Source organism: Pseudundibacterium arcticum, assembly GCF_042646465.1.
Lineage (GTDB): Bacteria > Pseudomonadota > Gammaproteobacteria > Burkholderiales > Burkholderiaceae_D > Undibacterium_A > Undibacterium_A arcticum.
Genome location: NZ_JBHRTP010000061.1, coordinates 1 through 45,401, shown reverse-complemented (window position 1 = coordinate 45,401; position 45,401 = coordinate 1). Strand labels below are relative to the sequence as shown.

Here is a 45,401-nt window from a genome sequence, read left to right as displayed (position 1 = left end):
AGTCACTGCTACGGCACAAATGGTAAATTCTCCTTGACGATTGACTCAGGGCGAAAAGTAGACATTTGACGACTATGACTACCTTAAACCGCATCGCATATGTGGATCAGAAGCATTCGTTGTGCCGAATGCTTACGGGTCGGGAACTGTAGCATTTCAATCTGTGGATGCGTTTCTCCGATGCACAAGTATTTGTTTTTAGATGAAACGTTGACGTACAGGGATAGAATCCGCTCATGGACATTGACTATCAGCGACTTGCAGCAGCTCTCGAGATAGAAACATTAAAGCGAAAGCCGACATCAACACTGATGCACGCCGGCACAGATGGTCGCTCTGGTATCGAACGCTGGGGGATGAACGGCATCAGCGCATCCAGCCATGACTCGTAAACCCTAACTGGCTGTAGCCGCCACATTGGCCCGAGCCTTATGCAATTTTTTGTAGCTGTCGATCAGGCGCTGGTGCCTATCGAGACCCTCCAGTTTAATACTCGTTGGCGTTAACCCGAAGAAGCGCACGCTGCCATCCACTGACCCCATTACCGCGTCCATCCGAGCGTTGCCAAACATCCGGCGGAAATTGACCACGTAATCGTCCAGTTCCAAGTCGTCATCCAGCAGCACCTCTAGCACCACATTCAAGGTCTGATAAAACAATCCGCGCTCGACCGTGTTGTCGTTGTACTGCAGGAAGGTTTCCACCAGCTCTTGCGCCGCCTCAAATTGCTGTAAGGCGAGATGAATCAGCAGCTTCAACTCGAGAACTGTTAGTTGCCCCCAGTCCGTATTCTCGTCAAATTCGATACCGATCAATGTGGCGATGTCGGAATATTCATCGAGCTCACTGTTATCCAAACGCTCAAGCAGCGCTTCCAGACTGGCATCGTCCAGGCGATGCAGATTCAAAATATCGGCGCGGAACAACAGCGCCTTGTTGGTGTTATCCCAGATCAAATCTTCTATCGGGTAAACTTCGGAATAACCGGGCACCAAAATCCGGCAGGCTACGGCGCCTAAATTGTCATACGCCGTCATGTACACCTCTTTGCCCATGTCTTCGAGAATACCGAACAAGGTCGCGGCTTCCTCGGCATTGGAGTTTTCACCCTGGCCAGAAAAATCCCATTCAACAAAATTGAAATCCGCTTTGGCACTGAAAAAGCGCCATGACACAATACCGCTGGAATCGATGAAGTGTTCGACAAAGTTATTTGGCTCAGTCACGGCTTCACTTGCAAAGGTGGGCCGAGGTAATTCGTTCAGGCCTTCAAAACTGCGACCCTGTAGCAATTCCGTCAGACTACGCTCCAGCGCCACCTCCAAGCTTGGGTGCGCGCCGAACGAGGCAAACACACCGCCTGTCCGCGGGTTCATCAAGGTGACGCACATCACTGGGTACACCCCTCCCAGCGACGCATCCTTCACCAGCACCGGAAAGCCCTGCTCTTCCAACGCCTGAATGCCGGCCAGAATGCCAGGGTATTTCGCCAGCACTTCCTGCGGCACATCAGGCAATGCGATTTCACCTTTCAGAATTTCGCGTTTTACCGCCCGTTCGAAAATTTCCGACAGGCATTGCACCTGCGCTTCGGCCAGCGTGTTACCCGCACTCATGCCATTGCTGACGTATAGGTTTTCGACCAGGTTGGACGGAAAATACACCACCTCGCCGTCCGACTGTCGCACATACGGCAGCGAACAGATACCGCGCTGCACATTGCCGGAGTTGGTGTCGACCAGATGCGAGCCACATAACTCGCCGTCGGGATTGTAAATTTGCAGACAGTACTCATCCAGAATTTCAGCCGGCAGCGCATCTTTAGGGCCAGGCTTAAACCAGCGCTCGTTCGGGTAATGTACAAACGCCGCGTTGGCGATGTCTTCGCCCCAAAACGTGCCGGCGTAGAAATGGTTGCAATTCAGGCGCTCGATATACTCTCCCAACGCCGACGCCAACGCGCTTTCTTTGGTCGCTCCCTTGCCATTGGTAAAACACATCGGCGAGTGCGCATCGCGGATATGCAGCGACCACACATTGGGAACAAGATTGCGCCACGAAGCGATTTCAATCTTGATGCCCAAGGCCGCCAAAACGCCCGACATATTGGCGATGGTTTGCTCCAACGGCAGATCCTTGCCCGCAATATACGTGCTCGCTTCAGAAGCCGGAGTCAAGGTCAGCAAGGCCTGTGCATCGGCATCCAAATTCTCTACCTCTTCAATCACAAACTCGGGCCCGGCTTGCACCACTTTTTTCACCGTACAGCGGTCGATGGAGCGCAAAATACCTTGGCGGTCTTTGGCAGAGATATCGGCCGGCAACTCAACCTGAATCTTGAAAATCTGCTGGTAGCGGTTTTCCGGATCAACAATATTATTCTGCGACAGGCGAATATTTTCGGTAGGAATATTGCGAGTTACGCAATACAACTTCACAAAGTAAGCTGCACACAAGGCCGATGAGGCCAGAAAATAATCGAAGGGACCAGGCGCCGAGCCATCGCCCTTATAACGGATAGGCTGGTCGGCCACTACCGTGAAGTCATCGAACTTGGCTTCAAGACGTAGCTTATCGAGAAAATTGACCTTAATTTCCATGGGGGAATTCTAAAAATGATGTAGCCGCTATTATCCGTCGCCACGCCGGTACCGTGCAATGTATCGATGGTTTCCTCAAACGCTGCCGCATATGGATAATTTGACAGGCGAACGCCATGGCGCAGTACATGGTTGGAACGGGCGAGCTTCCATGCGCCATGGCGATATCCAAGGCAGCGCCAAGTGCAGTTGCACCAAATGGAATCGCCACGAGTTCCGCCAATGTCCGCTTGGGTCGGGTTCCGCCTTCCAAAGTTTAGAAACCGATCATTCAAAGAAGTGACGCCAAAGTAATTTGTCGTTTTAATTCGGCGGACGGCAGCTATGTGAAGTGGAGCCGCCGCTCAGAATTACATCTGAAAAAGGCCAATACCGTCGGTATCAGTAACGGCGTCATAGAAAGCCAATGACCGCAACCGCTGCATTGCTGCCATTGAGTCATCGGGACGCGATAGCTCGCTGTGGGCACATGCTTGTCGTTGCGGTCCTTCGCCTTGATCGTCCCATAGAGCGCCTGCTCGTCTTATGGCAGCAGGATGCGAAGTGAGTACGGAGGGAAACGTCATTGAGTCGTATCGATGTTCGACAAAACAGCATTTGCTGTGGAGTGAATCTTGTCGGTTGATGCCGAGCATCCCGGCGTACCGCCGTCGGGCTCGCGGGCGTTGCCCCGCACCTCCTGCCGAGTCACGGCCATTCGGCATTGATCCCTGACGCCTCCGGCCCTTTGGGCCTGCGCGCGCCGCTTGCCGTTAAGGCAGTGGAGTGTGTGGGGTGGCCTTGCTGTTCCCTTCAACGTACCACGCCGTTCTCGCCGTCAAGGGCTGCGCGTGCCCTGCACGCTGGCGTCCATTCGGCCGTCTGCGACCCCTGACTGCTTGCGCTGCGCCGTGTTCCTCCGGTTCCGGGCAATTCCGCCCGATTCGGACTGGAGCACGATCATGTCGCAACTTACTCATTCTCTCGATACTTCCCTTCTCGTTCGCGATGTCACGGGCGACTACCGTCCGGCCAGCGCCGACGAGGTGTTGCTGGCTGCGCAGCGTCTGCTCGCAGGACAGATGCGCGACTGCGAAGTCCTGAACTCGCCCCAGGTGGTGCGCGACTTCCTGCGGGTGAAGCTGGGGGCGCTGGAGCACGAGGTGTTCGCCGTCATCCACCTGGACGCACAGAACCGTGTCATCGAATACGTCGAGATGTTTCGCGGCACGGTGAGCCAGACATCGGTGTATCCGCGCGAGGTGGTCAAGGAGTCCCTGGCCAGGAACAGCGCTGCGTTACTGCTGGTGCATAACCATCCGAGCGGTCAACCCAACCGTCGCGCGCCGACGAGATGCTCACGCAGGCACTGAAGTCGGCATTGGCGCTGGTGGACGTGCGAGTGCTGGACCACCTGATCGTCGCCGGTGGAGACATCCTGTCTATGGCGGAACGCGGACTGTTGTAGCCCGAGGGGGCATCGCCCCCCTTTTTTTGCTGCGTCCTTGACGTCCAGTAAAGGCTGCGCGCTGCGCTTGCCTCCAGGGGTCGGCTGACGCCCACCCCGCCGCGCAGGCTTGGCGCCCCACAGGACCGCCGAACAGGCTGCGCCTGATCGGCCAGCACACAGTGCAGTTTTCGCGCTACGCGCTTTGCTTACCTCCAGCCAGGCGTGCTTGCGGCACGCAGGGGCGCTCGCCGCGCGGCGTTGGTTCAGTGCATCCCCTGGCCCATCGGCCGCTGTTCGTCTTCCCCCAAGTTCATCGCTTTCTCCCGCGACCGTAGCACGCAGTGCCTGGCCGTCAAGGCGCGCAGGGCCGAGTCCTCGCTGCGCTGCGGGCCGCACCAACCCTGCGCTTCTTCCTTGACGGCCACGCCCTCGCCGGCCCGGTTGTTCGCGGGCGATGAACTCAGGAAAGACGGCGGCAACAGCGATCAGCCCAGGTCACTGCGCCGAACAAACCGAAGCCAACACCGGGCTCCGAATCTTGGAATCCGGTCAGCTTTGAAACCACAGCTTCAATCACTGGAGAAAGACCATGCAACTCAGTTCCCGTTTCGCTTCCCGCTCCCCCGTGCTGCGCGCCGATCATCCCCTGTCGGATGACCAAATCCGCACCGTGGTCCCGTCCATCTTTGCCGAGGACAAGCACGAAAGCCGCTCTGACCGTTACCGCTACATAGCGACCGGCGCGGTGTTGTCCGAACTGCGCAAGGAAGGATTCCAGCCCTTTATGGTTTGCCAGACCCGTGTGCGCGATGAAGGTAAGCGCGAGCACACCAAGCACATGGTGCAGCTGCGCCATGCCGACCAGATCAATGGCGCGGAGGCCAACGAAATCATCCTGCTGAATTCGCACGATGGCACCAGCAGCTATCAAATGTTGGCGGGCATGTTCCGCTTCGTCTGCAAAAACGGCTTGGTGTGCGGCGACACCGTGGCCGATCTGCGCATCCCGCATAAAGGCGATGTGGTCGGGCAAGTGATCGAGGGCGCGTATGACGTGCTGGATGGTTTTGATCTGGTGCGCGAACGCCGCGACGAGATGCGCGCCATTACGCTGGACCGAGGCGAGGCCGAAGTGTTTGCCCATGCGGCGCTATCTCTCAAGTACGACGACCCGGCCACGCCCGCACCGATCACCGAATCGCAGCTATTGATGCCGCGCCGCCGCGACGATGACCGGCCCGACTTGTGGAGCGCTTATAACCGCGTGCAGGAGAATTTGACGCAGGGCGGGTTGCATGGACGCACCGCCACCGGACGCAGGCACAGTACCCGGCCCATTCAAGGCATCGACCAGAACGTCAAGATCAACCGGGCTTTGTGGATGCTGGCCGAAGGCATGAAGCGGCTCAAGGCTTGACCGGCTGAATCAGCGAGGGGGAGTAATGCCCCCTCGACAATGAAGGCACACGGCACAACAACGGGCGGCCGGGCTAGGCCGCCGTGCGCCCATCCGTTCCGTCTGGGCGCACGGCGGTGATCGCTACGCGACCACTTGATGGCTGTAGGTATTCGCCATCGTTGGCATGGGGAACCAGCCGCTAGGTGCCAGATGCTTCGCATTGGGTAGTTCGGCAATCCTGCCTGAATTGTCGTTGCGTCTCCCGGCATGGCCGGGCCGCGCTGTCGTGCGTGGCATCGAGCCGCCATAGCGTCTCGCCCCTCTCGGGCTTTCATCGTTCCCTCCCTGCGGTCGGCTGACGCCTGCGCACTGCGTTTGCCCTCCAGGGGATCGGCTATGCAGCCCATCCCCGCCGCACTCTGTTTGGCGCCCCTGCAATGCCGCCGAACAGGTGGCACCTGATCGGCCAACGGCCATCCATCTAGGCGTGCCGCTGGCACGCAGTGGCGCTCGCCGCGCGGCGTTGGTCCGTCGCCTCTCTGGCCGTAGGCCGGTCATCCGTCTTTCCCCTCCTTCATCGCTCATCCCGCGACCGTAGCCCGCAGTGCCTGTCCGTCAAGGCGCGCAGGGCCGTGTCCTCGCCTGCGGCTGCGGGCCGCACCAACCCTGCGCTTCTTCCTTGACAGCCACGCCCTCGCTGGCCCGGTTGTTCGCGGGCGATGAACTCAGGAAAGACGGCGGCAACAGCGATCAGCCCAGGTCACTGCGCCGAACAAACCGAAGCCAACACTGGGCTCCGAATCTTGGAATCCGGTCGGTTTTGAAAACCACAGGAGGCAGCGCATGCAGACATCGACACCGTGCAATTGACAACGAATTTTTCTTCTTCCTTTTTTACTTTTTCAACTTCCCGCGAGGGATAGGAGCTATCACCATGAACACCATTACCCACCAAGAAACCCAAGCACTGCACGCGGCAGTCTTTACCCCTGCCGCCGCTACCATTGCTGCCTACGACCTGCTGCTGATTCCGCTGTCGCAGTTGCGACCTTCGAGCCGCAACGTGCGCAAGAGCGGCGGCGCGTCGATTCCCGAGCTGGCATCAAGCATTGCCCGCGTCGGCCTACTGCAAAACCTCACCGTGACCGCATCGAGCGATGGTGAGCATTTCGAAGTCGTCGCAGGCAAGCGGCGTCTGGCAGCGTTGAAGCTGCTGGCGAAGCGGCGCAAGCTTGCCAAGACCCATGAAGTGCCTTGCCTGTTGGTGCCGGATGCATCCGCACGTACCGTGAGCCTGACCGAGAACGTGCAGCGCGAGGCCATGCACCCCGGCGAGCAGTTCGAGGCGTTCGCGGCGTTGGTGGCCGAAGGTCGGCCTGTCGAAGATATTGCCGCTGATTTTGGTGTGACACCACTTGTGGTGCAGCGCCGTTTGAAGTTGGCGAATGTCTCGCCGCGCCTGCTGGCCGACTATCGCGCCGATGCTGTCACGCTCGACCAGTTGATGGCGCTCGCCATCACGGACGACCACACCGCACAGGAGGCGGCGTTCTATGACGCGCCGCAGTGGCAGCGCAGAGCGCAGGCGTTGCGCGAGCACCTGACCGAACGCGAGATCGACGCCACGCGCGATGCGCTGGCACGCTTCGTCGGCATTGAGACCTACGAGGCCGCAGGCGGTGGTGTGCGGCGCGACTTGTTCTCGGATGACACACGGGGCGTGTTCCTCTCCGATGCGGCATTGCTGGATACATTGGCGCGAGACAAACTTGCAGCCGCTGCGGACAGTGCCCGTGCAGAAGGTTGGGCATGGGTCGAATCGGTGCCGCGCATCACATCGGCGGAACTGCACGGCTTCCAGCGCGCCCGCCGTGACCGGCGCACGCCCAACAAGACCGAGGCCAAGCGCATCGCCAAGCTGCAATCGCAGCAACAGGCCATCGACGACATGCTGAATGCCGACGATGCCGAGGACATTGCGGAAGAAGAAGCATCGGCGCTCTACGAGGAAAGCGACAAGCTCGGCGCGGAACTTGACGCCATTGAGCAATCGCAGCAGGTGTTTGCACCAGACACGGCAATAGCCGGCGCTATCGTGACCGTTGATCACACGGGCGAAATCGCCATCCATCGCGGCCTGTTGCGCGAGGTCGAGGCCAAGGCATTGCGGGCGCAGGAACGGCAACGCATGCAGACTGGCGGCGATGGTGAAGGCGAGGCACGGCAACCGACCACGCCGAACATTTCCGAGAAGCTGGCGCGGCGCTTAAGCGCACACCGCACGGCGGCGCTGCAAGCGGAAGTCGCCCGCCATCCGCAGGTAGCACCGGTGGCCGTGGCACATCGCCTCGCGCTGCGCGTGGTGGTCGATGGCTACCGTTCGGAAGATTCGCCGATCAACATCAGCGCTTCGCCGCAGGATGGACTTGATACGTTTGCGCCGGACGTAGCGCAGTCGCCCGCCCTGATCGGCCTGCGGGAAGTGCAGCAGGCGTGGGCGGCACGGCTACCCAGCGACCCGGACGCACTGTTCGCTGAACTGCTGGCGTTGCCCCAGCGGGAACTGCTGTCGCTGCTGGCAGTGTGCGTGGCTACGACGGTGGGCGCGGTCACGCCACGCGAAGACACGTTGCCTGCTACCGCGCTGGCGCAGGCGGTGGGCCTCGACATGCACCCGTGGTGGACACCGACCGCCGAAGGCTACTTCGCCCATGTGTCAAAGGCCAAAGCCATCGAGGCGGTGCAGGTGTTCGCACCGGAGCATGCGGCGCGGCTCGCCAAGCTCAAGAAGAACGACCTGGCCAGCGAAGCGGAACGGCTGGCGGTGGGCACGGGTTGGTTGCCGGTGATGTTGCGGGCAGCGGTACAGGAGGCACAAGCAGAAACGCTCCCGGATGCTGAGACGAGCGAGTAAGTAAGATGTCCCGGCGGGTTTCCGCCGGGATTTTTCTGCGCGTCGCGCGCGGCAGGTATGCCGCGCGCGTTTTAACAGCCGACAGCCCCAACCAATTCCCAAAAACGCGCCCCGCCGCACAGGCGGGACGCCGGAGGGCGACAGGCTTTGCTGCGCGCTTGTGCAATGACGCACCGCCCCCGACGCTGGCGGGCAGGCCGCCAGAAACGACGGCGGCTCACCGACAGGCCGTCCACCATGCCCAGCAGAACCATCCACACCGCAATCGATCAAGCCCGCGCCAATGCGCGGGGAGCGTTCATCCTTGGTAATTCGGAACCGACCTTGCCTGCAATGGGGTGCGTGCCGGCGCAACGCCTGTACGAGGATGCCGTAGCCATGCTGCCTTCCGGTGAGGACGCACCCAACGGCGACCTTGGCTTGTCGTGAATCCTGGCGCGGCACCGGCTGCGCCTCGGGCTTCATGGCTGCAACCGTCCGGCGCAACGATTTTCCCCGGCACGATGTGCCTTCCTCGCGCAACAAAATCGCCGCGCCTCCCGGTCCTCCACTGCGTTGCGGCCGCTGGTGCAGCCCGCCCGTACCTCGCCCTTTGGATCACCGACAAGGCCGCGATGGGCGCGACCTTGATTCACCGAAAGGAAATCATCATGGCAAACATCGGCATCTTTACCGCACAGAACGACAGCTTCACCGGCACGGTTCGCACCCTGACGCTCAACGTCAAGGTCAAATTCGTTCCCAACACCAAGGAAAGTGACAACGCCCCGGACTACCGCATCGTCGCCGGCAACTTCGAGATCGGCGCGGCGTGGAAGAAAGTCAGCAAGGCGGAACGGCCCTACCTGTCGGCAACCCTGGATGACCCATCGTTCCCGGCGACCATCTATGCCCGCCTGGTCGAAGGCGACGTCGGCGCGCACAATCTGATCTGGTCGCGCAGCAAGGGCGACTGATCATCGCCCTCGGCGCCCCGCCCATGCGGCGGGGCGTTTTTGCGTTCACCCTCAGCGGCCCGCGCATCACATCGCGGGCCGTCTCATTTCATGCATTGACTCGCTGATAGCGAAGCACGGAATTCCGTGGAACCGCGCTTCCGTATCCGTGCTTGGGCACAAAGCCGCTTCCACGGATTGTCGATTCTGTTGTTTCACGGAGATGCGTAAAAGCGATTCTGCGTTTTCATGAGTTTGGGCAACGACACATTCCGGGTTCCACGAATCCTTGTGCATCGGCATTGAAGGCGTTCGCGCGTCCCCGGCGATGCCGGGTCACACTGTCGTGCTGCGCATCGAGCCGCCGATGGCGTCTCGCCCCTTCGGCTTTCATCGCTGACGCCTCCGCGCTTGATGGCGCTGCGCGCTACGCTTGCCCTCCAGGGATCGGCTCGACGCCCATCCCCGCCGCGCTGTGCTTGGCACCCCTCGCAATGCGCCGAACAGGCTACGCCTGATCGGCAGGCAAGACCGCATGCGCCATCGAATCTGGTCTGATGCCGACCGCTGTTCACCGCAGCGTTGCTGCACTTCATGACGATGCCACTCCTGTAGTGCATGGCCAAATCACCGACCGGACAGGCAGCGCAGCTTGGCGCACGCCGCACGCCCGTCAACCCCCGGCCCGCGCCAGCTTCGCCCGTGTTGGGGGTGTGACGGCCGCGCAATGCGCGTGCGCCGGACACGCAGCGCTCCGATCGGGAGCGTCCATTCAAGGAGTTGCAATCATGAACCTCATCACCGAAACACTGCGTGCGCAATTGCTGGCCAACGGCCAGCAGTCCCTCGACAACGACGACTTCGACCCACCGCCCGTCGTCAAGTTGTTCACCCCTGACGCGGGTGCGACCTGGCTGCTCACCGAGATCGACCCGGACGACCACGACCATGCCTTCGGACTCTGCGACCTCGGGCACGGCTTCCCGGAGCTGGGCTATGTGAGTCTGGCCGAACTGCAATCGGTGCGCGGACGCCTCGGGCTTCAGGTCGAGCGGGATCTGCACTTCACCGCCTCGAAGCCGATCAGTGCCTATGCGCATGAAGCACGACTCGCGGAGCGCATCGTGACGTAGCGGTCACGCGGGCGCTGCCGCCGGGCAGCGCCCTTTACTTGCCTATTTTCTCTTCTGGGCCTGGATGGCGGCCAGCTCGCGCTGCACGCGCTCGATGACTTCGCCCACTCCCTTGCTGTCGCTGCCATAGGCCAGCGTCAGCAGGGTGAGCGGATGCACGTCCATGACCTCGCACAGCTCGGCGACCTTGCTCAGGGTCGGGCTTTTCAGGCCACGTTCGAGGGAACTCATATACGTGCGGCTCGACACGTCCGAGAAAGCTTCCTGGCTGAGGCCGCGGGCTTTTCTGACTGTCTTGAGCGCCGCAGGGAATGAGTTCTTCAATGTCATCAAATCGTTTCATGTAAAACGACGATGACACCTGATAGCGCCCTATAGGGCTACAATCTATAGTGTTCATTTCTAGTATTTTCTGCTTGAACTTATGGCGATCGTGCCTATGCTGAAAGCCGCTTCTACTGAAATCATGGCTTCCGTACTGACGCAATCGCCGATGCGTGTACCCACGGATCCGGCGGAATCCGCTTTGGCAATTTGACGAAGAAGCACACTTGTACAGTCAAACTTTGACGCATTGGCACGTTTGCGCAAAACTAATGCTCCGTTGATCGTGACCACTTGCGCGCAGTGACCATGAAACCACTCATCACCGACGATCACCGCGTCCAACTTCTGGACAACGGCGCTGCCGCCGCGCGCGGTGAGAAGCGCGACCCGCTGCCGGTTGTCAAGCTGTTCACACTGGACGCGCATGCGACGTGGCTCTTGACCGAACTCAGTCCCGACGACGGCGACACTGCTTTCGGCCTGATCGACCTCGGCATAGGTGCGCCGGAACTCGGCCATGTACGGTTATCCGTCCTGGAAGGCATTCGCGGGCCACAGAACCTGGCCGTTGTACGCGATTTGCATTTCACGCCAAAGCGGCGGCTCTCCGAATACGCCCGGCTGGCCCAAGCTGACGGATCGATCAACGATTGATCGATCCCTGTTGGCCCGCCGCTGGCGAGCCACGCCATGCGATGCCGCAACGGTTCGCATTGCGTCTTTTTGGGTCTGGGTCCAGACCTTTTTTGTATTGATCGCTATTCAGTACAGCAACGGCACGACGCTGTCGCAACTAGACGACAACAAAAACCTCTCATTCGGAATGGTTCTGCGATAAATCGGACAAGCATCAAAATTCTTCGCAAAATAGTACTGGTCCGCTCTAGTGACATTGAATGCGTTCAATTTCGCGACATCTGCATATCCCAGATTGAAATTGGGTGAATCCGCGCACAAGAAAATCGATGGCGCTACCGGCACGCATCTGACCGTCATGAAATTATCGGCAACGGCAAATTCGGCATTGCATGCCCGTAAAATACCCCATTTCGGATAACTAGCCGCACGATTCGTGTAGAGCGATCTGGCCATCATCCGGAGGCCAGCCATCATGTGCCCAGGCATTTTTCCGTCGGGTCGAACAAATATGTACCCGTTTTTTTCTAAAATCTCTTGTTTGTTTTTGTCCAGATCAAGTTCTGGTAACACGCCATGGACCTGTAAATCCGGATGCCGGTTGTTGTTGGCTTCAAATCTACCTCTGCATAGTTCATAAAAATGCGTAACAATTTCGTTCATTTCACCGGTCAATTCCACGACTTCTCCGGTAACAATTTTGTCAGCGAGCGACGAATATTCGCGTTCAATTTTGTGACTAATCAGTGTTTCCGTTCTCTGATCCCATGCTCGCATTGTGCAAAACAAGACATGTCTGACTTAACAGAAAAAGTTATTGGGTCGCACACACGTCTTACTTGGACCTGCGATCTATTGTTTCCGAAGCGCGCGATGCAGCGGTCGGGGAAAATATGCTGTTTGATCGTTAAGCGATGTGGGTTGCCTGCCTGTGGTTTTTCATATTTCATTGAATCGCTCTCAAACGAAATGGATAACCGGCCAATTCAGGCGCCGCTAAGAAGAGACAACCGGCAGCATATCAAATGCGATCAACTGGTTGTGTAATCAACCGGCCGATCGCGCGCATCAAGGTAGGCGCACAGCTCCGTCAAGACTCCCTGCTGTGCTGCAAGTTTCGCCTCGGCCGTCGCCAACGCCAGTTTGTTGAATACACAACTGTTAAATTTGACGGCTAGGCTACAACTGCGACCTGAATTAAAGTTGTCTTTTAAGCAATTGCAGGAGTTTACATGTTACTCAACAAAATATCTACCACTGCTGACAATCAACGACGCTGAGCTTCGGAAAAGCATCCATGCGGCGACCAACAAAAGCGAGGAGTTTAACAACTTCGTTAAATGGCTATTTTTGGTGGCGACGGCATCATTTCCGAAAACATCCGGCATGAATAACGCAAGGTTATCAAGTACAGCCACCTGGTGGCCAATATGGTCATCCTTCATACCGTTCACGGCATGTCGCGTGTACTGAAGGGGCCGCAGGCAAAGGGGTATGTGTTGACCAAGGAAATATTGCGGGGTACGGCGCCGTACCGGCGAGAGCATATCAATCGATTTGGCGAATATCCGCTGGATCTCGATCGGGAATTCGAACCGATCAACTACAAATTCGATTTCGCTATATAAATCATCAAGTTAGATCACTTTTGGCGGAAAAAAACGCAATCCCGGCTCACCCTCATTGATTTCCTTCTATCCGAGAGGAGCTTGCGCCATGGCAGATTCGAGCGCTGTTCACTGGCATCCCAGTGGTGCATACCTGTACGTCCTGCATCTGGACGGCCCCGCGCTGGCTTGGGAATACCTGCGGCGCAACCCGGAATACCTGCGCGCCTGGCAACGCCACCGACGCCGTCCGCAGCACGATGCGCTTCGCTGGGGCTTGCGCCTGCTGGAAGACCCCGCGCGCGATGCACGCGACGCGTACCCCGACTGGTTCCCTGATCCATCCTCGGTAGTCCAGGTCTATCCCGATGCCGATCCCACGGCCGATGCGCTGCTGTTCCAGCTCTGGCGCTTCCCCGGCCGCAAGCATCTGATGCACGACGGCAAGCGCCTGGTGCTGACCACTCACCTAGTCAATCGCATGCTGCGCATGGCGATATCTCCCGCACTGGAAGACGGCATGGCTTACGCCTATGCCGTCCGCGCCGGTTGCCAGCTCCCCGAGCGCTGGCGCGCAATCGAAGGCGAGCTGGCGTTGCTTGACGCCGCAAAGGTGCACCGCATTGCAATCGCCACCGGCCGACCAGGTCGCACGTCAATTCTCCACATGCGCACCCTGCAGGCGCTCGACGGCACGTTGGCCGGTGCTTCGCAGCGCGGCGTGGCCGAAGTATTGTTCGGCATCGCCGTCGTTACCGAGCGCTGGTACGACGACGGGGATCTGCGCGCCCAGGTCCGCCGCATGATCCGGCGCGGACAAACGCTCATGGACGGTGGATACCACCGCCTACTCTAACTCGGCAAGGCCGCACAGGGACGTTCGCACGGCGGAGCAAAACGTCCCTGCACAGAACGCCTGACTTTCCCGAGACTGCTTCCATCCGGCGGCGATTGCTTCGTCGGCGATCTTGACCGATGGAGGCACATGCCATGAGACCCGAACCGCTACCACCACACTACGTACCCGCAGCCACACCCACCGCCGCCCAGCAGCCGGCGCGTTACCTGACCAACAACGAAGCCGCCGCATTCCTGCGGCTGTCGCCGCGCACGCTGGAAAAGCAGCGCGTCATCGGCGGCGGCCCGCGCTTCCGCAAGTTTGGTCGGCGCGTGATGTACGCCATCATCGACCTCGAAAGCTGGGCCGATGCGCGCAGCTTTGAGATGACGTCCGACCCCGAGTACACCGCGCGCCGTGCCGGCGTGCGGTGATCGGTAATGGACACCGTCACCAATGGCCATCGGCCACGACCCGCAGCGCGAGCAACTCGAACTGTTCCATGCCTTCTCCGGCGAGCTGCCAGCACGCGATGCGCAAGACCTGATGGCCTACCCGTTCTTTTCGCTGGCCAAGAGCAAGCGCACAGTGCCGATCGACTTCCGCACCAGCAGCGTGACCGTGCGCGTCGAAGGCACGGCCGAACATGGCCTGGCGACGATATGGGATGCCGATATCCTGATCTGGGCAGCCAGCCAGATCGTCGAGGCGCGCGATGCGGGGATGCGTTCGTCGCGGCTCATGGCCGCCACACCCTACGAAATCCTGCGCTTCATCGGTCGCGGCACGTCGCTACGCGACTACCAGCGCCTCAAGGCTGCGCTGGACCGCTTGCAGTCCACCAGCGTCGCCACATCGATTCGCCAAGCCAATGCGCGGCGCCTGCATCGCTTCTCGTGGATCAACGAATGGAAGGAACGTGCGGATGGCCAAGGCCGGCCGCTGGGCATCGAGCTGATCCTGCCGGACTGGTTCTATGCCGGAGTGTTCGAAGAGAGTCTGGTGCTGACCATCGACGCCAACTACTTTCGCCTGACCGGCGGTATCGAGCGCTGGCTGTATCGACTGGTGCGCAAGCACGGTGGCTGGCAGCCCGAAGGCTGGCGCTTCGATTTTCCGCACCTGCACCGCAAGTCCGGGAGCATGGCGCGCTTTACCGACTTCGCCTACGACCTGCGTTGCATCGTGGCGCGGCAACCCTTACCCGGTTACACGCTCGCCGTCCTGCGGCCCCGGCATGGGCCAGAGGTGCTGGCCTTCCGCGCCGTGCCGTCCACGGCACCGCTGCGCCCCGGTGGCAGCTTCAATGCCGGTGCAATGCCTGTGGACAAACGGTGAATACGCTCGTGCTATCGGGAGTGGGAATCCTCGTGCTATCAGGCGCAGTGCTGTCGTGCTATCAGGAGTGCGGACGCGTCGCAAAGCCTCGCGCAGCGCGGGTTTCGGCGTTTCCTAACTTAGGTTCTAACTTTGAATCTATAAAACTAACGATAAGAAGCCCCCGCGCGCTGTGGACAAGTCGGCGGGCAGGAGGTAGCGCATCATGATCATCGCACTGTTGAACCAGAAAGGCGGGGTCGGCAAGACAACCCTCGCCACACACATCGCCGGTGAGCTGGCAATGCAAGGCAGCGCGGTGATCCTGATCGATGCCGATCCCCAAGGTTCGGCACTTGATTGGACACAGCGCCGTAGCCAGAATAGTTTGCCCAGGTTGTTCGGTGCAGTCGGTCTGGCCAGGGAAACACTGCATCAGGAGGCGTCAGAACTCGCCAAGCGCTGCGATCACATCGTGATCGATGGCCCGCCCCGGATCGCCGCCCTCGCGCGCTCCGCGCTGCTTGCGGCGGACCTGGTACTGATTCCCGTGCAACCCAGTCCCTACGACGTGTGGGCCAGCGCCGAGATGGTGTCGCTGATCCGCGAAGCGCAGGTGTTCCGGCCAGCGCTGCGCGCGGCCTTCGTCATCAACCGGCGTGTCAGCACCACGGTGATCGGGCGCGAGGCACGCGGTGCGCTCGCCGATCAACCGCTGCCTTCGCTGCTGTCGGAGGTTCGGCAACGCATCGTGTTCGCCGACAGCGTGGCCGCTGGCCAACTTGCCCGCGAACTCGACGCAGACAGCATCGCCGCACGCGAGATCGCGGCACTCGCCGATGAAGTGTTGAGGATGGCGCGATGAAGAACAGCAAACGCGTTGCCATTGGTGCGCGTCCGCCTACCGACCCGCATGCCGATGCATGGGTGCGCCAGGGTGACGGCGCGCACATCGGCAAAACCGATCTCTACACCGCCAGGCTGACCATCGACGTGACGCCGACGCTACGCGCCCGCATCAAGGTTGACGCCTTTACACGTGGCATCACGGTGGCCGAGATGCTGCGCGGTCTGTTGGAACTTGAATTTCCGGAGAAACAGCCATGAATGCACTGCCGCAGGTGGCTAGCAACGCGCCACCCATATCACGTCCCTTGCTATCAAACGCCACGAACAACACGCCGCTGACGCGCGTGTCACTGGCGTTCGTCGAACGTCGGATCAACCTCTACCTGCGCTTCGGTCATCCGGTTCGTGAGTTGCGACTGGACCGCTGGCGGAGCTGCGCGTTGTTCCTGCCTGCCGCCTTGCTCTGCCGCGTGCGCTGGGAGTCCAACGACTACGGCACGACGCGCTGGCAGCTCATGGTGCTGCAAACCTGCGCGCCACTCGATGCGGTTCAGCGCATCGCCGGCATCCAACCTGGTGCGCGCCTGCTGCTGCACGCCGAAGGCGAACAGCAAGTGCAGTCAGTCCTGCCGCAAATCGACACCATCGAAACGCTTGGCATCGATCCGGTAGCGGTGTCGCCTGCGTACTGGCGCACGTTGGGCAACCGGCTGTCTGCACGGCTACCACTACCGAATTACACGGTCGAACGGCATGCCGCTTACCTCGCGGGCGAGGTGCTGCGATGAACGCCCGCGTCCATCGCAAGAGCGTCATACTGTTCACCGTCCTTGGCATCGTTGCGCTCGCCTGGTCGTCCAAACATACGTTCGTTGCACGCATCGTCTACAACCCCAGCGACAGCGTACCGCCTGGCTGGTATCGCATCGGTCCGCCTGAATCGCTGCACGTCGGCAGCATCGTGCTCGTCAGGCTTCCGGCAGACGCTGCCGCGCTAGCTGCGCAGCGTGGCTACCTGCCCGAGCACATTCCGCTGCTCAAGCGCATCGGCGCGATGTCACCGCAGCAGGTGTGCATCGAGAAGCGCATCGTTCGCATCGACGGCATGCCGGTAGCTGGCGTCCATGCAACAGATGGCCGTGGCCGTCCACTGTCGGCATGGCAACAATGTCGGCAGCTTCACGATGGTGAGCTGTTCCTGCTGAGTGCAACCAATCCGGCATCGTTCGACAGCCGGTACTTCGGTCCCGTTGCTGTCTCCGCCGTGATCGGCAGCGCGCAGCCCTTATGGACGTGGGACACGCCATGAACGTGCAGCGCTGCGCACCATTCTTCGTGCAGTCTCGCTGCACATCGTTTGCACCACGGCCTACGGCTGCGGTGCTTCACCCGTGCAGACAATCGCAGCCTGACCGTCGGAGCCGGTCGCGCCAGCGATCGGGAAAGGCGGAGGGCAAGATAAAAGGGGCGGCACGTACCTTGCCGCAATGTCAGTCTGCACGTGGGTTGGGCACGGCACGCCGACTGCATGCCGCCGTGCCGTCGTGGCGCGCAAAGCCGGATGGGCTCAAGGTTTCCCGCGTGCCGTCTTCGACGTGGTATGCCAATCTACGATGGAGCTTGTGTCATGGCCTCGCGTGACGATGACCGTCTGCGCATCAAGCCGGGGGCACCAAAACGCCCGGATGGATCGCAAAGCGGCCAGCGCGCACAGCGCTTTGTCTCGCAAGTCCTGAAGCAGGTCTCGAAGGCCGGTGCGAAGAACTCGGGGGCGCGCGGTGCGCGTCCCGCATCGACCTTCGGACGGGGCCGCGTGGCCTCTCGCCTAGCGGGTCGCACGCTTGGAGCCGACGCGCGACGCGTGATCATCAAGTCTCGTTTTGTGGTGCTAAAGAAGGCTGGCGCCAATTCCGTATCTACGCACCTGCGCTACATCGAGCGCGACGGCGTGACGCGCGATGGAGAGCGAGGACAGGCCTACGGCGCCGAGACCGACACGGCTGACCTCAAGGCCTTCGAGGAACGCGGCAAGGGCGACCGCCACCAGTTCCGTTTCATCGTCTCGGTGGAGGATGCCGGGGAGTTGGAAGACCTGCGCGGTTACACGCGCGAGTTCATGCAGCGCATGACCACCGACCTGGAAACCAGGCTGGACTGGGTGGCTGTCGATCACTGAGTGATCCAGCATCAGACCGGGCTGATCCACCGTCCGCTGCGCGACGGCGAGCGCGCAGACGGCATCTACCGCCGCTCAGTCCAGCTTGCCAGCGGTCGCTTCGCGATGCTGGACGACGGCATGGGCTTCAGCCTAGTGCCGTGGCGGCCGGTAGTGGAACAACGGCTTGGGCAGCAGGTATCGGCCATCGTGCGGGGAGCATCTGTCACTTGGGAACTGGGGCGGCAGCGTGGACGGTAACCCATTGCGGAAACCACTGCCGATGCAGGGGAACAATGCTTCAACTCTCTCGCAAAAAAAGTTAGTGCGGAATGGGTGCTGGAGGCCGATATCCAAGGCTGTTTCGACCAAATCAGTCACGACTGGATGAGCGCCAATGTCCCTACGGACAAGGCGGTTCTAAAGAAATGGCTCAAGGCGGGATTCGTGTATCAAGACGAACTCTTCCCCACAGAGGCCGGCACCCCGCAAGGGGGCATCATTACGCCCACAACAACAGAGCAAACTCTCGGGTAAGATGGGGACTGCGCATTGCTCGGGAGAGTTTGGCCCCAAGGTTTGCGGGATGGCTGTGTTTATCTTCCAGCGAGATCCGGTGCGCCTCGTTTTCCACGAGGCGCTCTTTCAGATCCGAAACCTGCTGCTCGGCCGTGTGGCGGGCGATCGCCTCCGCCTGCAGGGACTGACGGGTAGCCGCACGTAACCAAGGCGCATTCGAAACGGCGGTTGGCTGCTACGAGGACGACGCTGTCGTCGTCGTTCGACCCGGAGAAGTGCTGGCTGGAAAATCGGCGATTCGTTCCTTTACGGAGACCGCTACAAGTCTGTCAATCACCTTCCAGAGCCACGATTTTGTCGAGACCTCAAACACGGCATTGCACTATTCGAAATGGACTTTGACGCTTCCCTCCGATACCGGCACGACGCAGGAACTCAGTGGTTGTACGACCGATGTACTCCGGAAACAAGCGGACGGAGATTGGCTGATCACGATCGACAACGCGTGGGGCATCGCCGTTCTGGGCTAGGTTTCGGATGCGGCGACCTGCGCAAACATCGCTATTCCGGCCAGACTATCCATCTCGAATCCGCTAACGCCAACTCTCGTCAGGCGCTGCTTGCTGGTCGCAATGCAATCATGTCGTACCAGTGTCTCATGGCATCCTGTTGTGGCGGGATCGCCATGCCGATCCCGCCCTTTGCGAAATCAATCGCCACCATGGCAGTGATGTCCGCGGCAGAAAATTCGGGGCCGGCCACGTAGACCGTTTGCTGCAGGCGGGCGTCCAACTCCTCCATGAAAGAAGCCACCCGTGCCTTGCTGCGTTCTGCCAGCGCGGGAATCTGCGCATACGCGTGAGGACCGGCCAGCGCACGCCCTTTCAGGCTCGATACCGTGTTGCGCACCGCTTCCATCACGGGGGCGAATCCGTCGAGCTCGGCGACCCTGCGCGATGGGCCGTTCCGTTCCGAGCATGCGCCGTATCGACTTGATTTCACCAACATTTCGCAAGTGTTGAACGCCACCCAGGCCTTGATCGCCGAGGGGGTGTATGGCCCGGAATTCGAGAAACAGTTGCGTTATCGCGCGGCGCACCAAGTCAACGTCAAGAACGTTCTCGATGTGTTGCCGAATCCGGAAAATCGCATCACGCTCAGCGCGCAGAAGGATGCCATGGGCATCCCGAAACCGCAGGCGCACTATGCGATCGATGAATACACGCGTCGCGGGGCCGAGGTATCAAAGGCCGATTTCACGCGCATTGCAGAGTTGATGGGCGGCACCAACCTGCGCTACAGCGCAGAAGGCAATTTCGCCAACAATCAGCACATCACCGGCACGATGAGCATGGGCAATGACCCGAAGACCTCGGTCGTCGATCGCTTCGGGCGCACGCATGATCACGAAAATCTGTTCATCGTCAGTACCGGTGTCATGCCGACTGCGGCCACCTGCAACTCGACCCAGACTGGATTGGCGCTGGCGCTCAGAACTGCGCAGCACATACTAGAGCAATCCAACGTGCGTACGCCGGTTCCGGCTACGTCGAAATCCTCATCGTTAAGGTAGCCTTCAATGAAATTGATGACACGCCTGCACGTTAATCTCGGCGCCACCGTACTGGCGCTTGTGAGCTTGAACGTTTGCGCCGCCACAGCGCCAGATACCGCAAATACCGAGCTGATCAAACGCGGCCAGTATCTGGCTACCGCTGGCGATTGCATCGCTTGCCACAGCACACCTGGCGGCAAGCCAATGGCCGGCGGGCTGTCGCTGCCGACGCCGCTAGGCCCCATCGTTTCAACCAACATCACGCCCTCGAAAACACACGGCATCGGCAACTATACGCAGGCACAATTCAACGATGCCTTGCGCAAAGGCGTACGTGTGGATGGGCAGCATCTCTATCCAGCGATGCCGTATACGTCGTACGCGACAGTCACGGGCGACGATGCGCAGGCGCTGTACGCCTATTTCATGCATGCAGTTGCGCCGGTCGATGTGACAGCTCCTGCCACGGATCTGCCATTTCCTTTCAACATCCGGCTTTCGATGGCGGCCTGGAATCTGCTATTTCTCGACAATAAGCCGTTCGTACCTGACGCCAGCAAAAGCCCGGAGTGGAATCGCAGCGCCTACCTGACGCGCGGGCTCGCGCATTGCAGCGCCTGCCACACGCCACGGAATATGCTGATGGCGGAAGACCTGTCGCACGAACTCGGCGGTGGCGATGTCGGCGCCTGGCACGCGCCCAATATCACGTCGGACGCGAATAGCGGTGTCGGCGGATGGCGCGAACGGGAAATCGTGGACTACATGCGATTCGGCCATGTTGCCGACAAAGCGCAGGCAGCAGGCCCGATGGCTGAGGCGGTCGATAACAGCCTGCGGCATCTGACTGCTGATGACTTGCGCGCGATTGCGACCTATCTGAAGACAGTGCCCGCGCTACGCGAGTCGGCTGACACCCACCCGGTATACGCGTGGGGTGCGGCTGCCGATGACTTGAACAGCATCCGGGGTGTGGCGTTGCCCAAGGATCTGAACCAGATGACCGGCCCCCAACTCTATGACGCCCACTGCGCGACTTGTCACCAGGCCCGCGGCCAGGGAAGTTTCGATGGTGGTCTGCCGCCGCTGTTTCACAACACAGCGCTGGGCAGTACCAACACCAACAATCTGGTGATGGTGCTGCTCGAAGGCATACAGCGGCACACCGATTCCTCCGAAGTGTTGATGCCGGGTTTTAAAAAGACGCTGTCGGATCAACAGTTCGCGACGCTTGGGAACTATCTGACGAAAAATTTTGGCAACCCCAAAGCCGTGGTCAGCGCCGAACAGGTGAAAACGCTACGCGCGGGTGGTGGTTCGTCCAACTTGGTCGTGGCAGCGCAAGCGGGGATGGGGGTGTTCATCATCGTGATCATCGCCGCGATTTTCGCATTCACCAGACGGAAGCGACGCATTGCGCATGGACCAAAGTAAAAGCGCGCGCTCGTAAACTTTGCCATGGGCTAGATTGACGTTTTGTCGACTGGTGAATAGCGATGCCAAAGTTAAAAAGCATTGAAGAGTTGTTCGAGCAGGTGAAAGTCGACGTGCTGGAGTTGTTGCACGACATCACGGAGTCGGCGCCATGAATCGCTACGCGGCCCGAGAATGGCTGCCGGATGAGCGGCCTACGCTGCCGGGCTCGCCTTCGACGCCGAGCCATTCGACGCTGCTCCGGTTCGCCTACGCCATGGTGGAATTCATCGTTGCCATCACCGGCGGTTTGGGGTAATGAGCTGGTAGCCTTCAACCTGCTTAACCTGCAGGGCATATTGGGATCCTACTCACCCGAGGTGGCTTGGCTACCGGCCGCTTATGTGATGACCAATGTGTCGATGAACCTCTTACTTGTAAAGTTTCGCCAGCAGTTCGGGCTGCGCCTGTTCACCGAGGCGTTTCTGGTGCTGTACGCGCTGGTGACGTTTGCACATCTGTTCGTCAACGACCTGAACTCCGCCATTGCCGTACGGGCCGCCCACGGCATGGCGGGCGCCGCGCTCAGTACGTTGGGACTCTATTACATGCTGCAAGCCTTTCCCGCCAAATGGCGCTTGAAGGGAATCGCCGTAGGGCTCGGCGCCTCGCAACTGGCATTGCCAATGGCCCGGATTTTTTCCACTGATCTGCTGCAGATCGCGGCGTGGCGCGGGCTGTACCTGTTCGAGCTGGGGCTGGCGCTGCTCTCGCTGGGATGCGTGCTGCTGCTCAAACTGCCGCCCAGCGACCGGATCAAGACCTTCGAGAAACTCGATTTCCTCACCTTCGGCCTGTTCGCACCGGGTGTGGCGTTGTTGTGCGCGGTGCTCTCATTGGGCCGCATCGTCTGGTGGCTGGAGACACCCTGGATTGGCGTGGCACTGGCGGGTGCGATCGCCCTCATTACTTCCGAGCTGGTGATCGAGCACGAGAGCGGACGAAAATGGGGGCTGGGTAAGGTTGCTGCTTGGCCAAATTGATGGCACGATTTTACTTCCAAGAGCGACTTTGCGAGGATGGAATGCGCATCGATATCGAGGTCAGAATCGGCGGCAAACGAGATCGCACCCTTGTTGCGACGATCGAAAGAGATCGCGATAAGACGGCCGAACAAGGGATTGGTCTGCAGCTTGCTGAGGTCAAGTCGCTTATTGGCCGTCTTCAGCAAATTGTCGCGACCGCGCAGGCGGACGAAGTGATTGCAAGGAATTGCCTGTGCGGCCAATGCGGGGAGCCTCTGCCGCGGAAAGGTTCTGCGTCCATCGTCTACAGAACAGCATTTGGCAAACTTCGTCTTGATAGTTCGCGCTATTATTCGACATGCGTCTGCGGCCATTGTGCGCACGAAAGCGCGTCGTTTAACCCGCTGGCGGAGATATTGACAGAGCGGTCCCATCCGGAATTTGTTTACCTTCAGACCCGGTGGGCCGCCACAGTATCGTACGAGCGTGCTTCGGCACTGCTCGCAGACGTGCTTCCCATTGACGCGGTTCCGCGTAGTTCATCGATCAAGGATCAGGTCCGCAAAGTTGGCGTCCAGATCGATAAAGCGGCGCTGCACAATGCCGAAGACTTTTTCAATAGCATGCCGCTTCGATTTCCCGATCCACCGCTTGAGCAGCCTCGACATGCGTTGCAGGTTGATGCCGGTTACATTCGTGCGGTACCGGCAAAGTGTCATGGTCGGCGCTCGTTTGCTGTCATCGCCGCGCGGCTTCGAATTCCAGACGGTCCTTCCGCATCGATTGCGTACGTGAACGATGAGACGTGGTCAGTTCTGGACAGGTTTCATCATTTTCTACATCGGCACGAAGTTCCTATCGATGCGCCATTGGCCATCATCAGCGATGGGGGTGAAGACGTCAACTACCCAAGCTATTTGCCTTGGCGGCCAGTGCAACGCATCCTCGATTGGTTTCATATTTCGATGCGCTTCGAACACATCCTCCAGCGGATGCGTGGCATGCGCCATTCTCAGCCAGACGATGCCGCTGCACTGATGAAGAAGGTCGCGTCAGCAAAATGGCGGCTGTGGCACGGTCGAGCGCAAGGTTCGATCGAACGGCTTCGCGAGGTCGACAAAGCAACGACCGATAAGCTTCAAGACCATGTGAAGGATCTCATCGGTTACTTGGAGTCGGATCAGAGCCGCTTGATCAACTATGGCTCAAGATATCGGGCTGGCCTGCCGATATCCACGAGTCTGGCGGAGTCAGCGGTTAATTTCGTGATTGGAGACCGCTTTAAGAAGAAAGGTCAAATGCGCTGGACCACAGCAGGCGCCAACGCTCTGTGGCACATTCGCGTTGCAGATCTCAATGGAGAGCTTGCGGATATTTTCAAGAAACCTCTGTACGGAAAGCGCTCAAAGTTCACACACAAAAATCTTTGGGAAGACTTTCCGATGGCTGCATAAATCAAGAATTCAGCCCTCGATTTCGTCCGCTCTCCGAAGCTTCTGCTCCATTGCCCCTCTCCTTAAGATATTCTTTTGTTGCCTGCACCTAAGTGCCGTACGGCAGTGCTCGTATCATTGGCTACCAGCATGTTTTTCATTTCGGTCTCACTCCAAGGTTGTTGAACAGGACAGCGCCACATTTCCCGTCAGGTATTGCATGCCGCAGACGCAGCGCAATTGAATCCCGCACATGCATTTCAGTACCACGCATTCTTACTGCGCTCCCCCCAAAGGCCACCAGAAACTTCCGGAATGAATTTAGCGCACCAGCACACCGGCTTTCGCCGATGTGCTTCCTACTGATTATCAGTTAAACCTTCAATAGCTCAAGCCGAACCCGAACGGGAACAGCGTGTCTTTCGCAGCATAGCCCGGTGCGTCTGGATCATTGTTGATGACGGCGTCAAGATTGTTCGCCAGAGCGAATGGCATCTTGCCCTGGGGCTTGAACTTGCCGGTCAGCACATCCATCAGCGCGGCGTCGCTCACGCCGAACCCTGCCAGAATGCCGCCAGCCTGCTTTAGTCCGCTGGCATCGTCAAGTACGAAGGGCTGGCGGAAGTAGACGTTCAGGACCGTCTTCTTCGCACCCACCGTGTTCATCACTGCCTGGATATCCTTGAGCGAGGGTGATATCTTCCACGATCGCGCAGCAGCCATCGTGGTGAACGACAGACTGTTGAGTTCCTCAGGAAGTGCGCCACCGAACTGCAGATTAAATTCTCCAGCTTTTGGCACATAGTCCTTGGGCAGCACGTTGGTAACTTCGACCCGAATGACCGCGTAATCGGTATCGGCGGGAACTGCTGGCCGGGTTTGCCCCTTGCTCGCGTCGTAGTCACCGGTGACGACGGTGTAGCCGTACTGCTTGTCGCCTACCACGGCGGCATTCATCCCCATCGTGTAGAGCTTGACGGGTTTCGTCGCGGATGGCGTCGCAAGCGGCAGGGTGTTGTTCTGATTCTGCAGCAGAACGATGGATTTACGCTGTGCAAGCGCGGCCTTGGCCCGGAAGGTGTCGTTGCCGACAATGCCGGCGGCCTTGCTGGCATCGACGTAAGGGTCTTCAAACAGGCCAAGCTTGAACTGCTCGGTCAGCAGCCTGCGCGCCGATTCATTGATTCTGGTTTCGGCGATTTTCCCTGCCTTCACCAGATCGGTAATGGTCACGTTCGTATGGTATCCCGACATGACGTCGGTACCCGCAGTAATGGCAATGGCCATCCGTTCGGGAATCGTCTTGTCTTCTATGCCCCATGCACGGTCATTGATAATGCCGGTGTCGGAATTGACATAGCCCGTGAAGCCGAGCTTGCCCCGCAGCAGATCTGTCACGATTTGCTTTGAGAAGGACATGCCGATCTGATCGTACGTGACGCCTTCGTAAGTCAGATTGATCGGGACGCCGTAATACGGCATGATTGCGGCCACGCCCGCGTCGATAGCCGCCTTGAAGGGTTTGATGTGGTCGCCCAACCTTCCCGCCGGGTAGACCTGATTCTTGCCGAAGGCGTAATGCGGATCGCCGCCGCCTTCCTGCGGGCCGCCACCGGGAAAGTGCTTCATCGTCATGGCGACATTGCTGCTGGGGCTGAGCGGACCACCCTGCAGGTTTTTCACCAAAGTCGTCACGATTTGGGCATTCAGGTCGGCATCTTCCGAGAAGGTTTCATGGATACGAAACCAACGCGGTTCGGTCGACAGGTCTGCCATGTAACCATACAAGCCGCGCAAGCCAATGGCCTTGAATTCGGCACCGACCGTTTGCGAAAAGTCCTTGATGAGATCCATATCCCTGGTTGCAGCAAGTCCAGGTTCCTTCGGCCATTCGGAGAAGGAGCCGGCCGGCTCGTTGACGCCAGCACGCGCTGCTCGATCGTAGTGGTTGCGGGCGTTGGACTTGAACAAGGCCGGGATGCCCAGCCGCGTCCCTTCAGCCATTTCCTGCATCGCATTCATGAACTGCGCTGCTTCGGTCGGGGTAACCTGTGCACCGCCAAAGCCACCGCCGCCCGCCGCATTCACGGGATTGGCTGTCACCGTGCTACGGAAGATGAAGCGGGTCATTTTCTGTGTCTTGACGTAATCGATTGCCGTTGGCGAGACCACGCCGCCGGCGTCCGGGTTCAGGGTGTCGATCATCATCATCCCGGCTTTCTCTTCGAGTGTCATTCGGCCGACCAGATCCTCGACACGTTGCGCGACCGGTACGCGCCAATCTTCGTATGGATCGAGTTTGCCATTGCCGTTCAAATCCCTGAATGTGGCGCCGTCGACCTGCAATACGCCCTTGGTTCGCGCTTCAATGAGGGGCTGCGGGATACTGTCGGCTCCGCCACCGCATGCCGAGAGCATCAGACTGCCGATGAGTGCACTCACACCGAGCGTAATCGGCCTGGCAGTGAAAAGCGGGCCTGATGTGCTTTTCATGGCAATCCCCGTTGGAACGTATTTGGAATTGCCATCATCGGCACCATTTTTATTTGTACGAAACGTCTGCTTCATTGTCCTTCTCCCTAAGTTTTTTCAAACAACGCAATTGAATCCTGCATAAAGTTCGATGCAATGCATGCCCCGACTGCGCTCGCAGCAGAACCGCCAAGACCTTCGGGCCATGGAACCTGAGCGCAGAGCGTCAACATGTCACGGACCAGCCCTGCCAATTCAGGGCCTGCCGCCGCAACTTGTCAGAATGTGTGGCGAATGCCGAGATCTAATGCTTTGTTACCAGAGCCGCCCTCAATTGCACTGCCCGCGGTGTAGAAGACAGGGCCATTCTTGTTGTTGATATAGGCATAGGCTGCGTACAAAGTTGTGCGCTTGGACATCACGTAGTTGTATCCAATGGCAATTTGATCTGCATCTCTGTTATTGGCTGACTTGTCGTTCCTGCGAATATAAGACGCCATGACCGTATTTGCGCCGAACGGCACGGAAACACCAACCATCGCATCAGTGGCATCAACCAGCCTCGTGCCGACGTTTCCAGTCTTGGTGATGGCATAGGCGGCGTGGGCCTTGACCACGCCGAAGTTGTACGTGGCACCCAGCATGGTGTTTTTGTCGTTTGTCGCATTTCCAAAAGCAGTATTGGCAGACGCACCGACAACAGAAGGAATCAGATTGTTTCGGTTCTGGTGGGCTATGCGAACAAACAGTGGACCGGACGTATAACCAGCCGAACCGGCAACATAACGGTTGGCAGATGCGCTTCCTGCAACTTCACCGAAACCATACGCGACGTTGGCGGAGAAGCCGTTGATAGTGGGTGTGCTGTACATCACATCATTGTCGACGCGAGACAGATAGCCCTTCATGAAGACGTTTTGCAAGCGACCTGCGTAGCCGTTGCCAAATGGGTCAACCGCGCCGACCAGATCATCGATCGGCGTATATTGACGGCCCAGTTTAATGGTGCCGAAACCATTGCTCAGACCAACGAACGCCTGACGGCCAAACAGCAAACCGCCTTGGCCCAGTGTCCCGGTATCCGCCTGAAAGCCGTTTTCCAGCTGAAAAAATGCAGACAAGTCGCCACCCAGGTTTTCTATGCCTTTGAAGCCCAGACGCGAGCCATTGGCGATACCGCTGGTCAGTTTGGTCATCGAACCGGCTGGACCGCCGCTTTCACGCACGACGCCGAGATCTACCAGACCGTAGATTGTGACATTGGATTGAGCTGATGCACCGCCGGCACAAGCGCCCAGAACAGCGAGTGCGAGGATAGTTTTTTTCATTTGAAAGTCTCCAAGGGTTGTGATGCTATTTGTATCGATAGCCCCCCGGCAAGGTTACTGATGGAGCCATCCCTACCGGAGCGTTCGTTCCCGCGGCGCTGGGCATGCGTGCTCGATTGAACACGGAATGCACAGGCAAGAGGGAGTTACGTGCCAAGTTGTTCAGAGCGCCTCGCGCACTCTGTGCCGCTGTGACAGGGCTGAAAGCGCATGCCAAAAACGGTCGGGACATCTACATCAGATTACCTGTGCAGCTAATTTCGTAGCAGTGTTTTAGCCAAGTGAATGATGACGTCGGCATGATGCGGAATCGGTTCCACCGCGCCATAACCAGTCGTCGATATAGCCGCTGCCACATTGGCATAACGCACTGCGTCAAGCAAGCTATCGCCCGCAGCCAGGCGCGCGACCAGGCTGCCGTCAAAACAGTCCCCGGCGCCGGTCGCATCGACCGGTTGTATCGCAAAGCCGGGTACATGGCGCGGCAAATTGCCATCGTCCTGCCAGACCCATGCACCGTCTGCGCCGCATTTGAGCACCACCTTCTTCGCACCGTGCCTAGCGCACCACGCGAATACGCCATCGCGACTATCGACATCGGCCAGGGTCAAGGCTTCATCGAGGCTGGGCAGAAAAATATCGACTTGTGGAATGGTGGCTTGAATAATGGCCTTTGCCCTTGCCAATGGCCACAGCCGCAAGCGCAGATTCGGGTCGTAGGTGATACAGGCACCGGTAGCACGTGCCGCCGCGATCGCAGCGGCGACCGCATCGCAAGCGGTGACGCTGATAGCCTGACTGATGCCCGACACATGCAGGTAACGACTATCGGCTAACACCCGCAGCGGCAGATTGGCCACCGTCATGCGGCTGGCTGCCGATCCGGCACGCAAGTATTGGAACTGGTGGCCATCCGCACCATGGGTGACGAAATACACACCAGTGTGCGCATCCGGATCAACTTCCACACCGGACGTATCGACCCCTTCCGCGGTCCATAAATCGAGAAACATACGGCCGAAGTGGTCATCGCCGAGCCGGGTACAGTAAGCAACCTGCGCTCCTTGCCGTGCCGCCGCGATCGCAAAATTTGCGGTATCACCACCAAATCCCTGCTGGTACTGACCGGCGGCGGTCTCATTGAATTCGAGCATCGGTTCGCCCAATGCAACGATGTCAAAACGTTTGGCAATGCCCATCATCCATCCTTTAGTTTTCTTGCACTGACGCTGGTGCTCATGATGTTTTGGCTTCGAGAGCACTGATCGCAGCCGCCACCCCGTACTTGCTGATACTTGCCAGATGCTGCGTCAATGACGAGACGAACTGCGGATTGCCGGGCAAGTCGTCGCCAAATACGTCACGCACCGCCAGCAAGGCTGCGACTTGCGCCGTCGGGTCTGTGGAACTGGTGGCGGCCGCGTGTAATACCTCGGCTAATGGATCGGCAATCGGGTAAGTGTTGCCCGCCTCATCGCTGCCGGCCAGATAACGCAGCCAGCCGGCAATGGCGAAACACAGGCGGTCACAGGGCGCGCCGGCGGCCAGCCGGTCGCGGATGGTGCCGAGCAGCCGCTGCGGCAGCTTTTGCGAGCCGTCCATCGCAATCTGCTGCAACTTGTGCTTGAGCGCCGGGTTGCGGTAGCGCGCCAGCAACTCTGCGCGATACTCCGGCAGGCCGGGGCGTGACAGCGTCGGCTCGATTTCGTCGCGCATCATGGCGCCGATAAAGTTTGCCAGCCCCGCATCGGCTATCGCTTCATCGACCGTGGCATATCCGATCACCGCGCCCAGGTAGGCGAGGCTGGAATGGGTGCCATTGAGCATGCGCAGCTTGGCATTCTCGTACGACTCGACCTCGGCAACGAGGGTCGCTCCGACCTCTTCCCAGCACGGCCGTGCGCCCGCAAACCGGTCTTCGATCACCCACTGGCTGAACGGTTCGGTCATCACCGGCCACGCATCGTCGGCCCCGAGCATGGCAGCGACGCGCGCCCGATCGTCCTCTGTCGTGTTCGGCACGATCCGGTCCACCATCGAATTCGGGAACGCGCCCTGCTGATCTATCCAGCCGGCCAGTTCGCTATCGATCATTGCCGCGAACGCCAGCACCAATCCGCGGGTCGTCAGTCCGTTCGACGGCAGGTTGTCGCACGACAGTACGGTGAATGGCGCCAGCCCAGCGCCGCGGCGCAATGCCAGCGCACGGACGATGAAGCCGAGCGCCGAGCGCGGCGCGTCAGGGTGCGCCAGATCATGCACGATATCCGGATGATCGACGCGCAAGGCGCGAGTGGCGGGGTCGTGGCAATAGCCTTTCTCGGTCACCGTCAGGCTGACGATATGGCAGCGCGCATCTGCCATCGCGGCCAGCACTGCCTGCGGGTTTTCCGGCGCCACCAGCGACGTGATCAGTGCGCCCACCACGTGCAATTGTTCGCCCTCCGCATCGCGCACCGCCACTGTGTACAGATTGTCCTGCGGGGTCAGTGCATCGCGGGTATCGGCTTGCCGCAGCGATACGCCGACGATCCCCCAGCGCTGGTCTCCGCGCGCGATTGCGCCGTCTGTGTATACCGCCGCATGCGCGCGATGGAAGGCCCCGAGGCCTAAATGCACAATGCCGGGGGATAATTGCTGGCGCTCGTACTGAGGCGTGATCACATTTTGATGCGCGCCCATCGATGCCAAAGCCGAATTCGAAAGTCTCATTGCGTCGCCTTAAGCACTCTGCGGGTGCTCACGCACCCTGGAGACAAGTTGTGTCGGACTGACAAAACGCATCGCAATCAGCAGGAAGATCAAGGTCACCGTCATGTAGACCATCGCCATCGCATCGATCGACTGCGGCGCGCGCACCCCAGCGGCAAATACCGCGTAGTACAGTGCGACGACCAGCGTCTGCGTATCCGATCCGGCAGTCATGAAGGTCAGCTCGAACATTGCAATGGTGCGCACCAGTACCAGCAGCGACGCGGCGAGAATGCCCGGCGCCAGTAGCGGCACCAGCACATGACGGAACATTTTCCAGGTCGGCGCACCGAACACCCGTGCAGCGGATTCCAGATTCGGATCAATCTGCTCAATAAAGGGTGTCATGACCAGGATCACGAACGGCAATGCAGGCAGTAGATTGGCAAGTACCACGCCAAACAGCGTGCCGGCTAGATGCAACTGGTACATCAATGTCGCCAAAGGAATACCGTAGGTAATTGGCGGCACCATCAGCGGCAATAAAAACAGCATGGTGAGCAGGCGTTTACCGCGGAAGTCCCTGCGTGCCAAGGCATAAGCGGCTGGTACACCGATGACCAATGCCAGCACCACCACCGCCAGCACGACTTCCACCGTTACCAGCAATACATCACCGAGCTGGAATTCCTTCCATGCAGCGGCATACCATTCAAAGGTAAAACCGTCAGGTAACCAAGTACCAAACCAGCGTCGGGCGATGGAATTGGTGGATACCGAGGCGATCATCAGGCCGACATTGACCAGAAAGAAGGTCATGAAGCCGACCACCAGCCCGCTCCAGGCACGACTCCACCAATTGATGTGCGGCGTTGGTGCGGGTGATTCGGATACTTGCGCGAGAGTTACAGGAGAGATTGCTTTTGACATGATTATCCCTTTCCACCGGTGACTGGTCCGCGGTACACCAGGCTGCGCAATCCCAGCACCGCTGCGACCACAGCGAGCTGTACCATGCCCATGATCATCGCAATGGTCGATGCCATCGGATAATCGTAATTTTCAAATGCGGCCTCATACGCGGCAATCGAAATGACCCGTGTTGGCCCGGCAGGCGAACCCAGCAATATCGCCGACGGGAAGACTGAGAACGCCTGCACGAACGACAGGCAGAATGCCATCGCCAGCCCGGGTATCAGCAGCGGCAACACAATATGCTGAAATTGCTTGTACGGATTGGCGCCAAGCGTGGCGGCAGCGCGCGTCAATCCCGGATCGATCCCCGTGATGTAGGACAGGATCAGCAGGAAAGCGAATGGGAAGCCGGAAATGATCAGCGAAATCAGCACGCCCCAATAATTGTGGGTCAGCCGGATGCCGTCTTCAAACAGGTGGAACATTTGCAGCGCCTGCGTGAACCAGCCTTTCGGTCCGAAGTAGGTCAGCATGCCCTGCGCAATCAGCACGGTACCCAGCGTGATCGGGATCACCAGAATGGTGGTCGCAATTTTCTGGTAACGGGTCTTGTGGCGCAGACGATACGCAATCGGCAAAGCAATACCGACATTGATGATGGTCGCCGGTAAGGCCAGCTTGAGTGTGGTGCCAATTGTGTGCCACAGGTGGTCGGTCGTGAAGAACTTGCTGTAGTTCGACCATGCGCCACCTTCCAATGGTTCAAACGACAGCATCAGGCCATGCAGAAATGGATAGACGAAGACTGCCAGCATGAAGATCACGGCGGGCGCCACCATCCACATCACAGGGTCCAGCCAGCGTGAGCCGGCAGCTTGAGCGCGGCTGTGCATCATGCCACCTGCTCGGACGGGTAAGCGAGCACGCGGTCATGCGGCACCGAAACAGTCATGGTTTCGCCTGGTTTCGCAGTGCCTTCAGTGCGCACGAACAGACGCGTACTGTCTTGCGTACGCAGCATGAACAGCGACTCGCGGCCATAATATTCAACCGCTTCCACGCGTGCGGTAATGCTGTTCTCCGGCTGCTCTTCGGGGGCGCAGATTGAAAACTCTTCCGGCCGAATCGATACCGCTGCACGCGCGCCGATGGCGGCTTTCGGAATGCCGCGCAGGTTTATCCCGGGACCGGTCAGATGGATGCCGTCGCCATTTTTCTCTGCGACATCAAGCAACAATTCATTGCGATAGCCCATGAAACGCGCCACGGAAAGATTGGCGGGCTGCCCATACACTTCCTGCGGCGTACCGACTTGCTGCACCAGGCCATCCTTCATCACAACGATACGGTCTGCCAGTGACAAGGCTTCATCCTGATCATGCGTAACGTAAATCGTGGTGCGGCCAAGCTCGCCATGAATGCGGCGTATTTCAGAACGCATTTCAAGGCGCAGCTTGGCATCCAGGTTCGATAGCGGCTCATCCATCAAAATCAGAGGCGGCTCGATGACAATGGCGCGCGCAATCGCGACACGCTGTTGCTGGCCGCCCGACAACTGGCCCGGCAACTTGTTGGCATGCATCGCAAGCTGCACCAGATCCAGCGCACGTTTGACGCGGGTCTCGATTTCGCTTGAGGCAACGCCGCGCATCAGCAGGCCAAAGCCCACATTTTTCGCCACCGTCATATGCGGGAACAATGCATAGTTCTGGAAAACCATGCCGAATCCACGCTGCTCCGGCGGCAGCGTATCGATGCGCAGTTCATCGAGATAAATCGCGCCGCTCGATAGTGCGAGCAAACCGGACAGGCAGTTCAGTGCGGTTGATTTGCCGCAGCCGGATGGTCCGAGCAGCGCGATGAATTCACCGCGGGCGATATTCATCGTCAGTCCGCCCAGGGCTGGCAAGGGTGCGACGCCGGATGCGCTGGCTGGCCCGCCAAAATTACGGGTTATGCGATCGAGGCGCAGTGTTTTGAAGTCGTGTTTCATTTTTGGACTTTCCTGTTAAATACGGTTCACGGTCACTTGGACTTCTGGGTGCCGATCAGCTGATCCCAGATACGGAAGGCTTTCACCATCTCCTGCGCATCCAGCGGCTGTGCATGCGGATTGTCGGAAATTAGCGCCGCATATTCAGGACGGCCGAATTCCTTGATCACCTCCTGGCTGGATTTTGGCGCCATGCTTAACGCGACGTTCTTAATCGCTGGGCCGGGGTAGAAATAGCCCTTGTCGTAGGTCATCGCCTGTTGCTCCGGCTTGAGCAAATGGGCCATCACATCCATCACGATCTTGAATTTTTCCGGGGTCAGGCCTTTTGGCGTCATCATGTAATGGGTGTCATTGATCCATGTCATTTTTTTGAACGCACCCATTTTGAAATTCTTTGGCACCACGCCCAGCGCGCGTGGATTGATATCCCATCCGGTTACGGTCACTGTCATGTCGCGCGACCCTTCGCCCAGCTCTTTCATCACCGCGCCAGTGCCGCCGGGGTAGTATTCGATGCAGGAATTCAGTTCTTTCAGGTAAGCCCAGGTCTTGGTCCAGCCATTGACCGGGTCTTTCGGGTCTTTATCGCCCAGCAAATAGGGCAGGCCCATCAGGAAGGTGCGGCCTGGGCCGGAGTTTGATGGACGTGCATAGATCAAGCGGTTGGGATTGGCCTTGCAATACGCCAGCAATTCCTGCGGCGTAGTCGGCACCTGTTTTACTTTGTCAGGATTGTATTCAAGCAAGGGTCCGGCTGGCATGAACGCGACTGCCAGGGCCTGATCCTGCGCCAGCTCCTGCATTTTATTAACTTGTGGCAAGTAATTGTCGGCAAGATTGGGAAACTTGGTGGCATTCTCGGGCAATATTTTCACCCACAGCTTTTGATCGATACCAGCAGCAAGAATGTCCGTACCACCCAGTACGATATCGATATCACTGCGATTGGCAGCTTGCATCGCCTTCAGCTTGCTCGGCAATTCAGGCGCGGGGGCTTTGGTGAAAGTGAATTTGACGTTCGGATTCTTGGCCTTGTAAGACTCAATAGCGTCCTGCAACAACGCCAAACTCCCGCCGACGTCAACCACATTGATCGTCACAGGTGACTGGGCCATGACAGGCAAGCTCAGCGATGTTGTGACCGCGCCAACGACGGCGCCAGCGATCATCCGCACCATGGTGCGGCGGGTAAAGTTGTGACGTTGTTTCATGTGTCTCTCTCCAGTGTGATAGGAATACTGCAGCCCCATATTGGGTGTAACCAGCATCTTGCTGACGCTCTTGGTTTTAGTGCGTTCTTGTGTATTTATTGGTTTAAGTGCTACAGGCGATACGCCTTTTTCGCGAGGCGGTACGCCAGATCGTGTGCCAGCTCAAATGCTTCATCTTCCAGTAGGCGATGTTCAGCCACCAGACGCGCCAGAAACCCACAATCGACGCGACGGGCCACGTCATGCCGCGCCGGAATCGACAAAAACGCGCGGGTGTCATCATTGAAGCCGACCGTGTTGGCAAAGCCGGCAGTTTCCGTGGTCTGTTCACGGAAGCGGCGCATACCTTCCGGTGCGTCATGGAACCACCATGCCGGGCCTAATTTGAGTGATGGATACACGCCCGCCAGTGGCGCCAGTTCACGCGCATAGCTTGTTTCATCCAGGGTGAACAGAATGATGGACAGCTTCGGATTGAGTCCGTGCTTGTCCAGCAAGGGCTTCAGGGCATCGACGTAACTGGTTTGGGTCGGAATATCAAAGCCCTTGTCGCGGCCGAAGCGCGCCAGCATGCCAGCGCTGTGATTGCGCCATGATCCTGGATGGATTTGCATCACCAGCCCGTCTTCCAAACTCATGCCGGCCATCTCGGTCAGCATCTGGGCCCGGAACAGTTCGGCGTCAATGGCAGACACATTGCCGGACAATACTTTTGCAAACAGCGCTTCGCACTCAGCCAGACTGAGGTCGGCGGTACGTGCGGTCGGATGGCCGTGGTCGGTCGAGGTGGCGCCCAGCTGCTTGAAATACGCACGGCGAATGCGATGCGCCTGCAGGTATCCCTGCCAGGTGCCGGTATCTTCGCCGGTGATCTCGCCAAATTCTTCGATGTTGCGCACAAATCCTTCAAATGCCGCATCGACTACCGGATCAGGCCGGTAAGCGGTGATCACACGCGGCTTGCCGCCGGCCATTTGCCATGGGTCGGCGGCCAATGCGTTGTGATGGCTGAGCGTATCGAGCGGTGATTCGGTAGTGGCGATGACTTCGATATTGAAGCGCTCGAATAAGGCCCGCGGCAGGAATTCGGGCATTTTCAGGCAGGAATCGATGTGGTCATACAGCGCATCGGCATTGGCTTCGGTCAACGCTTGCTCGATCCCAAACACTTCTTCAAACACATGATCAAGCCACGTACGGGAAGGTGTGCCACGGAACAATGGCCAGTTGTGCGCCAACAGGCGCCAGATTTTGCGCGGGTCGGCTTCCACTGCCGTGCCATCGCGGGTGCGCACACCAAGCTCCTCCAGGCGCACGCCTTGGCTGAACAACATGCGAAATACATAGTGGTCGGGCTGAATCAGCAAGGCGGAAGGGTTGCTGAAGGCTTCGTTGGTGGCAAACCAGCCGGGGTCGGTGTGGCCATGCGGACTGATGATCGGCAGCGTTTTCACGCTCTGATACAGGCGCCGCGTGATGGCACGCGTGTCGGGGTCAGCAGGAAAGAGGCGATCGGGATGGAGCAGGGACATCGGATATCCGTTCTTTATCTGGATGAAAGCTTACGTTTAAAAAATCACTTCGATATTTGATGCATTTAAATCAAATATAACCACTGAGCGCTTATCAATTCATCATCACTTTGCACGGAGAAACTGATGCCCTTACGCTAAATTGAAAATAGGAGAGGCGACGAGCCCGGGTTCAAGGGATCTCCACCCCAACTCGAGCTGGATCTGCTCAATGCCCGGTGGCGGGGCATGTTTAAGTTGACGATGCTTTAGCCAATCTCTGACTTGCTCCTTGCTCGGCTGAATGACCTTTTCCATAACACTCCTTATGTTTTTCGCAAGACCCTCTCCAGCCGCCACGTTTTTGATACAGAGAGCCGGGGCTAATCCCTTCTTCCCGCGCGCATGGAAACAATTGGAAACTACCTTCATATTTATGACGCAGCAGGATGACTAGTCTGTCGGTTTGCCTGAAATTTTGGCAGAACCCTTGATGCCCCATCCGCGCGAGAACTCCCGCGTGACGCGCTCAAGATGAGCCCGCATTGCACGACGCGCGCCAGCCGGATCGCGTGCCGCGATCGCTTCCAAGATCCGGCGGTGATCCATCAGCGTTTCCCGCCGCAAATCCTCGGTGTGAAAGTGCTCTTCCATCTTGCTCCAGAGGCGGCCGCGCTCGTCCCACAACTTGCCCAGCACCAGTACCAAAGCGCTATTGCCGGTCGCCGTGGCGATGGCCATGTGGAAAGCGCGATCGGCCTGATCGTTCTTCACGCGATCATCGTAAAACCGCTCCATATCCGAGACGGTCTGCATGATGGCGTCGATGGCACTGTCGGTCGCCATTCTGGCGGCCATCGCAGCGACCTCTCCTTCAATCAAACGTCTGGCGGACAATACTTCGAAGGGGCCGGAACCGGGCTCCTTAATCTCGGGAGGCGCATCGTTTTTTTCACTGACATAAATGCCGGAACCGCCGCGCACATCAATCACGCCGGTCAGTTCGAGCGCGATCAGGGCTTCGCGCACCGATGTCCGGCTCACATTCAGTCGTGCCGACAAGTCACGCTCGGACGGCAAGCGCATGCCGGGCATGATCTTCTCGTCACGAATCATCTCCTGAATTTGCTCCGCAACGACGCGATACAAACGCGTGTCGGTGGCGGTAGCGGCGCCAACTTCTATGAGGGCGGTAGTCAACTTAGTCATGTTCAACCTTTCTTATTTCACGTCACTGCGGATTGAGTGCAGCAGTGCACTTGCTTTCATATACCGAAGATTTAGCGCCCCATCCCAAATTGGTCAGTCCATTCTATTTTGGTTCTACCAAAAATGCAATAAGGTCTAGCCAATTAAATTCATTGATGGCATACTGGCCCTACCACTTTTACCAAACCTTCTCCACCAACCAATGAGGACGCCGTGAAAATCACCGATGCCAAGGTCATCATCTGCTCTCCAGGCCGCAATTTCGTTACGCTGAAAATTTATACCGATGAAGGACTGACCGGCATCGGCGATGCCACGCTAAATGGCCGCGAACTGGCGGTCGCCTCGTATCTGACCGACCACGTGATCCCCTGCCTGATCGGCCGCGATGCGCACCAGATCGAAGATATCTGGCAATACCTATACCGCGGCGCTTACTGGCGACGTGGCCCGGTCACGATGAGCGCGATTGCCGCGGTCGATACCGCGCTGTGGGACATCAAGGCCAAGGCGGCGAATATGCCGTTGTACCAGTTGCTGGGCGGTAAAAGCCGCAACGGCGTCATGGTGTACGGCCACGCCAACGGCGGCGATATCGAAGAAACCGTCGATGAAGTGCTGCGTTATGCGTCGCTCGGTTACAAGGCGATCCGCGCGCAGGCCGGCGTGCCGGGCCTGAAAAAAGTCTATGGGGTGTCGAAAGACAGCATGTTTTATGAGCCGGCCGATGGATCGCTTCCCTCTGAGCACGACTGGTCCACCGAACGTTATCTGGATCATGCGCCGAAACTGTTCGATCGCCTGCGCGACAAGCTCGGCTGGGAGCATCACCTGCTGCACGATGTGCACCACCGGCTGACCCCGATCGAGGCAGGGCGCTTGGGAAAATCGCTGGAGCCTTATCGCCTGTTCTGGATGGAAGACCCGACCGCGGCCGAGAATCAGGATGCATTTCGGCTGATCCGTGAACATACGGTGACGCCGATAGCGGTCGGCGAAGTGTTCAATACGATCTGGGACTGCAAGGAATTGATCGAGAAGCAGTATATCGATTACATCCGCGCCACCGTGGTCCATGCCGGCGGCATCACGCATCTGCGCCGCATCGCCGATCTGGCCGCAATGTACCAGGTGCGCACCGGCTGCCACGGCGCCACCGATCTGTCGCCGGTCTGCATGGGCGCAGCGCTGCACTTCGATACCTGGGTACCGAATTTCGGCATCCAGGAATACATGCGCCACACTGAAGAAACCGACGCGGTATTCCCACACGATTACCGGTTCGAGGATGGCTTCCTGCATGCTGGGGAAACACCCGGCCATGGCGTCGATATCGACGAAGCGCTGGCAGCCAAATATCCTTACCAGCGCGCCTTCCTGCCAGTGAACCGCCTAGCCCATGACGGCACGCTCTGCAACTGGTAATACCCTGCATATCTGAGAACTTGTTGCAAAAATGTAGCGAGCACACGAAGGTCGCACTGAGAAGCGCAGCCGCACGCTGGCGCGAGATTCGCGTGCGCAGTAAATTTGAAACATGCTTGCACAAGGAATGTGAATGGAAACAGCTCCCACTCCGGCAGGATCAGCTAGCCCGGCCTCGGCAACGATCCGCCTTCATCCGCTTGACAACGTCGTCATCGCGCGCACCCAGCTGATGTCCGGCACCCGTTTGGCGGTGGAAGGCGTTAGCGTGATCGGGCTGATACCGCCCGGCCACAAGATTGCTACCAGCCGCATCGAGGCCGGGCAGGCAGTGCGCCGTTACGGCCAGATCATCGGCTTTGCCGCCCAAGACATCGAGCCCGGCCAGCATGTGCATACGCACAATCTGAAAATGGGCGATTTTGCGCGCGAGCATACGTTTTGCGTCGATGCAAAACCGACCGCGTACGTGGCCGAGCCTGCCACTTTCATGGGCATTCTGCGCCCCGATGGTCGCGTTGCAACACGCAATTACATCGGCATCCTGACTTCGGTGAACTGTTCGGCCACTGCGGCGCGCGCGATTGCCGACCATTTCCGGCGCGATACTAACCCGCAAGCTCTGGCGGATTACCCGAATGTTGATGGTGTGATCGCACTGACGCACGGCATCGGCTGCGGCATCGATCCGGAAGGCGAAGCGCTGGTACTGTTGCGGCGCACGCTGGCGGGCTATGCCCGCCATCCGAACTTCGCCTCGGTGCTATTCGTTGGCCTCGGTTGCGAGACCAACCAGATCGGCGACCTGTTGAATGCGCACGGCATGAGCGAAGGCAAGAACCTGCGCAGCTTCACGATCCAGGATAGCGGCGGCACCAGGAAGACCGTGGAAAAAGGGATCGCTATCGTCGAGGCGATGCTGGCAGAGGCCAACAGCGTCGCGCGCCAGCCGCTGCCGGTCAGTCATCTGGTGGTGGGCCTGCAATGCGGCGGCTCCGACGGCTATTCCGGCATCACGGCCAACCCGGCGTTGGGCGCTGCCATCGACCGTCTGGTACGACATGGCGGTAGTGCGATTCTCTCGGAGACGCCCGAGATCTACGGTGCTGAACATTTGCTCACGCGGCGCGCCGCGACCCCGGAGATCGGCACCAAACTGCTGGCCCGGGTACGCTGGTGGGAAGACTACTGCGTGCGCCAAAACGCAGAGATGAACAACAACCCATCGGCCGGCAACAAGGCCGGCGGCTTGACCACCATCCTTGAAAAATCGCTGGGTGCGGTGGCCAAGGCGGGCAGCACCAACCTGGTGGATGTGCTTGAGTATGGCGCGCCGGTCACGGCCAAGGGCCTGACCTTCATGGATACGCCCGGCTACGATCCGGTCTCCGCTACCGGCCAAGTCGCCGGCGGCGCCAACGTGATCTGCTTTACCACCGGGCGCGGCTCGGCCTACGGTTGTGCGCCCTCCCCGTCGCTGAAGCTGGCGACCAATTCAGGACTGTGGCAGCGTCAGGAAGAAGACATGGATATCAATTGTGGCGGCATCGCAGACGGCGTGACCGATGTCGATGCGGTCGGCGAACAGATTTTCCGTATGATCATCGACGTCGCTTCCGGCGTGCGCACAAAGAGCGAGACCCACGGTTACGGGCAAAATGAATTCGTGCCCTGGCAGATTGGTGCGGTGATGTAAATGACTCTCCCTGGCCAGCACCAGGAGTGCTGCCCGGTTTTATCTTGACGCCCGTCAGATCATTCGCTACAAAGCAGATCAGGCCCAGGTCGGTGCAAGCAGTCGTCAGCAATGCAAAGAAAATGACGGAAAATGAAATTTATTACACGGTTTCGCAGGACTAATAGAAAGTGACTACGGTATGAGATTGAGCCTTGACTTGCTGGACATCATGCATGCTTCCCCTGTCATCCCGGTGATTGCGATCGAGGATATCGACCATGCGGTGCCGCTCGCAAAGGCCCTGCTCGCTGGTGGAATTCGGGTGCTGGAAATCACACTGCGCACGTCGCATGGGATGGCAGCAATACGCGCCATAGCCGAGCAGGTTCCGCGGGCCATCGTTGGGGTTGGGACATTGACCTACGGTGCTCAATTTAGTGCGGCACGCGATGCCGGTGCAGTATTCGGGGTATCGCCGGGATTGACGGCTGCATTGATTGCTGCAGCTAAATCCAGCGGTCTGCCGCTACTACCTGGCGTAATGACGCCGTCCGAGGTATTGGCCGCACGCGAAGCTGGATTCCACCAATTAAAGCTATTCCCCGCCGTACCCGCCGGTGGTATAGGCATGCTCAATGCGATTGCGGGTCCGTTGCCTGATGTGACCTTTTGTCCGACCGGTGGTATATCCCAAGAAACTGCAGCAAAATTTCTCGCATGCAAGAATGTCACCTGTGTGGGCGGGTCGTGGTTGACACCGAGAAAAGCGATACAGGCCGGTGATTGGGCGCATATTACGACGCTGGCTGCTGCTGCAAGCGCACTGCGACCAATGTCAGGAGAATGAGTCGATATCGGCTGCCGAATTTTATGAAGTGTCGCCAGCGCGCCAAAGGTCATCTGGTGCAGCAAGGAAATGACGGTATCAGGATGATTTTTATCTTGATATTCGGAGACCTGCTGGCGGAGAGGTTCGATCAGGGACATGGCTGCTCCTTTCTGATCTGACGAGGTTCTGTCCGAATTGCCAGGACAGAGCGCTTGGCATTCATTACTTTTCCTCGAAATTGTAGGCAGGCAAGGTAGTGAGCCGTCCATCTTCAACCGGGCCGCCCACCGTAAAGTGGTAGAAACTCTGCCACGCGCGTGAAACGATTCCGAAGGCCGTATGGACCGGATCGTCGAAGTAGCAACCGATCCCGGTGGCGCGGATGCCCGCCTCTTCTGCCTCAAGGTAAAGCAGTTGGCCCACCATGCCGGCCTCCCAGAACAGGTTGCGGTAGAAGGCGGCGCCGTACGTGCCCAGGCTGTCCCTGTAGTCGGCGATCATGGCCAGGCTGAAGGCGCCGTCGCCGGCGATGTCCTGGCCGCAGGAGACGGTGCTCGCCAGCGCTCGACAGTCTCCCTCTTGGAGCAGGTACAAGGGGAGTCCGGGCGGGCAGTCGGGCACGCGCTGCCAACAAAATTCTGAACCCATCACTCCCTTGAGAGTCTCGACCTTGTCCGGATCTCGGGCGAGCGCGTAGAGGCCAGGCGCCAAGCCGTCGACGCGGTGGACGAAGAGCCCGAGGTGGATGCGCGGTCGCCAAGGGATCGCGTCCCAGGGCATCCCTCGCCGCTCATGTGTCGGAATCAACCGGGCGAGCATGCGAACGAATACCGCGCGCGAGATCGCCGTCGAGCCATCCATCGCTACCGCGCTGCGACGGCCAAGAATGGCCTTCTCCGCGCTGAGCAGACCTTGACGGACGGGTGTCCCGAAAAGCGCATCCTCCGAGGGAAAGCCGGAGAAGTCCTCCTGGATAGGCGAGCTTTCGCAGCGGCGCGTCGCCTGCGCAACCGCGTCGATCACGGGCCACTCGATACTGTTTTCGAGGCTCAGCGCGTTGGCGCTGCCCTGCCACAGCACGCCACCGCCGTGCGCCGTCATCGGCTTCGAGTCGGTCGGAAGCGTCGCCGGAAAATCCGGTGCAATCAACACGAGCAGCTCAGCTTCCTCACGCTCCGCCTCCGCGAAATCCTCATCGCGGTCAAGCCCAAGGAGGCTGGAGAGGGTTTTATTGCTCACGTCATTGAGGAGCACCAATCTCCAGCCGAGCGCTGCTGCCGCGATACGCAGGCTGGCAAGCGCGTGTCCGACGTCGTGCTGGCAGTACCGGAACGCGCGCTCGCCGTACTTCCAGGCCTCCCGCCAATGAACCGACGACAGACCCACAAGGAATGAGCCCTCAGGGAAAGGCGCAATCAGCTCAGCCCACCGCTTTGCGTTGAGCACCGCTCGCCGTTCGAGAGCGTGCTCCCTCGGCGCATAGTGGTATACGGCGGCCGTCTCGCCGAGCTGCCCAATCGCAGGCAGTACCGCATAGCCCTCGGTCGGATGAAGATTCCCACTTGAAGGATTTGCGCGCAACGGCCACCTGGTCTCGCCGACTTGCTTCCATGCCGTCAGCGATAGTGCGTAGCGGAAAAATAGCGAGACCGATTCCAGCGACAGTGGCGCCGGCGGCACGGTCGCGCTCGCATAAAGCTGCCAATAGGGCAGTGGGCGGCCCGCTTTGGGCAGCGGGAGACGAACCAGCTCCGCTCCCGCGTAGCGCCGAAACGGATCGGGCTGCGTCGCCCAGTCCAGGTAGCCGAGCGCCGCGGCATAGCGGTGGAAGTGGTGCTTGGTCCGCTCATGGTAGGCGATGACCACCTTTTCGGGAGAGGCCTCTCCCTCAAGAAGGCCGGCTCGCTCCAGCGCACCTGGCTCCCCCGATAAGGGTGAAAGACGATGGGACGTCATGGCAGTTTTCGTCACGCGGTGCAGTACGCAAGGAGTGCCTGCGCGCTCGTCACTGGCGCGTCGCAGCTACGGTTTCGGCACACGTAGGCTGCGGGCTGGGCGCCGACTGGGTGCCGACCCTGGCCGATCGGAACATCCTCGGCAAATGCCAGGACGCGCGCTGGGTGGTAGGAGCGGTGAACGGCCTGCACGAGCGGCGCCGCCTCGCCCCGGCCGCCCGCCAGCACGATCGAGACCGGGCGCTGCGAGAAATCGAGCGCCGCCAGGAGGTGCGAAAAGCCGAACGGGTTCTTGGCCGCCGCGGCGCCGTACATCTGGAACACGTGTTCGGCGCGGTCACGGTAAGAATCGCGGCCCGTCAGTTCGTGCAGCCGCAGCAGCGCGAACACGCTCGTCGAGGTTCCCGACGGCCAGGCGTGGTCTTGCGGGGAGCGCGGACGATGCACGAGCCGCTCACCCTCCTTGGGCGTGAAGTAGAACCCATCGTCCCAGAACTTGTCGAGGAGGAGGTCGACCAGCCTCTCTGCTTGTTCGAGATACCGTCTGTCGAAGCCGGATTCATAGAGGTCAATCAGCGCGTTAGCCAGAAACGCGTGGTCGTCGAGGAAGCCAGGTACCTTGGCCTCGCCGTCCTTCCAGGCACGATAGAGGCCACCGTCCGGCATGGTCATTCTCTGCATCAGGAAGTCGGCTGCGCGCCGCGCGGACTGAAGGTACAAAACCTGCCCGGTCGCCTGGTAAGCGGCGCACAGGCCCTGGATCATGAGTGCGTTCCAGCTCGTGAGGATATTCTCGTCGCGGCCGGGACGAACCCGTCGGGCGCGCGCCGCAAACAGCTTCTCACGCAGGCCCTCCAGACGCGCTTCTTCCAGCGCATTAAGTTCAACCGCGCGGTAGAGCACGGTGGCGCCGTGCTCGAAGTTGCCCTGCGCGGTCACGCCGTAGGCCCGGCATGCGAAGGCAGCATCGGGCTCGCCTAGCACCGCCTCTATCTGAGCGGGTGTCCAAACATAGAACGTGCCTTCCTCGCCCTCGCTGTCGGCGTCCTCACTCGCATAGAAGCCGCCGTCGGGATGCGCCAGATCGCGCAGCACGTAGGTGATGGTTTGCTCGAAAACGCGCCGCCATGAACGCTTGCCCGTCACGCGATAGGCATCCGCGTAGAGCTTGACGAGCTGGCCGTTGTCGTAGAGCATTTTCTCGAAGTGCGGCACCGCCCAGCGTGCATCGACGCTGTAGCGCGCAAAGCCGCCGCCCAGATGGTCGTAGATCCCGCCGGCGGTCATGCGATCGAGCGTCCGCTCGACGGAGGCGAGCAGTGGTGGTTCGCGTGTTCGGTGGTACACGCGCAGCACGAGGTCGTGACAGGAAGGGTTCGGAAATTTCGGCGCATCCCCAAAGCCTCCGTGGACCGGATCCGTATTCGTGGCGAAGGCGCGCGCAGCCTCGGCAGGCACGTCTCCACCCGTCGGTGCCGCGCCGCCGACAAGCCGTTCATCGAGGACCCGGTAGCCCTTGAGGAACTGTTCGACCTGGGTGCGGAGTTCCGGGCGTCGTTCGTTCCAGGCCTCGCTCAAGCCTAGCAAGACTTGCGCAAACCCAGGCCGCCCATAGCGCTCCTCGGGCGGGAAGTAGGTTCCGCCGAAGAAGGGTTCTCCCTGCGGCGTCACGAACACGGTCAGCGGCCAACCGCCGCCCTGCCCCATCATCTGGACGACTTTTTGATAGATGTCATCGAGGTCGGGACGCTCCTGGCGATCGACCTTGATATTGATGAAGCGCTCATTCATCAAACGCGCGATGGCGGGGTTCTCGAACGACTCATGCGCCATGACGTGACACCAGTGACACGCGGCGTAGCCTACCGATACGTGGACCGGCTTGTCCTCTTCTCGGGCGCGGCGAAACGCTTCTTCTCCCCATGGATGCCAATCAACGGGGTTCTCGGCATGCTGCCGAAGATAAGGGGATGTTTCCTGGGACAGTCGATTTGGCATGTGTCTACCTGATATTTACCCTGATGTCGAAGCTCGAATAATCTGGCGGTTTCAATGTCCAAGTGCAACAAGACCAAGCTTATCTGCCCAGTATGCGTT

40 protein-coding genes and 5 pseudogenes are annotated in these 45,401 nt (G+C 59.2%); 29 read left to right on the top strand and 16 right to left on the bottom strand.

Going from position 1 to position 45,401, the window contains the following annotated elements; genetic code table 11:
- The first annotated feature begins 236 nt into the window (after positions 1 to 236).
- On the top strand, positions 237 to 392 hold the full coding sequence (locus tag ACFOFO_RS18775) for a hypothetical protein (RefSeq protein WP_390324583.1): 156 nt from the start codon (positions 237 to 239) through the stop codon (positions 390 to 392).
- Positions 393 to 395: 3 nt separating this feature from the next.
- Here the strand turns inward: ACFOFO_RS18775 and ACFOFO_RS18770 are convergent, their stop codons facing one another.
- The gene (locus ACFOFO_RS18770; RefSeq protein ID WP_390332374.1) at positions 396 to 2,600 is read right to left on the bottom strand and encodes an OsmC domain/YcaO domain-containing protein; all 2,205 of its coding nucleotides are present in this window, start codon (positions 2,598 to 2,600) and stop codon (positions 396 to 398) included.
- A 941-nt stretch (positions 2,601 to 3,541) separates the two neighbouring features.
- Between ACFOFO_RS18770 and radC the strand changes: the two are divergent.
- The 6 genes and pseudogenes from radC to ACFOFO_RS18740 all read left to right on the top strand — a co-directional run bounded on the left by radC (position 3,542) and on the right by ACFOFO_RS18740 (position 10,410).
- Positions 3,542 to 4,047, top strand: a pseudogene (gene radC / locus ACFOFO_RS18765) (RadC family protein).
- Positions 4,048 to 4,618: 571 nt separating this feature from the next.
- Positions 4,619 to 5,446, top strand: coding sequence for a DUF932 domain-containing protein (locus ACFOFO_RS18760; RefSeq protein ID WP_390324581.1), 828 nt, complete (start codon positions 4,619 to 4,621; stop codon positions 5,444 to 5,446).
- A 916-nt stretch (positions 5,447 to 6,362) separates the two neighbouring features.
- Positions 6,363 to 8,342: a ParB/RepB/Spo0J family partition protein gene (locus ACFOFO_RS18755; RefSeq protein WP_390332372.1), complete on the top strand. Its 1,980-nt coding sequence runs from the start codon at positions 6,363 to 6,365 to the stop codon at positions 8,340 to 8,342.
- A gap of 237 nt (positions 8,343 to 8,579) precedes the next feature.
- Positions 8,580 to 8,771 carry a hypothetical protein gene (locus ACFOFO_RS18750; RefSeq protein WP_390324579.1) on the top strand — a complete coding sequence of 64 codons (192 nt, stop codon included), beginning with the start codon at positions 8,580 to 8,582 and terminating at the stop codon, positions 8,769 to 8,771.
- Positions 8,772 to 8,992: 221 nt separating this feature from the next.
- Entirely contained in the window at positions 8,993 to 9,298 is a 306-nt protein-coding gene (locus tag ACFOFO_RS18745) for a DUF736 domain-containing protein (protein ID WP_390324578.1), read from the top strand.
- A gap of 767 nt (positions 9,299 to 10,065) precedes the next feature.
- Entirely contained in the window at positions 10,066 to 10,410 is a 345-nt protein-coding gene (locus tag ACFOFO_RS18740; RefSeq protein ID WP_390324577.1) for a DUF2958 domain-containing protein, read from the top strand.
- Positions 10,411 to 10,452: 42 nt separating this feature from the next.
- Here ACFOFO_RS18740 and ACFOFO_RS18735 read toward each other — a convergent pair whose 3' ends face one another.
- Positions 10,453 to 10,740 (bottom strand): helix-turn-helix domain-containing protein, encoded by a 288-nt coding sequence (locus tag ACFOFO_RS18735; protein ID WP_390324575.1) that lies wholly within the window; start codon positions 10,738 to 10,740, stop codon positions 10,453 to 10,455.
- Between the two features lie 303 nt (positions 10,741 to 11,043).
- Here ACFOFO_RS18735 and ACFOFO_RS18730 point away from each other — a divergent pair, with 303 nt between their 5' ends.
- Positions 11,044 to 11,391: a DUF2958 domain-containing protein gene (locus ACFOFO_RS18730; protein ID WP_390324574.1), complete on the top strand. Its 348-nt coding sequence runs from the start codon at positions 11,044 to 11,046 to the stop codon at positions 11,389 to 11,391.
- 108 nt (positions 11,392 to 11,499) lie between these two features.
- Here the strand turns inward: ACFOFO_RS18730 and ACFOFO_RS18725 are convergent, their stop codons facing one another.
- The gene (locus ACFOFO_RS18725; RefSeq protein ID WP_390324572.1) at positions 11,500 to 12,054 is read right to left on the bottom strand and encodes a hypothetical protein; all 555 of its coding nucleotides are present in this window, start codon (positions 12,052 to 12,054) and stop codon (positions 11,500 to 11,502) included.
- Positions 12,055 to 12,630: 576 nt separating this feature from the next.
- Between ACFOFO_RS18725 and ACFOFO_RS18720 the strand changes: the two are divergent.
- The 13 genes and pseudogenes from ACFOFO_RS18720 to ACFOFO_RS18660 all read left to right on the top strand — a co-directional run.
- Positions 12,631 to 13,001 (top strand): annotated as a pseudogene (locus ACFOFO_RS18720) (Tn3 family transposase); the annotation flags it as partial.
- Positions 13,002 to 13,089: 88 nt separating this feature from the next.
- Positions 13,090 to 13,836 carry a DUF2285 domain-containing protein gene (locus tag ACFOFO_RS18715; RefSeq protein ID WP_390324570.1) on the top strand — a complete coding sequence of 249 codons (747 nt, stop codon included), beginning with the start codon at positions 13,090 to 13,092 and terminating at the stop codon, positions 13,834 to 13,836.
- A 134-nt stretch (positions 13,837 to 13,970) separates the two neighbouring features.
- Positions 13,971 to 14,252: a helix-turn-helix transcriptional regulator gene (locus ACFOFO_RS18710; protein WP_390324569.1), complete on the top strand. Its 282-nt coding sequence runs from the start codon at positions 13,971 to 13,973 to the stop codon at positions 14,250 to 14,252.
- A 22-nt stretch (positions 14,253 to 14,274) separates the two neighbouring features.
- Positions 14,275 to 15,156, top strand: coding sequence for a replication initiator protein A (locus tag ACFOFO_RS18705; protein ID WP_390324567.1), 882 nt, complete (start codon positions 14,275 to 14,277; stop codon positions 15,154 to 15,156).
- Positions 15,157 to 15,361: 205 nt separating this feature from the next.
- Entirely contained in the window at positions 15,362 to 16,000 is a 639-nt protein-coding gene (gene parA / locus ACFOFO_RS18700) for a ParA family partition ATPase (RefSeq protein ID WP_390324566.1), read from the top strand.
- Complete coding sequence (locus ACFOFO_RS18695) at positions 15,997 to 16,242, top strand: chromosome partitioning protein ParB (RefSeq protein WP_390324565.1); 246 nt, start codon at positions 15,997 to 15,999, stop codon at positions 16,240 to 16,242. Before parA ends, ACFOFO_RS18695 begins: the two co-directional genes overlap by 4 nt.
- Entirely contained in the window at positions 16,239 to 16,772 is a 534-nt protein-coding gene (locus ACFOFO_RS18690) for a DUF2840 domain-containing protein (RefSeq protein ID WP_390324564.1), read from the top strand. The genes ACFOFO_RS18695 and ACFOFO_RS18690 overlap by 4 nt, the downstream gene beginning before the upstream one ends.
- Positions 16,769 to 17,293, top strand: a complete 525-nt coding sequence (gene traF / locus ACFOFO_RS18685) for a conjugative transfer signal peptidase TraF (protein ID WP_390324563.1) — start codon at positions 16,769 to 16,771, stop codon at positions 17,291 to 17,293. Before ACFOFO_RS18690 ends, traF begins: the two co-directional genes overlap by 4 nt.
- A 318-nt stretch (positions 17,294 to 17,611) precedes the next feature.
- Entirely contained in the window at positions 17,612 to 18,160 is a 549-nt protein-coding gene (locus ACFOFO_RS18680) for a hypothetical protein (RefSeq protein ID WP_390324562.1), read from the top strand.
- A 3-nt stretch (positions 18,161 to 18,163) separates the two neighbouring features.
- Positions 18,164 to 18,400, top strand: a pseudogene (locus ACFOFO_RS18675) (DUF3363 domain-containing protein); the annotation flags it as partial.
- A gap of 3 nt (positions 18,401 to 18,403) precedes the next feature.
- Positions 18,404 to 18,670: pseudogene (locus ACFOFO_RS18670) on the top strand (reverse transcriptase domain-containing protein); the annotation flags it as partial.
- Between the two features lie 55 nt (positions 18,671 to 18,725).
- Entirely contained in the window at positions 18,726 to 18,863 is a 138-nt protein-coding gene (locus ACFOFO_RS18665) for a hypothetical protein (RefSeq protein WP_390324561.1), read from the top strand.
- A gap of 10 nt (positions 18,864 to 18,873) precedes the next feature.
- Positions 18,874 to 19,188: pseudogene (locus tag ACFOFO_RS18660) on the top strand (YybH family protein); the annotation flags it as partial.
- Between the two features lie 79 nt (positions 19,189 to 19,267).
- Here the strand turns inward: ACFOFO_RS18660 and ACFOFO_RS18655 are convergent.
- Positions 19,268 to 19,579 carry a glutathione S-transferase family protein gene (locus tag ACFOFO_RS18655; RefSeq protein ID WP_390332369.1) on the bottom strand — a complete coding sequence of 104 codons (312 nt, stop codon included), beginning with the start codon at positions 19,577 to 19,579 and terminating at the stop codon, positions 19,268 to 19,270.
- On the opposite strand from ACFOFO_RS18655, the gene ACFOFO_RS18650 reads away from it, so the two are divergent.
- The 5 genes from ACFOFO_RS18650 (at position 19,560) to ACFOFO_RS18630 (ending at position 24,105) form a co-directional block, all read left to right on the top strand.
- Positions 19,560 to 20,231 (top strand): GMC oxidoreductase, encoded by a 672-nt coding sequence (locus ACFOFO_RS18650; protein ID WP_390332366.1) that lies wholly within the window; start codon positions 19,560 to 19,562, stop codon positions 20,229 to 20,231. The two genes, ACFOFO_RS18655 and ACFOFO_RS18650, sit on opposite strands and share 20 nt — an antisense overlap.
- 6 nt (positions 20,232 to 20,237) lie before the next feature.
- The gene (locus tag ACFOFO_RS18645) at positions 20,238 to 21,647 is read left to right on the top strand and encodes a c-type cytochrome (protein WP_390324557.1); all 1,410 of its coding nucleotides are present in this window, start codon (positions 20,238 to 20,240) and stop codon (positions 21,645 to 21,647) included.
- A gap of 151 nt (positions 21,648 to 21,798) precedes the next feature.
- On the top strand, positions 21,799 to 21,945 hold the full coding sequence (locus ACFOFO_RS18640; RefSeq protein WP_390324555.1) for a hypothetical protein: 147 nt from the start codon (positions 21,799 to 21,801) through the stop codon (positions 21,943 to 21,945).
- Positions 21,920 to 22,669 (top strand): MFS transporter, encoded by a 750-nt coding sequence (locus tag ACFOFO_RS18635; protein WP_390332364.1) that lies wholly within the window; start codon positions 21,920 to 21,922, stop codon positions 22,667 to 22,669. The genes ACFOFO_RS18640 and ACFOFO_RS18635 overlap by 26 nt, the downstream gene beginning before the upstream one ends.
- 41 nt (positions 22,670 to 22,710) lie before the next feature.
- Positions 22,711 to 24,105 carry an ISKra4 family transposase gene (locus ACFOFO_RS18630; RefSeq protein ID WP_390332362.1) on the top strand — a complete coding sequence of 465 codons (1,395 nt, stop codon included), beginning with the start codon at positions 22,711 to 22,713 and terminating at the stop codon, positions 24,103 to 24,105.
- Between the two features lie 360 nt (positions 24,106 to 24,465).
- Here ACFOFO_RS18630 and ACFOFO_RS18625 read toward each other — a convergent pair whose 3' ends face one another.
- The 10 genes from ACFOFO_RS18625 to ACFOFO_RS18580 form a co-directional block, all read right to left on the bottom strand.
- A complete protein-coding gene (locus ACFOFO_RS18625; protein WP_390332360.1) occupies positions 24,466 to 26,577 on the bottom strand; it encodes a glycoside hydrolase family 3 protein in 2,112 nt (703 codons plus the stop codon).
- A gap of 257 nt (positions 26,578 to 26,834) precedes the next feature.
- Entirely contained in the window at positions 26,835 to 27,884 is a 1,050-nt protein-coding gene (locus ACFOFO_RS18620) for a porin (protein ID WP_390332357.1), read from the bottom strand.
- A gap of 254 nt (positions 27,885 to 28,138) precedes the next feature.
- Positions 28,139 to 29,083: a sugar kinase gene (locus ACFOFO_RS18615; protein WP_390324545.1), complete on the bottom strand. Its 945-nt coding sequence runs from the start codon at positions 29,081 to 29,083 to the stop codon at positions 28,139 to 28,141.
- Positions 29,084 to 29,120: 37 nt separating this feature from the next.
- The gene (locus ACFOFO_RS18610; RefSeq protein WP_390324543.1) at positions 29,121 to 30,596 is read right to left on the bottom strand and encodes a mannitol dehydrogenase family protein; all 1,476 of its coding nucleotides are present in this window, start codon (positions 30,594 to 30,596) and stop codon (positions 29,121 to 29,123) included.
- 9 nt (positions 30,597 to 30,605) lie between these two features.
- Entirely contained in the window at positions 30,606 to 31,394 is a 789-nt protein-coding gene (locus ACFOFO_RS18605; protein ID WP_390332379.1) for an ABC transporter permease, read from the bottom strand.
- Between the two features lie 113 nt (positions 31,395 to 31,507).
- Positions 31,508 to 32,386, bottom strand: coding sequence for an ABC transporter permease (locus ACFOFO_RS18600; RefSeq protein WP_390324542.1), 879 nt, complete (start codon positions 32,384 to 32,386; stop codon positions 31,508 to 31,510).
- Positions 32,383 to 33,483, bottom strand: a complete 1,101-nt coding sequence (locus ACFOFO_RS18595; RefSeq protein ID WP_390332355.1) for an ABC transporter ATP-binding protein — start codon at positions 33,481 to 33,483, stop codon at positions 32,383 to 32,385. The genes ACFOFO_RS18600 and ACFOFO_RS18595 overlap by 4 nt, the downstream gene beginning before the upstream one ends.
- A 32-nt stretch (positions 33,484 to 33,515) precedes the next feature.
- Positions 33,516 to 34,655 carry an extracellular solute-binding protein gene (locus ACFOFO_RS18590; protein ID WP_390332376.1) on the bottom strand — a complete coding sequence of 380 codons (1,140 nt, stop codon included), beginning with the start codon at positions 34,653 to 34,655 and terminating at the stop codon, positions 33,516 to 33,518.
- Between the two features lie 152 nt (positions 34,656 to 34,807).
- Positions 34,808 to 36,229 (bottom strand): glucuronate isomerase, encoded by a 1,422-nt coding sequence (gene uxaC, locus ACFOFO_RS18585; protein ID WP_390332353.1) that lies wholly within the window; start codon positions 36,227 to 36,229, stop codon positions 34,808 to 34,810.
- A gap of 432 nt (positions 36,230 to 36,661) precedes the next feature.
- The gene (locus ACFOFO_RS18580) at positions 36,662 to 37,417 is read right to left on the bottom strand and encodes a FadR/GntR family transcriptional regulator (protein WP_390324539.1); all 756 of its coding nucleotides are present in this window, start codon (positions 37,415 to 37,417) and stop codon (positions 36,662 to 36,664) included.
- A gap of 213 nt (positions 37,418 to 37,630) precedes the next feature.
- On the opposite strand from ACFOFO_RS18580, the gene manD reads away from it, so the two are divergent.
- The 3 genes from manD to eda all read left to right on the top strand — a co-directional run bounded on the left by manD (position 37,631) and on the right by eda (position 41,367).
- Positions 37,631 to 38,842, top strand: coding sequence for a D-mannonate dehydratase ManD (manD, locus tag ACFOFO_RS18575; RefSeq protein WP_390324537.1), 1,212 nt, complete (start codon positions 37,631 to 37,633; stop codon positions 38,840 to 38,842).
- A gap of 133 nt (positions 38,843 to 38,975) precedes the next feature.
- Positions 38,976 to 40,538 (top strand): UxaA family hydrolase, encoded by a 1,563-nt coding sequence (locus tag ACFOFO_RS18570; protein ID WP_390324535.1) that lies wholly within the window; start codon positions 38,976 to 38,978, stop codon positions 40,536 to 40,538.
- Positions 40,539 to 40,719: 181 nt separating this feature from the next.
- Positions 40,720 to 41,367, top strand: a complete 648-nt coding sequence (eda, locus tag ACFOFO_RS18565) for a bifunctional 4-hydroxy-2-oxoglutarate aldolase/2-dehydro-3-deoxy-phosphogluconate aldolase (protein WP_390324534.1) — start codon at positions 40,720 to 40,722, stop codon at positions 41,365 to 41,367.
- Between the two features lie 204 nt (positions 41,368 to 41,571).
- Here eda and ACFOFO_RS18560 read toward each other — a convergent pair whose 3' ends face one another.
- Together ACFOFO_RS18560 and ACFOFO_RS18555 are read right to left on the bottom strand one after the other, a co-directional pair.
- Positions 41,572 to 43,305 carry a SagB/ThcOx family dehydrogenase gene (locus ACFOFO_RS18560; protein WP_390324532.1) on the bottom strand — a complete coding sequence of 578 codons (1,734 nt, stop codon included), beginning with the start codon at positions 43,303 to 43,305 and terminating at the stop codon, positions 41,572 to 41,574.
- 11 nt (positions 43,306 to 43,316) lie between these two features.
- Positions 43,317 to 45,302 carry a thioredoxin domain-containing protein gene (locus ACFOFO_RS18555; RefSeq protein WP_390324531.1) on the bottom strand — a complete coding sequence of 662 codons (1,986 nt, stop codon included), beginning with the start codon at positions 45,300 to 45,302 and terminating at the stop codon, positions 43,317 to 43,319.
- Positions 45,303 to 45,401 lie beyond the last annotated feature (99 nt).

Excerpts from the sequence above, each read along its gene's own strand:
- ACFOFO_RS18775 (WP_390324583.1), top strand. The coding sequence starts at position 237 with ATGGACATTGACTATCAGCGACTTGCAGCAGCTCTCGAGATAGAAACA.
- ACFOFO_RS18770 (WP_390332374.1), bottom strand. The coding sequence starts at position 2,600 with ATGGAAATTAAGGTCAATTTTCTCGATAAGCTACGTCTTGAAGCCAAG.
- ACFOFO_RS18760 (WP_390324581.1), top strand. The coding sequence starts at position 4,619 with ATGCAACTCAGTTCCCGTTTCGCTTCCCGCTCCCCCGTGCTGCGCGCC.
- ACFOFO_RS18755 (WP_390332372.1), top strand. The coding sequence starts at position 6,363 with ATGAACACCATTACCCACCAAGAAACCCAAGCACTGCACGCGGCAGTC.
- ACFOFO_RS18750 (WP_390324579.1), top strand. The coding sequence starts at position 8,580 with ATGCCCAGCAGAACCATCCACACCGCAATCGATCAAGCCCGCGCCAAT.
- ACFOFO_RS18745 (WP_390324578.1), top strand. The coding sequence starts at position 8,993 with ATGGCAAACATCGGCATCTTTACCGCACAGAACGACAGCTTCACCGGC.
- ACFOFO_RS18740 (WP_390324577.1), top strand. The coding sequence starts at position 10,066 with ATGAACCTCATCACCGAAACACTGCGTGCGCAATTGCTGGCCAACGGC.
- ACFOFO_RS18735 (WP_390324575.1), bottom strand. The coding sequence starts at position 10,740 with ATGACATTGAAGAACTCATTCCCTGCGGCGCTCAAGACAGTCAGAAAA.
- ACFOFO_RS18730 (WP_390324574.1), top strand. The coding sequence starts at position 11,044 with ATGAAACCACTCATCACCGACGATCACCGCGTCCAACTTCTGGACAAC.
- ACFOFO_RS18715 (WP_390324570.1), top strand. The coding sequence starts at position 13,090 with ATGGCAGATTCGAGCGCTGTTCACTGGCATCCCAGTGGTGCATACCTG.
- ACFOFO_RS18710 (WP_390324569.1), top strand. The coding sequence starts at position 13,971 with ATGAGACCCGAACCGCTACCACCACACTACGTACCCGCAGCCACACCC.
- ACFOFO_RS18705 (WP_390324567.1), top strand. The coding sequence starts at position 14,275 with ATGGCCATCGGCCACGACCCGCAGCGCGAGCAACTCGAACTGTTCCAT.
- parA (WP_390324566.1), top strand. The coding sequence starts at position 15,362 with ATGATCATCGCACTGTTGAACCAGAAAGGCGGGGTCGGCAAGACAACC.
- ACFOFO_RS18695 (WP_390324565.1), top strand. The coding sequence starts at position 15,997 with ATGAAGAACAGCAAACGCGTTGCCATTGGTGCGCGTCCGCCTACCGAC.
- ACFOFO_RS18690 (WP_390324564.1), top strand. The coding sequence starts at position 16,239 with ATGAATGCACTGCCGCAGGTGGCTAGCAACGCGCCACCCATATCACGT.
- traF (WP_390324563.1), top strand. The coding sequence starts at position 16,769 with ATGAACGCCCGCGTCCATCGCAAGAGCGTCATACTGTTCACCGTCCTT.
- ACFOFO_RS18680 (WP_390324562.1), top strand. The coding sequence starts at position 17,612 with ATGGCCTCGCGTGACGATGACCGTCTGCGCATCAAGCCGGGGGCACCA.
- ACFOFO_RS18665 (WP_390324561.1), top strand. The coding sequence starts at position 18,726 with ATGGCTGTGTTTATCTTCCAGCGAGATCCGGTGCGCCTCGTTTTCCAC.
- ACFOFO_RS18645 (WP_390324557.1), top strand. The coding sequence starts at position 20,238 with ATGAAATTGATGACACGCCTGCACGTTAATCTCGGCGCCACCGTACTG.
- ACFOFO_RS18640 (WP_390324555.1), top strand. The coding sequence starts at position 21,799 with ATGAATCGCTACGCGGCCCGAGAATGGCTGCCGGATGAGCGGCCTACG.
- ACFOFO_RS18630 (WP_390332362.1), top strand. The coding sequence starts at position 22,711 with ATGCGCATCGATATCGAGGTCAGAATCGGCGGCAAACGAGATCGCACC.
- ACFOFO_RS18625 (WP_390332360.1), bottom strand. The coding sequence starts at position 26,577 with ATGAAAAGCACATCAGGCCCGCTTTTCACTGCCAGGCCGATTACGCTC.
- ACFOFO_RS18620 (WP_390332357.1), bottom strand. The coding sequence starts at position 27,884 with ATGAAAAAAACTATCCTCGCACTCGCTGTTCTGGGCGCTTGTGCCGGC.
- ACFOFO_RS18615 (WP_390324545.1), bottom strand. The coding sequence starts at position 29,083 with ATGGGCATTGCCAAACGTTTTGACATCGTTGCATTGGGCGAACCGATG.
- ACFOFO_RS18610 (WP_390324543.1), bottom strand. The coding sequence starts at position 30,596 with ATGAGACTTTCGAATTCGGCTTTGGCATCGATGGGCGCGCATCAAAAT.
- ACFOFO_RS18605 (WP_390332379.1), bottom strand. The coding sequence starts at position 31,394 with ATGACCTTCTTTCTGGTCAATGTCGGCCTGATGATCGCCTCGGTATCC.
- ACFOFO_RS18600 (WP_390324542.1), bottom strand. The coding sequence starts at position 32,386 with ATGATGCACAGCCGCGCTCAAGCTGCCGGCTCACGCTGGCTGGACCCT.
- ACFOFO_RS18595 (WP_390332355.1), bottom strand. The coding sequence starts at position 33,483 with ATGAAACACGACTTCAAAACACTGCGCCTCGATCGCATAACCCGTAAT.
- ACFOFO_RS18590 (WP_390332376.1), bottom strand. The coding sequence starts at position 34,655 with ATGATCGCTGGCGCCGTCGTTGGCGCGGTCACAACATCGCTGAGCTTG.
- uxaC (WP_390332353.1), bottom strand. The coding sequence starts at position 36,229 with ATGTCCCTGCTCCATCCCGATCGCCTCTTTCCTGCTGACCCCGACACG.
- ACFOFO_RS18580 (WP_390324539.1), bottom strand. The coding sequence starts at position 37,417 with ATGACTAAGTTGACTACCGCCCTCATAGAAGTTGGCGCCGCTACCGCC.
- ACFOFO_RS18570 (WP_390324535.1), top strand. The coding sequence starts at position 38,976 with ATGGAAACAGCTCCCACTCCGGCAGGATCAGCTAGCCCGGCCTCGGCA.
- eda (WP_390324534.1), top strand. The coding sequence starts at position 40,720 with ATGAGATTGAGCCTTGACTTGCTGGACATCATGCATGCTTCCCCTGTC.
- ACFOFO_RS18560 (WP_390324532.1), bottom strand. The coding sequence starts at position 43,305 with ATGACGTCCCATCGTCTTTCACCCTTATCGGGGGAGCCAGGTGCGCTG.
- ACFOFO_RS18555 (WP_390324531.1), bottom strand. The coding sequence starts at position 45,302 with ATGCCAAATCGACTGTCCCAGGAAACATCCCCTTATCTTCGGCAGCAT.